The organism is Lentilactobacillus farraginis DSM 18382 = JCM 14108 (assembly GCF_000583655.1).
Classification (GTDB): Bacteria; Bacillota; Bacilli; order Lactobacillales; family Lactobacillaceae; genus Lentilactobacillus; species Lentilactobacillus farraginis.
Genome location: NZ_BAKI01000014.1, coordinates 1 through 51,553, shown reverse-complemented (window position 1 = coordinate 51,553; position 51,553 = coordinate 1). Strand labels below are relative to the sequence as shown.

The following is a 51,553-nucleotide window of genomic DNA, read 5'->3' as shown; positions in this document are numbered from 1 at the left end:
TTATTGAAGGGAAGTTACGTGATATGAAGTTAAGTTCAGTTACGAAACTTGGCGGGGTAGCATTGCTCTCCGCAGTTGTATTGGCAGGTTGTGGGAGCAAATCTTCACAATCTACTTCAAGTAAACAGAAGTTGAATTGGATGACACCGGCTGCAATTTCAACGATGGATCCATCCAAATCAACAGATCTTTATTCTGGCCAGACTATTAATGCTACTGGTGAAGGTTTGCTGAGAATGCAAAAGGATAATAAAGTTGTCCCCGGGGTCGCCAAAAGCTACAGTATTTCTAAAGACGGTAAGACGTGGACGTTTAACTTGAGACACTCTAAATGGAGCGATGGTTCGCCAGTGACGGCAAAAGATTTTGTGTTCTCTTGGCAAAGAACGGTTAGTCCGAAAACAGCTTCACAATATGCTTACATATTTGACAATATTCAGAATGCAACAAAAATTGAAGCTGGCAAGCTTTCTCCTTCAAAGCTTGGGGTAAAGGCTGATGGTGATTATAAATTAATAGTTCATCTCGATAAGCCGCAAAGTTACTTTAAATTTATGGTTTCCCAAGGCTATTATTTCCCAGAGAAGAAAGCAGCAGTTAATAAATATGGATCAGGGTACGCGACGAACGCTCAGAAGAATGTTTATAATGGTCCGTTCCTATTAAAGGGTTGGACTGGAACAAACGATACTTGGCATTTGGTAAAAAATAATAAGTATTGGAATGCTAAAAATATTAAGTTAAAGCGGATGAACTTTCAAGCAATCAAAGATCCAGCAACTGCATTAAACAGCTACCAGAGCAAAAAGCTTGATTTTACAACTTTGAATGGTACACAGGTAAAACAGTATAAGAACGATAAGGATTATCATGTGTATAAGGAAGCTTCAACCTTCTATCTTGAAATGAATGAAAAGAAGGACCCGATTTTTAAGAATAAAGATATTCGTCGTGCACTTTCGCTGGCAATTGATAGAAAACAATTCACTAACAAAGTCTTGGCGGATGGTTCACAAGTTCCGAAGGGGTATGTTGCTGACGGTATGTCGCAAAGAAATGGCAAGGATTTTGCCGATGAGGCATATGTAAAGTCTGCTGTATCTTATAATTTGGCTCAGGCAAAGAAACTGTGGGCAAAAGGCCTTAAAGAGACTGGTAAGAAGAATGTATCGTTGAACCTGTTATCAGATGATACGGATACAGCCAAAAGAAGTACAGAATTTGTTCAGAGTCAATTAAATAAACTGCCTGGATTGAAGATTACTAATTCAAATGTTCCGTTTAAAAATAGATTAAGTCGTTCTCAGAATGGTCAATTTGATATTGTTATTTCTGCTTGGATTGCAGATTATCCGGATCCAAGTAATTTCTTGGATCTATTCACTTCCAATAATTCCTACAATAATGGCCAATGGAAGAATTCGGCTTACGATGCCTTAGTTAAGAAGTATCAAACAACAGATTCAAATAATGAGTCTGCACGCTGGAATGATATGGTTAAGGCTGAAAAGCTCATTATGAACGATCAAGGAATTATACCGTTGTATCAGCAGGCACAGTCAACTCTGATGAGATCTAAAGTAAAGGGTGTTCAATTCTTACCAACATCTCCACAATGGGATTGGACTAAAGCATCAGTGAAGTAATTTTTGAATATTAGGTACTTTATCTATTGGCTAAGGACAACGATTGCTCGTCCTTAGCCTTTCTTATTATGTTAAGATCACCTTTGTTTTGCTGGAAGTACTCTGTGAATGTCAGAAAGGTAACGCTAATCTTTAAAGCGCTTTAATTAGCGGCAAAATTGGAAAAGTTCATTTGCTGTTAAAAATTATAACTTTTATTTATAAAATTTTTTTGTGATTTGGAATTTATAAAAGTAGTTATACCAACGATTTTGCCAAATTCAAACCTCACAATCTGATGTCTGGCGGCTTAATAGAAACAGATTAAGCGGCCAACGTATTGCTTTTAATAAAGTTTTAATTTAAAATATATGCATTGCCGAGTTAGTAAAAATATATTGAAGGGAAGTATTCACGATGAAATTTAATTCAATCGCGAAACTTGGTGGCATGGTGTTATTGTCTGCATTAGTCTTGGCAGGCTGTGGCAGTAAGTCATCACAATCAGGTTCAAAGAAACAGGAGTTTACGTGGCAGGAAACATCCAATTTGCCGACAATGGATCTTTCAAAGGCGACGGATCAGGTTTCGGCTGAAACGTTAAACGCTACTAATGAAGGGTTACTTAAGATGTCGACGAATGCCAAGGTGACACCGGGGGTTGCTAAGAATTACACGGTTTCCAAGGATGGTAAAACTTGGACGTTTAACCTGCGTCACAGCAAGTGGAGTGACGGAACGCCGGTAACAGCTAAAGACTTTGTATATTCCTGGCAGCGAACGTTGGCACCAAAAACAGCTTCACAATATGCGTACATATTTGACCATATTAAGAACGCAACGAAAGTTAATGCTGGCAAAGCACCGGCTTCAAGTCTTGGGGTTAAAGCTGACGGGGATTACAAGCTGGTTGTGACACTGAACCGGCCGCAAAGTTACTTTAAATATTTGGTTGCCAATGCGGAATTCTTCCCACAAAAGCAATCAGCTGTTAAGAAGTACGGTTCCAAGTATGGTACCCAGTCCAAATACATGGTTTATAACGGACCATTCAAGCTGACCGGCTGGAATGGTACCAATGATTCTTGGACAATGGTTAAAAACAGTAACTATTGGAACAAGAAGAACATCAAGCTCGATAAGATGAAGATTCAAGTTGTAAAGGATCCGTCTACGGTTTTGAATCAGTACAATACGGACAAACTTAATGCAATTACGCTAACCGGGTCCCAGCAAGTCTCACATTACAAGAACAATAAAGATTACAAGTCATATCTGAATGCGTCAACCTTCTATTTGGAAATGAATCAAAAGAAGGATCCGGTTCTTAGAAATGCCAATATCCGGAAAGCATTGTCATTATCAATCGATCGTAAACAATTGACTGATAAAGTGTTGGCCGATGGTTCCGTTCCAGCCCGTGGTTGGTAGCTGCAAGATGGCTTATCGAAATGGCAAGGATTACGCTGATCAAGCTGAAGTTAAATCGGCTGATTCGCATAACTTAACGGAAGCTAAAAAGCTTTGGGCCAAGGGCTTGAAAGAAACCGGTAAGAAGTCGGTTGCCTTGAACTTGTTGGCTGATGATACACCAGCTGGTAAAAACACAACTGAATTTCTACAAAGCCAGTTAACTAAATTGCCGGGTCTGAAGATTACGAACCAAAACTTACCATTTAAGACTCGATTGCAACGTTCTCAAGATGGTAACTTTGATTTAGTTATTTCTGCTTGGATTGCCGATTTCCCAGATCCAATTTCATTCCTGTCACTGTTTACTTCGGATAACTCATATAACAACGGAGAGTGGAAGAGTGCGAAGTATGATACATTGGTTAAGAATGCTGAAGGCAAAGATGCTTTGAACGCCGGCAAGCGTTGGGACGATATGGTTCAGGCTCAAAAAGTTCTGATGAATAATCAGGGAATTGTGCCACTGTATCAACAAAGTACGCCGAAATTGATCAACTCCAAAGTTAAAGGGATTCAATTCTTCCAACGGCGCCAGAATGGGATTGGAGCAAGGTTTCAATTAAATAACTTGAGTGTCATTCAAGTTAACGGTTTTATTTCGATGGAGGCTGGCTTGTCGATTGTCCAGCCTCTTTTATGTTAAGTGAATGTTATTAATGATGAGTACCTAGGATGATTAGAAAAGTGAGGAACTATTTATGGCAAAGTACTTGGGAAAAAGAATATTTTATATTATTCTGACTTTGTTTATCGTGACAACGATCACTTTCTTTCTGATGAAGTTTATGCCCGGCACGCCGCTTACCAATCAGGCCAAGCTGTCACCCAGCCAAATTCATCAGATTTATAAGCAATACGGTCTTGATAAGCCACTCTGGCAACAGTACTTAACGTACCTTGCTGGTGCGCTGCACGGTAATTTCGGAACATCGTATCAGTTTAGTGATCAACCCGTTTCATACCTGATCGGCAGTCGATTGGGACCGTCCTTAACCATTGGTGGTGAAGCCATGGTGGTTGGGGTACTGGTTGGGATTGTCGTTGGTTCAATTGGTGCTGTTAAGCAAAATACCTGGATCGATACTTCCGCAACCATCCTGTCAATTCTTGGTGTTTCGATTCCATCATTCGTTTTGGCGGTATTGCTGCAGTATTACCTTGGTTTAAAGCTGCGATTATTCCCAATTGCCGATTGGGGCGGCTTTATGTATACGGTTCTACCAACGTTGGCGCTGGCCGCGTCGCCATTTGCCGAGACCGCCCGATTTATGCGGACTGAAATGGTTGATGTGTTGAGTTCGGATTATATCGAATTGGCCAAGGCTAAAGGCTCAATAAAAGTGGTATTATTTATCACCACGCCCTAAGAAACAGCTTGATTCCAATTGTCACCATTGTTGGTCCGTTGGCCGTTAACATCATGACCGGTTCAATGGTTGTTGAAAACATCTTTTCCATTCCCGGAATTGGTGAACAATTTGTTAAATCAATTTTGACCAACGACTACCCAACAATTATGGGTCTGGCAATTGTCTACTGTGCGATGTTGTGTGTTGTGCTGTTGATCACTGATATTTTATACGGGTTGATTGACCCACGTATCAGAATTACGAAGTAGGAGGGACATTTGAAATGGCAGACAATGCAAAATCAGTTAAAACCGGTGATTTCCTGCCACTGACAGATACGGATCGCTCCCATCTGGACAGTGAGAAAATTACCGCGCCATCATTGACTTTCTTACAGGATTCGTGGCGCCGTTTACGGCATAACAAAGCAGCGATGATTTGTTTAGTCATCTTGGTTATCTTATTTATTCTATCGTTTGGGTCACATTTCTTTCAGACCCATAATCCCAACGCAACCAATCCGGATTTGGCAAACCTGCCGCCAAAGATTCCGGGCATTGATATCAATGGTTTTAATGGAACCATTATGCAGTCCGGCACCCGGGTAAATGCTTACGCGCAGGCTCATGCTCACAGCGGCACCTACTTTATTCTGGGAACGGATTACCTTGGTCGCGACTTGTTCTCCCGGATTCTGTTTGGAACTCGGATTTCGTTAACGATTGCCTTGGTTGCCAGTTTCTTTGACTTGGCATTTGGGGTTGTTTACGGGATCATTTCCGGCTGGCTTGGCGGCTGGGTTGATACTTTGATGCAACGGATTATTGAAATCATTCTATCAGTGCCTAACCTGGTTGTTATGGTGCTGTTGATTGTTGTTTTAAAGCCCGGTATGTCGGCAATTATTATTGCGATTGCGATTACCAGTTGGATTAACATGGCCCGGCTGGTTCGTGCGCAAACTTTGGAACTTAAGAATCAGGAATTTGTGTTGGCGGCCCGAACGTTGGGCGAAAGTTCGTTTAAGATCGCGTTTAAACATCTCTTGCCCAACCTGGCCAGTGTGATTATCATTAACCTGATGTTCACGATTCCAACCGCGATCTTCTTTGAGGCCTTCCTTTCCTACATTGGAATTGGTGTGAGTGCCCCACAGGCTTCACTTGGTACGTTGATTAGTGATGGCCAAAAGAACTTTCAATTCCTGCCGTATCAAATGTGGTACCCGGCAATTGTGTTATCAATCATTATGATTGCGTTTAATATTTTGGGTGATGGGCTGCGAGATGCCTTTGATCCAAAGAGTAATAGGAAGTAGGTGTTTGAGATGGAAAACAAAGATAATATACTTGAGGTCAGAAATCTCAAAATCAACTTCAATACGTACGCCGGTAAAGTTAAAGCAATTCGAAATATTAGTTTTGACCTGAAAAAAGGTGAAACTCTGGCGATTGTTGGTGAATCCGGTTCCGGAAAGTCAGTTACGACCAGAAGTATTATGGGATTGAATGCCGGTAACGCTGAGGTCGCTGACGGCACGATTATGTTTAAAGACCAGGACCTGTTGAAGAAGTCTCGAAAACAGATGGATCAAATCCGTGGGCGCGACATTGCCGAAATCTTTCAGGATCCGATGACATCATTGGATCCAACCATGAAGATTGGCAAGCAGATTGCTGAACCGTTAATTATTCATAAAGGTATGAAACGGGAAAAAGCCTATGCCCAGGCGCTTGAAATGATGAAGCTGGTCGGAATTGAAAATGCTGAAAAGCGAATTAACGACTACCCGCATCAATTCTCTGGTGGGATGCGGCAACGGATCGTGATTGCGATTGCGTTGGTTAACTACCCGGAAATTCTGATTGCCGATGAGCCGACGACTGCTTTGGATGTAACGATTCAAGCTCAAATTCTTGATTTGATGAAAGAATTGCAGGCCAAAACCAACACGTCAATTATTTTCATTACCCATGATTTGGGTGTGGTTGCCGGAATGGCTGATCGAGTTGCCGTTATGTATGCCGGTAAGATCGTTGAATACGGAACTGTAGATGAAATCTTCTATAATCCAAAGCACCCGTACACGTGGGGTCTTTTGAATTCAATGCCGACAATGGATACATCCGGCACCGAATTGCCATCGATTCCGGGAACCCCACCGGATTTGCTGAACCCACCAAAGGGAGATGCGTTCGCTGCCCGAAACAAGTATGCTTTGAAGATTGATACTGAAAAGGAACCGCCATTCTTTAAAGTTTCGGACACCCACTATGCTGCTACTTGGCTGCTGGATCCCCGGGCACCCAAGGTCACACCGCCTGATCAGATTATCGAACGTCAGAAACACTTTGCTAAATTGACACATGAAGCGATCGATACCAATCGTGGCAAACACGTTGAAGAACAGGAGGAACAGCTGTGATCGACTATTCGAAAGCAAAAAAGGTCTTACAAGTTGAACATTTAAAGCAATATTTTAATATTGGCAAGCCCGATGAAGTTCGGGCGGTTGATGATATTACCTTTGACGTGTATCAAGGTGAGACGTTCGGCTTGGTTGGGGAATCCGGCTCAGGTAAAACGACAACCGGTCGGGCAATTATCCATTTGTATGAACCAACCTCCGGGAAAATTATCTTTAATGGTGAAGATGTTTCCAAGTTGAGAACCAAAGCTCAAAAGCAGAAGTTTCGGCGGGATATGCAGATGATTTTTCAAGACCCATACGCTTCATTAAATCCACGAATGAAAGTTAAGGATATTGTGGCTGAAGGGATTGATATTAATCATTTGGCTAAAAACGATGCCGATCGAACCAAGCAGGTTGAAGATTTATTGGAAACCGTTGGCTTGAACCGGGATCATTCCAGTCGATATCCGCATGAGTTTTCGGGTGGTCAACGACAGCGAATCGGGATTGCCCGGGCGTTGGCTGTTCAGCCGGAGTTTATTATCGCTGATGAGCCGATTTCGGCGTTGGACGTGTCTATCCAAGCCAAGTAGTTAATCTGTTAAAGAAACTGCAACGTGAACGGGACTTGACGTACCTGTTTATTGCCCATGATTTATCAATGGTGAAGTATATTAGTGATCGAATTGGTGTGATGCACTATGGTCGGATGTTGGAAATTGCCTCTTCCGATGAGATCTATGCGCACCCGCTGCATGACTATACGGCCAGTTTATTGTCAGCTGTGCCGGTTCCTGATCCAGAATATGAGCGGGCTCGTCAACAGATTCCTTATGATTCAAGTCAGGAATTTGACGGTAAGCCACGCCAATTGGTTGAAATTGTCCCACATCACTGGGTTAGAGCGAGCGAAGATGAAATTCCAATGTATAAAGAACGCGCTCGAAAGCATTCTTTACTAAAGGACTAAAAATAATTTAAAGGACTGAGACAAAAGTAATTTTGTCCAGCCCTTTTTGTTTAATCACGATGATTACCGAGTGCTCAAATCCGCCTCATGGTAACTTTTATAATTTAATTTGAAAAGCGCTTCTTTTGTGATAGCCATGCATGATTGCCCTATTTCAAAAGTAGCTTTTTAACCTTAACAAATTTGTGATAATCGAAAAACTATGTTATTGTATTTACCATTATTTTTATGATAATTAACGCCTTTAAAAATTGTCTTTTGCCAACAAGTTAGGAGTGACTTATTTGTTCTTAGAAATGGAACATCTCACGAAAACGTACAAAGGCGGCAAAAAAGCCGTTGACGATTTTAATCTAAGTGTCGCTAAGGGTGAGTTTGTTTGTTTTATCGGGACGTCTGGTTCCGGTAAAACCACCACGATGCGGATGATTAACCGGATGCTGAAACAGACTTCCGGCACAATCAAACTGCATGATAAAGATATCAGTCAGATGGATCCGGTTGAATTGCGCCGAAAGATCGGCTACGTGATTCAAAATATCGGCTTGATGCCGCACATGACAATTGGCCAGAATATTACGCTGGTCCCCAAACTGTTAAAGTGGCCCCAGGGTAAAATGACTGAACGGGCCAAAAAAATGATTAAGCTGGTTGAATTACCGGAAAGTTTTTTGGATCGTTACCCGTCAGAGTTATCCGGTGGTCAGCAGCAGCGAATCGGAGTTGTGCGCGCCTTGGCTGCCGACCAGGATTTGATTTTAATGGACGAGCCGTTTGGTGCCTTGGATCCGATTACACGTGAATCATTGCAGGACCTGGTCAAAGACCTCCAAGAACGACTGGGCAAGACAATTATCTTTGTTACCCATGATATGGATGAGGCCCTTAAATTAGCTACCAAGATTGTTGTGATGGATGATGGTAAAATCATGCAGGTTGCCTCACCAGATGAAATTCTGCGGCATCCCGCCAACCAATTCGTTGAAGAGCTGATCGGCCACGACCGGCTGGTTCAGGCCAGACCAAGTATTACAACGGTTGGTCAGATTATGCTGAAAAACGTGGCATCCACAACGCCCAACAAATTATTGCGGGACGCGTTGCGGGAAATGCATGATCGGCGGGTTGATTCATTGTTGGTAACCGATGATGAAAAGACCTTGAAGGGGCGAATTGATATTGGTGACATTGATTACAATTATCAGACCGCAACCAGTGTTGGCGACGTCATGCATCAGGATATTTTTCGAGTTTCTTCCAGTGCGTTGATTCGGGACACGGTTGAACGAATTCTAAAGCGGGGATTGAAGAATGTGCCAGTTGTTGATGAACATAATCGACTGGTCGGTATTGTGACCCGCGCCTCTATCGTGGACATGGTTTATGACGCCCTATGGGGAACGGATGATAGTCGAGACGATACCGATGATCAGCCAACCGATCAGGAAAAGACGACCCAACCTGCCGCCACTCGAGGTGGTGATGCCAAATGATGTCATTTATTGAAACGTATGGTGGTCAGCTGCTGGCCAAAACCTGGCAGCACCTATACATTTCAGGGATTTCCTTAATTCTCGGTGTCCTGGTCGCGGTGCCGTTGGGTGTCGCTTTAACCCGGACAAAACGGCTGTCGACGGTTGTGATTTCGATTGCCTCGATGTTACAGACGATTCCGGCTCTGGCGTTACTGGCTTTATGATTCCGTTATTTGGAATCGGCGGTGTGCCGGCAATTATTGCCCTGTTCATCTATTCACTGCTGCCAATACTGAGAAACACTTATTTGGGAATTGAAAAGGTTGACCCAACGTTAATTGACGCGGCCAAAGGAATGGGCTTAACCAGCTGGCAGTCAATTATCAAGGTTGAGCTGCCATTGGCGGCGCCTGTGATTATGGCCGGCATCCGCCTGTCAGCAACCTACGTGATCGCGTGGGCGGCCCTGGCGTCCTATATTGGTGCCGGTGGTCTGGGTGACTTTATTTTTAACGGGCTGAACCTTTATCGGACCGATTTGATTTTAGGCGGGTCAGTCCCAGTGATCTTATTGGCGCTGGTGGTTGACTGGCTGTTAAGTAAACTTGAATCAATACTCACGCCAAAGACGGCACGGGCATAAGGAGGGTTTACCAAGTGAAAAAAATTAAAAGGTGGTTGTTAGCCGCCGCAATGTTGGTCCTTGGTGTTGTCGGGCTTTCCGGGTGTGGTTTCCCGGGGCTGGCCGGTACGTCGAGTGATACGATTCGAATTGCTTCTCAAAATACGACTGAGCAGCAGATTATGGCTTATATGCTTCAGGACATGATTCAACACGATTCCAAGTTAAAGACGACAATTATTAATAATCTGGGATCGGGGACGGTCAGCTTTAACGCTTTAAAAAATAATCAGGCTGATATTTCGGCTATCAGGTACGTCGGCACCGACCTGACCACTATTTTAGGCGAACAGGCTGACCGAAATCCTGAACGGGCTGAAAAAACGGTTAAAAGCCAGTTTAATAAAAAGTACGGGATGACTTATTTTCCCTCCTATGGCTTTTCAGATACCTATGCGTTTATGGTGACCCAAAAGAAGGCCAAACAGCTGCATTTGAATAATGTTAGTGACTTGAAAAAGACGGCCGGTAAGATGAGTGTTGGCATCGACCAGATTTGGCTGAACCGAAAAGGTGACGGGTATGACGGCTTTAAGCAGACGTACGGTTTCAAATTTGGCAAAGTCTTTCCAATGCAGATCGGTCTGGTCTATGACGCGGTCGCTGCCGGTAAAATGGATGCTGTTCTGGGTTATTCAACTGATGGCCGAATCGGCAGCTATCATTTAAAGCTGTTAAAAGATAACAAGCATTACTTTCCACCGTATAACGCCAGCGCGGTGGTTACCAACAAAGCACTTAAGCAGCATCCCGAACTCAAATCAATTATTGCCAAATTAAACGGCAAAATCAGTTTAAAGACGATGCAGAAATTAAACTATCAGGCAGACAACAACTTGGTTGAACCGGAAGTAGTTGCCAAACAGTTTTTGGAACAGCACCATTACTTTGAAGGGAGCGGTGATTAATGCAAAATGCCGGTTTATTGGAACAGTTTGTTCATTATTATCAGCAGAACGGCGTCTATGTGCTATCACAATTTAACCGCCATTTCCTGATTTCAATTTACGGGGTGCTTCTGGCGGCAATTGTTGGGATTCCAATCGGAATTTTCATTGCTCATCATCATCGTTTAAGCGGACTGGTGGTTGGCATTGCCAACGTCATTCAAACGGTCCCGTCACTGGCAATGCTGTCAATTATCATGATTGGCCTGGGTCTTGGCGTTAATACGGTGATTGTCACGGTCTTCCTGTATGCGTTGCTGCCGATTATTAAGAACACCTATACGGGCATGCGAAATGTCAATGCCAGTGTTTTGGATTCCGGTAAAGGAATGGGGATGACCGGTTTTCAACTGTTAAGAATGGTTGAATTACCGTTATCGTTGTCCGTGATTATGGCGGGCATTCGAAACGCCCTGGTTTTGGCAATTGGAATTACAGCAATCGGAACTTTCGTTGGTGCCGGCGGCTGGGTGATATTATTATCCGGGGAACCAATGCAACCAACGGTGGGGCGATTATTTTGGCCGGCGCACTGCCAACGGCTTTGATGGCGATTATTTCAGACTTTGTCTTGGGATGGATTGAGAAAAAAGCCGATCCGACCCGTTAAAAACGTTAAATAAAAGGAGCCGCGACCAACCGAGTCGCGGCTCCTTTTGTTTAACGGGAATATGTGGTTCTGATGTTTTGAAGGGGAGACCAACTTAAACATCGGTCCCAACGTTGTTGAAATAGGCCACTGAATAATTGCTGCCGTCCCAATTGACCTTGGTTACGCTGCCGTTTTTAGTGGAGGTATCAACCGGAATTTCACTGAAGTGACTGACAACGTTTCTGATCAGCGTTCCGTGAGTGGCAATCAGGATTTGATCACCGTCTTTGGCCTTGGAAATAACTTGGTCAATGGCCGGCTGCAGGCGTTCCCAGAATTGCTGTCCGGTCTCGGCATCGCCATACGGGTCGGCCGCCGCAATGAGCTCCTCGGCTTTGTCAATCCCGTATTCAGCGATCATTTCGTGAAATGAATTCAGACCGTGGGGGCCACCGATGATGTGCCAGGTTTTAACGTCGTCTTCGCCTTCCCAGTAGCCAAAGTTGAGTTCACGAAAACCAGCCAATGGGGTTGTCGTTTTAACGGTTGAGGGGTTTTGTGACAAAATTAAACGGCCGGTTTCAACGGCCCTTGGCAAATCACTGCTGTAAGCAGCGTTAAACGTGATGGCGCTGAGTCGGTGGCCGGCCGCCAGCGCGTCGTTAACCCCTTTTTTGGTTAGCGATGAATCAATAACGCCTTGAATTCGATGGTATTTGTTCAAATAAGTTTGACCATGGCGAACAAAGTAGAGTGAAATTGTCATAAGAAACCTCCATATACATTTGTTTGAATTACCATCATTGTAGCATAGTTGGTAAGAGATTTGGAAAATAGACCAATTTTGATAAATAACTGATGCCACCAAGTTGTACTGGCTTATAGATCGGTTGTTTGGGCCATATTTGGCTGTACTTTTATCAACTATTCGGTTAATTGGTGTTGATAACATGCATAGACTGGACTGAAACAGGGAAACATGATAAACTATTAAGCTAATAATTGTAGGGGGTTCAAAATGGCAGATAATATTAAAGTACAAGAGCAACGCCACCTCAACAGCGTTATCAAAAAAATCAAGGTTTCAGAAACTGACCTTGAAAAGAAAATCAAGTCTACTAAAAAAGATGTCAAGGGCATCTATGCAAATTTCAATAATGATGTCCGTCTGAAGACATCAACTTATAGTGGCATGATGGAAACTGCCATGTCGATTCGACAACAGCAGCAAATGCTGTCCGAACGGGAAAATCGTCAGGAGCATGCTGCCCGTGAATTGGGAACGTTGAACAAGCTTGAAAAGAATCCCTATTTCGCCCGAATTGATTTCCGTGAAGGAACCGAGGACCATGATGAAACGATCTATATCGGGATGGCATCCTATACGGATAAACCCGATCACTATCTGATTTATGATTGGCGGGCACCAATTTCCAGTATTTACTATAATGGCGGCATCGGCAATGTTACCTATCAGACACCTGATGGGGATCAGACAGTTGATGTTAAATTGAAACGTCAATTTCAGATTGAAGACGCTAAAATAAAAACCGTTTTTGATACCGAAGAAGTTGTCGGCGACCAGATGCTTTTGGACGCACTTGGCGGCCATTCGGATACCAAAATGAAGAGTATTGTTACCACAATTCAGAAGGAACAAAACCAGATTATCCGGGATACCCATTCAGAGCTGCTGTTTGTTCAAGGGGCGGCCGGCTCCGGGAAGACGGCGGCGGTTCTCCAACGGGTGGCCTATCTGTTGTATCAATATCGTGGCAACCTGAATTCCGGTCAAATCATTCTATTTTCACCCAACCAATTATTTAACGATTACGTTAATCAGGTTTTGCCTGAATTGGGTGAACAGAATATGGTGCAGATGACTTTCTATCAGTACAGCTCTCACCGGCTGCCAAGTATTCAGGTTGAAACCTTGTCTCAACGATTTGACGATCAGCTGGCGGAAAAGACGCAAAAGCTGAATGAGTTCAAGGGCGGCCTGACATATTTTAAAGCTGTCAGCGCCTACGCCAATCATTTGAATACCGAAGATATGCGGTTCCGAAATTTGATGTTTAACGGCAAGGTATTGATTCCCAAGGAAAAAATTGAAGAAATCTATTATCAATTCAATGAAAACTACAATTTGCGAAATCGACTGTCGGCTACCAAAGAGGCGCTGCTAAAGATTTTGAACCGTAAAATTCACGTTGAAATGAAGAAAAAATGGGTTGAAGAAGCGGTTCAAAACCTGTCTCGTGAAGAGATTATGCAGATGCATCAAGAGGGACAGGAAGAAATCCTGAATGCCGACAAGGAATTTAATTTTTTGGCTCGTCGAATTGTGATTAAGGCCTTTCGTCGGGTTCAACGTCAGATTGTCCGCAATCATTTTCTCAGTATTAATAATCAATTTGTGCATATGCTGAGAAGTATCCCACAGATTTTAAATCTTCAAAAACATGAACTCGACGGCGAAACCTGGAAGCAGGATATCGATGCCACCGTTGGCCGGTTGAAGCAGGGCCGCTTGTCATTGGCGGACGCGACAGCTATATTTATTTGTATGATTTAATGACCGGCAAGCGTGGTGATAAGGACATTCGCTATTTATTCATTGATGAAGTTCAGGATTACTCGGCCTTTCAGCTGGCTTTTCTGAAATTTAGTTTTCCGCGGGCAAAGTTTACCCTGCTGGGTGATTTAAACCAGGCAATCTTTACCCATGAGAACAGCCGTAAGCTGCTGGGAGAACTTTCAAGTATGTTCCCGGCAGACAAGACCCGGGTGGTTCAATTAACCAAGTCATATCGTTCAACAGCGCAAATCACAAACTTCACCAAACATCTGTTGACGAATGGCGAGGAAATCGAGCCGTTTAATCGCCAGGGCGAGTTGCCTGAAATTCACGTTGCTGCCGGTGTGGACGCGGCTGTTGAAAAAGTGAAAAATCAGGCTGAAAAGAATCTGACCGATCATGAAACAACCGCGATTATCGGCAAAACTTTAAAGGAGTGCCGTCAACTGACCGATAAACTGGCGGAAGTTGGGGTCAAAGCAACACTGATTCGGACCGAAAACCAACGATTGGTAAAAGGAATTATCGTGGTGCCTTCCTATTTGGCCAAAGGACTTGAGTTTGACAGCGTCATTATGTGGGATGCTTCGAAAAACTGTTATCCTGATGACCATGACCGTCAGTTGGTTTATACGATTTGTACCCGGGCAATGCATCGTTTGACGATTATTGCCACTAAAGAACTGTCACCGATTTTTGAAACAGTCCCACAGGAAGAATACCAATTAGTTTAAAACCAAAAGCCGTGGTTGACTTTGCCGCTACGGCTTTTAATTTTAAGGCGCTTTTTAGTCGCTGAGATGTTATAATTTATGGGTATTCTTGACGGGCGGAGACAATAACTTATGGATGATTTAATTAACTATTATTCGTTTACCAAAGAACAATGGAAACATTTTTACAATGAAATTGACCTGCCGTTGACTCAGAGTGAATTGCGGCATATCAAGGCATTTAACGATCAAATTTCGATTCAGGATGTTTCAGACATTTTCAAGCCGCTGGTGCATATGATTCGACTGCAAAAAGATAATTTTGATCAGTGGCAGACTACTAAAGCCCGATTTCTTCACAAACGGGTTCGCACGGTACCGTTTATCATTGGGATATCCGGTAGTGTTGCGGTTGGTAAATCAACGACTGCCCGGGTTTTGGAAGAATTGTTAACCAGTTACTTTACCGGTGAAAACATCAAGCTGATCACGACAGACGGCTTCTTATATTCGAATGCCGAACTAAAGAAGCGGGGGCTGTCTGATCGAAAGGGATTTCCGGAAAGTTATGATATGGCGAAGTTAATTCAGTTCTTAAACTCGGTTAAGTCAGGCGTTCCCATTGTGCAGTCACCGGTATATTCCCATCAGGTTTATGATATCATTCCCAATCGATTTGATATTATTGACCGGCCGGATGTGTTGATTGTTGAAGGGATTAACACCCTGCAGCTGCCAAGCAACGAACAGATTTATGTCAGTGACTTTACCGATTTCTCGATTTATATGGATGCTGATGAACGCTTAATTGAAAAGTGGTATCTGGATCGGTTTGCCAAGTTGATGGATACGGCTTTTCAAGATCCACACAATTATTACTATCAGTACGCGATTGGCGATCGTCAGGAAGCTTTTCAGATGGCCAGGGAAGTCTGGGACAGAATCGATCTGCCGAACCTGAAAGCAAATATTCTCCCGACCCGCTCAAGAGCTGATATGATTATGCACAAGACCGATCACCATATTATCGATCGTTTGTATCTTAGAAAGTATTGAATGTTTGTTTTTTACCAAACAATGTTGACCAATCATGGTTAAATCGTTTATTATTTATGTAGCAACTTTGAAAGGGTGTATGATTTGGCAAACGTGGACTTATCAAGCTTCGATAAGATCTTAGTGCTGGATTTCGGGAGTCAATACAACCAATTGATTACCCGTAGAATTCGTGATTTAGGCGTATATTCCGAGCTTAAATCGCATAAATTGTCCGCAAATGAGATCAAAGAAATGAACCCTAAGGGAATTATTTTCTCCGGGGGTCCAAATAGTGTGTATGAAGAGGGCGCTTTACGGGTTGACCCGGATGTCTTCAAGCTGGGGATTCCAATTTTGGGAATCTGTTATGGAATGCAGCTGATGGCCTTCACCCTCGATGGCAAGGTTGAAAAAGCCGACAACTCCGAATACGGTCATGCCGATATCGAGGTAACTTCAAATGACGCCGTGTTGTTTGAAAATACACCTCGTAAGCAGACTGTCTGGATGAGTCACGGCGATTTGGTAACCGATGTACCTTCTGGATTTGAAAATGTCGCAACCAGTGAAGATTGTCCGATTTCAGCAATGCAGGATGTTAATCGAAACTTTTACGGAATCCAATTCCATGCCGAGGTGCGCAATACCCAGTTTGGTAACGAAATTCTGAAAAACTTTGCCTTTAACGTTTGCCATGCAAAGGCCAACTGGACAATGAACGACTTCATCGACCTGCAGATTCAGCACATTCGGGAAACAGTCGGTGACAAGAAAGTACTTTTGGGACTTTCAGGTGGTGTTGATTCTTCCGTTGTGGGCGTCTTACTGCACAAAGCAATCGGTAAGCAATTGACAAGCATTTTCGTGGATCACGGTTTATTGCGGAAGAATGAAGCCCAACAGGTTATGGACAGCCTGGTCGGTAAATTTGGCCTGAACATTATTAAGGTGGATGCTCAGGAACGCTTCCTTTCCAAGTTAAAGGGTGTAACCGATCCCGAAAAGAAACGAAAGATTATTGGGAATGAGTTTATCCAGGTCTTCAATGACGAAGCTCGGAAATTAAACGGCATTGAGTTTCTGGCTCAGGGAACGCTTTATACCGACGTAGTGGAAAGTGGGACCGACACGGCACAGACCATCAAATCCCACCACAATGTCGGCGGATTACCAGAGGACATGAAGTTTAAGCTGATTGAACCTTTAAACAAGTTATTCAAAGATGAAGCCCGTGAAATCGGTGAAAAGCTTGGAATGCCTGAATCATTGGTTTGGCGTCAGCCATTCCCGGGACCGGGTCTTGGCATTCGGGTGCTTGGTGAAGTAACGCCGGATAAGCTGCGAATTGTTCGTGACAGTGACTTTATCTTACGGGATGAAATTGCCAAAGCTGGGCTCCAGCGAAAAGTTTGGCAGTATTTCACAGTTTTACCAGGTTTCAAGAGTGTTGGCGTAATGGGCGATGGGCGAACGTATGATTATACCGTTGCCATTCGAGCCGTCAACTCGGTTGATGGGATGACTGCTGACTTTGCCCGCTTACCTTGGGATGTTCTTCAAAAGATTTCTACCAGGATTGTAAACGAAGTTGATGGGGTTAACCGTATCGTGTATGACGTTACGAGTAAGCCGCCTTCGACAATTGAGTGGGAATAAAATTTGACGTTTTTCAATGAGTCTGCGTGAGCTTGTATGAGCTTCATGCGGGCTTTTTGTTTGTAAATAAGGATTTCTAAAATTCATCAGATTGCAGAAAGAATCATCAAAGTGTGGGAGATCGTGTGGGAGAAATAATATGAAAATTTCTTCCACACACAATCTCCTTTTTCTGGCCTTATTACCTCTTGCGTCTAAAAAAATATAATTTTCATGTTAAGTTACTAGAAAATTTGGTCAGCAAGCGTTTGGCTTTAATTAATAGGCGAATACTGATACGCTTAACTAAAATTTAAAAGAATGTTCGTTCGTCTGCATGATATAATCATTTATGTTAGCAAATGAATTTTGAGGGTTTGTTGGAAGTGCAGGCTGTTAATGGCATGCCACCATATACTAATTAACGATAGTTGCCTTATAGTTTCCCCAATAGTAAATATTTTGCAAATTAGTTTACAAAATAGACTAAGAACCTGTTTTTAATCTTTGTTAGACCGAATTCCTTTTGATATAATTTTATTAAAAAGGTGATTTTAGATGATTGGTTATCCCAGTGACATTACGCGTCAGCAATTTGAACTAATTCGACCTGACTTAGAAGCTGTGCGCCAACGCACGCGACCACGCCAAGTGGATCTCTACGAGATCTTTAATGCCGTTCTCTATATTCTCCGTACTGGATCTCAATGGCGTCAGTTACCCCATGACTTTCCCAAGTGGCAAACGGCTTATGGTTACTTCCGTCGCTGGTCAGAACCAATTGATGAAGTTGGCCATAGCCAGTTAGATTTAATCTTAAAAAAATTGTCGATCAAGGCCGATTACGCATGGGTCGTTCGGCACCCACTTCATTCATCATTTTAGATGCCCAAAGTGTCAAGAATACTGAAGCAGCCGAAAACAAGGGCTATGATGGTGGTAAAAAAGTTTCCGGCATCAAACGCCATCTCGCCGTGGATATCAATGGTTGGCCGCAGGCATTCATATCACAACAGCCAACGTTTCTGAACGTGACGGTGCAGCGGCGTTACTGGCTTTAAACTCAGAGCAATTTCGTTTGGTTAAACGAGTGATGGCTGATGGTGGTTACACCGGAGAAAACTTTGCAGGCTTGGTTCAAAACATGATTGGTGCTGAAATGATCATCGCAAAACAAAGTGATTTGAAGCATGGGCGAATAACCCCACAACGATGGGTGGTTGAACGATCCTTTAGTTGGTTAGATAAGTGTCGGCGCCTATGGCGCAACTGTGAACGCTATCTACAAACTAGTCGGATTATGGTAGCTTTAGCCTTCATTAGGCTTTTATTGAAACGTTATTAAAGATTAAAAACAGGTTCTAAGGGCCCGAATAAATACTGGTGATCGAATTTGATTCTGTAAGTAGCTGTCGTTCTAACTACCATCGGATATTTCTAGAAGTTAGTGGTTACAGTTGATAGACAGTTTATTTTTACGAGTAATGAATTGTTGAATGCTGCTTATCGTGATATATTTTGAGTGGAGGAATATTGCTTATGAAAGAGGTTATGAAATTTGTAAATTGGTTCAGAGTGCATAATAACGCTGATTTGAAGCGATATGACTTTGCGGAACCACTAACCCAAATGAAAGTGATGAAGCTTCTTTATTATGTTCAAGGCGTTAGTTTGGCAGTTAATAATGAAAAAGCATTTCCCGAAAAGATTGTTGCTTGGAAATATGGACCGGCAGTTGAGAAAGTTCATAAGAAGTATGCGGGGTGCCGTAACATTTTGGGGTCAATCACTCAGAAAGATTTAAATGATTACCGTGAAATTGAAAGTGATCCAAAATTAAGCATTGTTGTGAATGCGGTTCAGGATGCTTTTGGCGATAAGTCTGCAGCTGATTTAATGCATCAGACACATCATGAGGCGCCATGGCAAGATACACCGCAAAGTGAGGCTATTTCTTTAAAGAAGATGAAAGACTTCTTCTTAAAAGAAGTTGTTGAAATAGATTGACAAAAAGATTTTCTTTTAAGAAAGAACAAGCTAGCCACACGACGAAAATTAGAATCCCCAGTCACTTCACACCATCTAAGTTAACGTTTAACTTTTCGTTTTTAACGCATGATAAAAAATATAATTTTAATAATTTGGGCTTCAACAAGAATGTTAAATCGGTTTTTTTGAACGCCTTGTTGCGTTTATCATCTGATGATCTGGTGGCGGTTTATGGATACCCAAAAGAAACTGGTTTGGAAAAGATTGCTGAATCCGAGATACATTTTTCGTTAAGTACTGAATTTATTGAATCTAACCGGGATAAGGATTGCTTGGATGGGTTTTGGGTATTTAGAATGAACAAAAAAGGGCGCGTTATTGGAAAAATTCAAGATAAAACTTTTTACATCATGTGTATTGATACATCTTTCAGTACGTATGAGCACGGTGGCTGATAATTTCCGCAGAAATCAAAATCAGAAAATCAAACTAACTATTTTAAACCTTTCAAGTTGCTAATCAGTATAATTTTGAACAGCGTGATTTCCGGTAAGGTAGCAATATTTTATTAGTAAATACCGGCTGGCAAAGAAGAAACTGTATATTTTATGTGTAGCTATTTAAAAAGCCATTCTCAATTTTAACGAGAATGGTTTTTTACATTAATGAAACTGATTTATTTTGAATTCAATTTTTAACAGTAATCGTCTAAATTAATATCAATAAATCTGCGGAAATTTTAAATTCACGATAACTTAATCCGTTATTTTGGAAAATTATTATAACTGTGTTAATCAAGGCTGGGCATACTGATTTCCCCGGATCGCCCTGGTAGCGCCATTGGCATTAGCCTGGGAAATGGACATATATTGATAATTGCCGGGGTTAATAACCCGTGAGTAGTATTTGTGACTATCGGAGACAAAGACCATCCCACTGGCTGCAACCGTCCACTGCCCATCTTTGGTGTAGCCGCTGACATGTTGTTTGACCGTACTTCTGGTAACGTTGTCATTTCGGTGACTTGCATAAGATGATGACGGCCTGGTTTGGCGCCTTGAGCTTGAATTGGAAATCGGTTTAGCGTTGCTGCTGCCGTCATTGTAATCAATTTTGATGCCCTCGACTGAATTAATAACAACAATTTCGGTATTGATTGCGTCGTCTGATGATTTTATATTAACCACGGAACCGCGGGGCAGGTTTCATCACCCTTATAAATCGGTGTGGTTTCATACGAAATGGTTTGGCTGGTTCCGGGATGATTCAGCCAATAATTTTCAGCGGTTTCTTCAGCATAGCGCATGCCGCCGTCTTGATTAGCACCGACATTTTGGGGACGGGTACCGTCGTGAAATTGTATTCGGAAGCATAGGATTTCTTTCCAAGCAGGCTGTCGGCGATGGAATGACTGCGGTTATAAAGATAACCATGATAGGTCCGGCCGGTGAGACTGAAGTTGATCGCTACTCGCGGGTTATCTTCAGGCCATGCCGGTGGCGCCAGTGGATCGCCTTGACGGGAACCTTGCGAAGCACGATATTCCGAATAAGTTAAGACGGCTCTGGCCGTAGCGGAGCGCCCCTGGCCATCATTGGTGAAATGGTAATCGCCGGCTTTAAGATCGCTGAAGCCGGTTAGGTGGGCTTTACCGTTTACCCAGTAATAATTATCAGTTGGCCCGGCCGACTCTTTATCCGTATAATAGACCAGTCGCTTTAAAATCGAGCTGGTGTGGTGCTTGGCAGCCTTTTTGGCGTGAACAACTGCCTGCTTTTGATGCGAATTTGCCATACTGGCCCGGCTGGTTGTTTTCGTCGAGTGACTGGCGGTTGTTACCTTTGATGAACGGTCCTTGGCCGATTGATCGGTACTGTTACCGCAGGCGGACAGCAAGCCACCCGATAAAAATAACGTCATTAGCACGACAATAATGTACTTTGAGGCGGATAGCCGCCCCGTTTTATTATGATGCAAAATAAAATCCCCCCATCTTTAATCTATGCTCATTATAGTAATATTATTCCTAAATTGCTATCGCTTTCTTGAATAAATAATGTATCTTTGCGCAAGACAACGGGCTTGGGAAAGTCGTATAATAGACATAATCTAATAATCAGGGAGGATAACATGACTGAATTAAAACGCTTTTATGAAACATTCCAACCAACACATTACAACATTTACCTGGACATTAACCGGGAAACCAAACAGATTTCCGGAACAACGACGATCTCAGGAGATGCTAAAACCCAAGCAATTTCGATTCACCAAAAAGATTTGGCAGTTGAGTCGGTTCAAGCTGATGATCAGGCAGTTTCGTTTACGCTTGATCGAGAAAACGACGCGATTCGAATCGAACTACCGCAAGCAGGGGAAACGACCCTAACCATTACCTATACGGCACCACTTACGGACAGTATGATGGGCATTTATCCGTCTTACTATGAAGTGGACGGAGTTAAAAAACAAATTATTGGCACCCAATTTGAGACCAATTTTGCCCGGCAAGCCTTTCCCTGTGTGGACGAGCCGGAAGCCAAAGCCACTTTTGATTTGGCAATTAAATTCGACGAGCATCCTGGTGAAACTATTTTAAGCAACATGCCGGAAAAAGAAGTCAAGGACGGGGTTCACTACTTTGACACCACCGTTCGGATGTCGACCTACCTGATTGCCTTTGCCTTTGGTGAACTTCAGAGTAAGATGACGACTACCAAGAGCGGCGTTAAAGTCGGCGTTTTCGCGACTAAAGCCCACAAAGCCAATGAACTTGATTTTGCGCTTGATATTGCCAAGCGGTCAATTGAATTTTATGAAGACTTTTATCAAACACCGTATCCGCTGCCACATTCCTGGCAGTTGGCACTGCCTGACTTTTCAGCCGGCGCGATGGAAAACTGGGGACTGGTTACTTATCGGGAAGCCTATTTAGTCCTTGATCCCGATAACACCGCTCTGAATATGAAACAGCTGGTTGCGACGGTTATCGCTCACGAACTGGCTCACCAATGGTTTGGTGACCTGGTTACCATGAAATGGTGGGACGACCTCTGGTTGAACGAGAGTTTTGCCAATATGATGGAATACGTTGCGATTGATGCTTTGGAGCCGGATTGGCATATCTGGGAAACCTTCCAGACTTCCGAAGCACCGGCAGCTTTGCGACGGGATGCCACTGATGGTGTTCAATCCGTTCATGTTCAGGTAAACAATCCGGCAGAAATCGACGCCTTGTTTGATGGTGCGATTGTGTACGCCAAGGGTGCCAGAATGCTGGTAATGGTTCGAGCGCTGCTTGGTGATGACGCGTTGCGGGCCGGCCTAAAGAAGTATTTTGACGCGCATCATTATGGTAATGCTACCGGTGCCGATCTGTGGGCTGCACTGGGTGCTGCGTCCGATTTGAACGTTGGCGAGATTATGAATTCCTGGTTGGAACAACCTGGTTATCCGGTTGTCACGGCTTCCGTAGTTAATGAACGGCTAACCCTGTCGCAGCAACAGTTCTTTATCGGTGATGGGAAAGATGTTGGTCGTCAGTGGCAGATCCCGCTAAACAGTAATTACGAAGACGCGCCTAAGATTATGGATCAAAAGCAGTTGGTTCTTGGCAATTACAAAGAACTGCGACGGGTCAACGGCGAACCGTTCCGCTTAAACGTCGGCAATAACTCTCACTTTATTGTGAAATATGACCAGACACTGCTTGCCGATCTTTTGGCTGAAGCACCAAAATTAGACGCAATTTCTCAACTTCAAATTCTACAGGACCTGCGCTTACTGGCAGAAGGTCATCAGGTATCATACGCTGATCTGGTCCCGCTGCTGTCGAAATTTGCCGACAGTCACGCTTACATCGTCAATGTTGGCCTTTATCGCATTGCCAATGAATTAAAGAAATTTGTAACGCCGGATTCGACCGAAGAGCAGCAACTCCGGACGTTATTCGATAAATTGAGTGACAAGCAGGTTGCCCGATTGGGTTGGACAAGCCAGGCTGGTGAGTCAAATGACGATCAATTAACCCGACCGCTTGTTTTAAGTGCTGCATTGTATGCTAAAAACGAAAAAGCAATGACGGCAGCTCATGAGTTGTTTACTGCCAATCATGATAAGCTGGAAACACTGCCGGCCGCTGTTCGGGTCTTTGTTTTGAGAAATGAAGTTAAAAACTTTGGCAGTGCCGAGCTTTTTGACCAATTGCTGAATGATTATCGCCAAACAGCCGATGCCAGCTACAAGTCCGATATTTGCGCGGCATTAACCAGTACCACCGATAAGACGTTGATTGGCAGGCTGATCGATAAATTCGAAGATGCCGATACCATCAAGCCGCAAGACTTGCGGGCCTGGTTCCGTGGCGTTTTAGCCAATGACGATGGGCAACAAGCTGCTTGGGATTGGATTCGAAACGACTGGCAATGGCTGGAAGATACTGTTGGTGGCGATATGGAATTTACCACTTACATTACGGTAATTGCCGGGATCTTCAAGACAGCCGACCGATTAGCCGAATTTAAAGCCTTCTTTGAACCCAAACTGGCAACCCCGGGCTTAACCCGTGAAATCAAGATGGACACCAAGGTGATTGAAACCAGAGTTGCCTTGATTAAGAATGAAAAGCAAGCCGTTAATGAGGCGGTTAGTGAAGCTATTAAGTAGTTGAAGCGACTGATTTAGCATTTAAAAGCATGTCGGAAAAATTATTTTTCTGACATGCTTTTTTGAAATCTATGTAGTGATTACCGAACACTGATCCCAAGCATGGCGCGCCCCAGTCGACTGATTCTGGTCATTTTCCAAGCAGGTGACCAGACAACTTCCACTGAAACCTTGTTAATTTCGTCGAGTTGCGTCAATGCATCGATCAGGTCCTTGGGAAGCGTGTCGATACAGCCGCAGGCAATTTCGGTAAATGTAATGACCATTTTGCAGTGGCCGTTCTCATCCAAGTCGATTTTGTAAATGAGTCCCAGATTATAAATGTCTAAGCCGATTTCCGGATCATAAACGGTCTCAAATTTTTCGATTAATTTATCTTCAATTGCCAAGCACGATCGTTTGCCTCTATGTCTGCTCTCATGTGTAACCATTCCTTTCAAAATTGGGTGTACCTGTATTCTTTCATAAAAAAATGTCATTTTCAAGTATATATTTTTATGATATTCTAATTTTAGGCTGGAAAAGTCTTAGACGAGTGTTAAAATACGGTTAAATTATATCTAAGACACCAGTTAATTAATTTTGAAAGGAGTTTTTCTATGGCAGATGATCAGAATCAGGATCTGCGGATCAGAAGTCACGTGTATGATGGGATGGTTAAGTCACCGAACCGGGCGTTAATGCGGGCAACCGGGATGAAGGACGAAGACTTTAAGAAGCCGATTGTCGGCGTTATTAGTACTTGGGCCGAAAACACCCCCTGCAATATGCATTTGAGAGGTTTTGGCGAAATTGCCAAAAAGAGTGTCAGCGAGGCCGGCGGCTGGCCGGTTCAATTCGGAACGATTACCGTGTCGGATGGTATTTCAATGGGCACGCCGGGAATGCGTTTTTCCCTGCCGTCTCGTGACGTTATTGCAGATTCTGTTGAGACAGCTATTCGGGGGCATAATTGTGATGCTTTTCTTGCGATCGGCGGCTGTGATAAGAACATGCCGGGTTCAATGATCGCAATTGCCAACGCCGAAGTCCCCGCCATCTTTGTTTATGGTGGGACGATTGCACCGGGAAAGTTGAACGGGAAGGATATTGACCTGGTATCGGTTTTTGAAGCAGTTGGTAAGTGGAATCATCACGATATGCCGGCAGAAGAGGTTCGCCAAATTGAATGTAATGCCTGCCCCGGGCCTGGTGGTTGTGGCGGCATGTACACGGCCAATACGATGGCGTCGGCAATTGAGGCGTTGGGAATGAGTTTACCGGGTTCAGCTTCCCACCCGGCAGCGACGGAAGTCAAGAAACAAGACGTTGCTGAAGCGGGCAAGGCAGTTGTTAATTTACTTAAGAAGGGCATTTATCCAAAAGATATCATGACCCGTGAAGCGTTTGAAAATGCAATTACGGTTGTGATGGCGCTGGGCGGTTCAACCAATGCCACCCTTCATCTATTGGCAATGGCTCACGCGGCAAACGTTGATTTAACGTTGGATGATTTTAATACTTTTCAGAAAAAAGTGCCGCATTTGGCCGACTTGAAGCCAAGTGGAAAATATGTTTTCCAAGATCTATACAAGGTCGGCGGTGTCTCGGCAGTTATGAAATACTTACTTGAAAACGGTTATCTGCATGGAGACTGCCTGACCGTTACCGGTAAGACGCTGGCAGAAAATCTGGCAGAGGTCCCGTCACTTAAAGCAGGGCAAAAAGTCATTATGCCGTTGGATCACCCTAAACGAAAAGATGGGCCGTTAATTATTCTTCACGGTAATCTGGCTCCCGAAGCGCGGTTGCCAAAGTTTCAGGCGTTAAAGTCCGTCATCATGAAGGGACCGCAAAAGTGTTTAATAACGAAGAGGACGCGATTGACGCTGTCTTGGCGAATAAAGTAGTCGATGGGGATGTCGTTGTTGTTCGCTATGTTGGTCCAAAGGGTGGCCCCGGAATGCCGGAGATGTTGTCGCTCTCTGGAATCCTGGTTGGTAAAGGCCAGGGTGAAACGGTTGCGCTGTTGACCGATGGCCGTTTTTCGGGTGGCACCCATGGCATGGTGGTTGGTCATATTGCACCTGAAGCCCAAGATGGTGGGCCGATTGCCTATTTGCGAACCGGCGATCAGGTTGTCATTGATCAAGATACCCGTGAATTGACTATGAAGGTTTCCGATGAGGAATTGGCCAAGCGCCGCAAGGAAACGACGATTCCACCGTTATATTCCCGTGGGGTACTCGGCAAATATGCCCACATTGTTTCCAGTTCTTCCAAAGGTGCGGTAACCGATTTTTGGAATAAAGACGAATAGTGAACTTGGATAACCGAAACTGCTGAGATACAGATCAGCAATTTTGATTGAACGGGGCCGAGACAAAAGTAATTTTGTCCGGTCCTGTTTTGCTTAATCACAATTATTACCGAGTCAAACCGCCTTTCGGCCCACGCTTTGGTTTTGCGGCTGTCCGGGACTTAATTCTTTTCCAAGGGATTCTTTAAACTTTCCCAACCTTGCTTATATTTTCTTAACAACTTTGAGTCGATGATAACGAAATGAATTGGTTTATGGTAAAATCTAGAGATAGTTTTAGTAGTTGATCGACTTGGTTTCAATTTTCTGAGAGGGCGTTTAAATGATCCTGGACATTATCATTATTGCATTGCTGATTGGCGGCCTGGTTAATGGTTACCGGGCTGGCTTTATCACGCAGTCGGTACGGATTGTTTCACTGATTCTGTCGTTTATGGTTGCCATCTACTATTTTCAGCCGGCAGCCAACCTATCAATTGCACTCGTCAAAAAGCTTGGGGTCACGCCGAGCATTCAATGGATTTACATCGCCGATATCGTTGCGTTTGTTGTTTTATTTGCGGTGACCCACACAGTCTACCTGGTGTTGGGCGGCTATTTGAACGGGATTGCCAAAATTCCGGGCTTTCATCTTGGTAACGCGCTGCTCGGGTCGGTAGTGGGCGGGCTAACCCAGTACCTGATTATTTTCTTTGTTTTGAATATGCTGATTGTTTTTCCGATTTCATGGCTTCAAAACCAGTATCAGCAATCGTCAATATCCCAGACAATTGTTAAAAAGACGCCGGTTTTATCTGATCGGGCGTCCCAATCAAGCCGTTCTGGTGAAAGTACACTGGTTAATGGTCCAGCCGCTGGCTTAAATTTGGGAGGAACCAATCATGAAGTGGCTTAACCGGGCGTTGGTCGTTATCGTTATTTTGCTGACAATTAATATTTTTGTCCAGCCGGATTCACTGAAGTCGATTGGTAAACGAGTGAACAATGCCGTTGATCTGCCGGCAATGCTGAAAACTGAGATCGACAAAGCGGCTGCACCAACGCAATCATCAACGGCGACTAAGGCCAGCTCTGGGACAACGCCAATTGAAAGCATTGTTCAGGGCCGCAGGTTGTCCAACCGATATTATTACCGATTTGCTGAAAACGTGCCGGCGCGGGCCCGCAAGGTTTTTCTGACAGCCGTAAATAAATATAATGAGACCGGCATTGTTAAGTTGATGCCATTGCGTGGGCGAACAACTTCCCAGGCAAATGTGATCACTTTCTATGTTTATAAAAAACGAGTTCAAACCGGCACTGGTTCGGTTGAACTTGGCTTGGGCGGTCCTAAGATTTACCCGTGGATTGGTAATAACCGGGATGATTTAAATCGCGGTAAGGCTGGTTTAAATGTTGAATATCCTCAATCCAGCATGCAGCTTTCAGTGGCAATGCATGAGATTGGGCATGTCTTGGGACTTGATCACAGTTTAAACCGGCATTCAATTATGTTCCCGGTTGATCAGGACGAACCAGTTTTTCCAAGGCGGATTTGGCAACCCTTAAAAAGATTTATAATTAGGAAGGGACTGAGGCAAAAATAATTTTGTCCAGTCCCTTTGTTTAATCATGATTATTACTGAGTGGAAACGGGTGCTGAAAAGCAATTTCCGGCTACATAATTCGATTATGCTCTGGCAGTTAACCGCCTTTCGCCACACGACCGTTTTTATTGATGATCCCGACGGTAAATTTCCATTTTCTTTTGAAATGTCGATTCGGTGACGCCGTATGCTGTGAAAGTAATGGCATTAGCACCGGCATCGATGGTTTCTTGGATCTGTTCACTGGTTTTGCCGCCTGAAGCAATGATTGGAAAGTGGGGATTGATGTCAGCCACTTCCCGTCGAAGCCAGCGAACCAGGTCGGCGGTATGCTTACCGCCGGCAACGTTAAAGGCATCTACGCCGGCGTCAATTCGTTCCCTAACGTCAACTGAGTCGTTAACGACTGTATAAATAATTGGGATATCAACGACGTGTTCAACGCTGAGAATCGTTTCGACTTTCGCTGGAGCATTTAAAACCACAGCTTGGGCACCATTTTCTTCAGCAAAGCTGCCGATAGTTGCTGAACGAAGTCCTTTGGTCAGGCCACCACCGATTCCTGCCAGAATCGGCACGTTTGAAACGGTGGAGATGGCACTTAATATCTTGGTATTGGGCGTCCATGGGTAAACCGCCAAGACTGCGTCAGCGTTACTATTGGCGATGACGGCCACATCCATTGTGTAAATGATACTTTTAATTCGTTTGCCAAATAAGCGAATACCGGAGGCGTTTTTAATCACATCCGGGCTTTTAACAATATCCTGTCTTAATTCTGATGAAATGTTGGGTACAAATTTTTTGTTTTCACTTGCGTTTGAAACCATCAGTCAATCCCCCTCGTAAAATAAGTGTTCATCCATTATTATAAGGATATTGGTAATAATTTAAAAGCAGTGGGATTGGAAATCCAAGCCGGTTTGTTGTTGGCGGTTATCTAAATCAGTCACCAGGGCTGACTTTCCGGTGGGATTGTGATACGCTTTTTGAAGTAGAAAAAACGGTTTCGTAAGGAGATTATAATTATGACTTTACCGCAATTGGACCTGGCTAATGCCAGGGGCCCTAAAGCAACGATCAAAACCAACCATGGTGATATTACCATCCAGCTATTTCCGGAACAAGCACCCAAGACAGTCGAGAACTTTGTCGCGCTGGCTGAAAAGGGGTATTACGATGGCGTCACTTTTCACCGGGTAATTCCCGACTTCATGATTCAGGGCGGTGATCCAACCGGCACTGGCGCTGGTGGTGACAGCAGTTTTGGTGGAAATTTTGAAGACGAGTTCTCACCGGAGCTGTTTAATATCAATGGTGCCCTCTCTATGGCCAATGCCGGCCCCAATACTAACGGCAGTCAGTTTTTCATTGTGACCAATGAACATGTTGATGATGGTATGATTGGTCAGATGAAGCAGGCGGGCTATCCTGATGAAATTATCGAGAAATATAAAAACGGCGGGACGCCGTGGCTTGATTTTCGTCACACAGTGTTTGGCCAGGTTATTGATGGCATGGCAGTTGCTAAAGAAATCAGTGGTGTCAAACGTGATGCTGCTGATAAACCGGCAGAACCCGTTGTGATGACGACGGTTGAAATTTCAAAATAATACGTGAGAGTGGGACGAAAGGCGGTTAACATCCAGAGCATAATCGAATTATCCGAATATTCTGGGCTTGAATGTTTGGATAATTCGATTATGTGGCAGGAAGTTGCCTTCCGGCGCACGTTTCTACTCGGTAATAATCGTGATTACACAAAGGGGACTGGACAAAATTACTTTTGTCTCGGTCCTTTTTTATTGGAGAAGTTGACGAAGCCTTTTGATGTTTTCCCTTGATCGTTTGGGTTATGATGAGAACGGAAATATAATCAAGGCGGTGAAATTATGACAAAATTTGATGAAACATTTCGTAAGGAAGTTAATCAGGTAGCACCATACATTCAGGGTGAGACCGAAGACGAGGTTAGGCGCCGCTATCACCTGGATAGGGTGGTTAAGCTGGGGTCAAACGAAAACCCCTATGGGCCGTACTACCATGCCCGGCAGGCAATTCGCCGCAGCGTTGAAGATATCAACCGGTACCCGGAAGATGACTTTATTGAAACCAAGCGGGTAATTGCCGATCAATTTGGCCTGAAGCCTGAAAATGTCGGGTTGGGCAGCGGTGCCGGTAACATTATTGAAACGATTGCCAAGATGCTTTTGAATGCCGGCGACGAAGTGTTGTTGACAAAACAATCTTACCGACTGTACCGGGAAGTCTCAAAGCTAATGGGCGCCAAAGTAATCGAGATTCCCTTAACGCCGGGTTTTCAGTTCGATTTGTCGGCTTTCAAAGAGCGACTTACTGACCGAACCAAATTGATTTGGATTTGCAACCCCAATAATCCGACGGCAACGGTTACCGATCCGAACCGATTGGCAGCCTTTATCGCTGATTTACCGGATAATGTGTGGGTGGTTGTGGATGAAGCCTATGCCGACTTTTCAGATCCGGAACAGTTACCGGATTTGCTTCAGTTTATTAATCATAAGCGGGTAATTGTTTTACGAACGTTTTCTAAATTTTACGGTTTGGCAGGCGCCGCTTAGGCTATCTTTTAGCGAATCAGCAAGCCATCACGGCATATGATACCGTTACGGAACCTTTTAATGCCAATCGTTCCGCATTGGTTGCGGCGATTGCTTCGTTAAAGTATGATCAAAAGCAGGCCGCCCGGACTTTAAAACGGATTCAAGCTGACCGACAGGATTTGGCAGAATCACTGACGGCTTTGGGATTTACCGTTGCCAAATCCGAAACTAATTTTATCTTTGCCAAGTTACCCGAAAGTGCGCCGGATGCGACAACGTTAAGCCGCCAATTGATGGCACAAGGGGTGATTGTGCGGGACGGGACGCCTTGGGGGTACCCGCGCCATCTTCGAATCACCATTGGAAAACACGATGAATTAAGCTATTTTCTTGAGCAATTAACAGCCATTCTAAAACAAGCATAAAAACGGCCACCCGTTGATGAGTGAATGAGTCATTGAACGGGTGGCTTTTTTAATGGATTGGTTATGCAAATTGATCTGTTACCAGTTCGACCGGACAATGGTCGGAACCGAGAACATCGGTTAAAATTTTGGCATCTGTAAGGTGACTGGCCAAGCGCTTGCTGGCGACGAAATAATCAATCCGCCAACCGGCGTTCCGATCACGGGCGTGGAATCGGTAACTCCACCAAGAATAAATGCCAGCTTTATCGGGATAGAAATGGCGGAAGGTATCGATAAATCCCCGATCCAATAGCTTGGTAAATGACTGCCGTTCTTCATCGGTAAAGCCGGCATTATGGTGATTGGATTGCGGGTTCTTCAGATCGATTTCATGGTGGGCAACGTTGAGGTCACCACATAAAATGACCGGTTTATTGGCATCAAGCCGCTTCAGGTATTGTTGAAAAGCCTGATCCCAACCCATGCGAAAATCCAGCCGTTTAAGCTGGGCACCGGAGTTGGGAACGTAGCTGGTTACCAGGTAGAAATCGGGGTATTCCAACGTAATGGCCCGCCCCTCATGATCGAATGCCGGCGTATCAATACCGTAATGGACGCTAAGGGGCTCATGCTTGGTAAAAATCGCAGTTCCGGAATAGCCTTTGCGTTCAGCGTAATTAAAATATTGCCGGTAGCCGGGCAGTTCTAATTTGAGCTGGCCGGCCTGCATTTTGGTTTCCTGAATACAGAAAAAGTCAGCATCCAGCTTTTGAAAGGTAGCGGCAAAGTCTTTTTTAACGACTGCCCGCAGGCCGTTAACATTCCACGAGATAAATTTCATGATTGGTAACCATCCTTTTATTGAATAAAATCTTTAATTCAATTTTACGCTATTTTGTGAACACAAAAAAGCAGCGTGAGACAAAAGGCAGGAAGTTGCCTTTGGGCACCCGTTTCTGCTCGGTAATAATCGTGATTACGTAAAAAGAGGCTGGACAAAATTACTTTTGTCGCAACCTCCTTAAAAAAGATATTGGGTTATTTGGTGATTGAACGAACCAGCTTTTGCATTGCCTGCGCTTGAAATTCAGCGGTAGCTTTCTTCTGAAGCTGGGCTTGCTGCGCTTTGGACATCTTGGGGTTTTGCTTCATTGCTGCCATCATTTGCTTGGTGACAAAAGCTTTTCCCTGAGCTTTTAATTGGGCCTGATAAGTCTTGTCTTTCAACTTCTTTTGCAGGGCTTTTGCCTGGTCGGTTGAAAGAACCAGCCAATCTTTATTGACATAAAGCTTATTGACCCGCTTGACCAGTTTACCACTTTCACCGGCAATGCCAAACCAGAATTTGGCAGCGCCATTTTGATATTGCCAACGGGTCGTTTGCGTTTCGATTCTTGGCACACCGTTTCCTTTAATCACGTGATTAGTGGTGTCATTAACGGTCGTATGCGATTTCTTCTTTGCGTTTTCAGATTTTTGATAAATGTAAACCTGGTGCTTATTTGCTGTTCCAATCGGTTGGTAAAGCAGCATTTTCATTTGTTTGGAAGGGCTGACAGAATAAAGCGGTTGATAAGTTGTTTTAGTTTCCTGTTTCATTCCGTAATGGTCCGTGTCGTTTTTAACGATGAAGACCGTTGAAATAACCATGCCAATAACGGATAGGATGGTTAAAATCCAGCTAAGCGGTTTATTTTGAATGTAAACGAAGCAAACAAACGAGAGAATGGCACAGATTCCAAGGGTTACTAAAATCATTATTTGTCACCCCCATTTTTACTTGTATAATCGGCTGAAGTTGCCCGGTTCTTCAAGAAGAAGGCGGTAACCAGGGCCATTAAACAGAAGACAACCGCAACGATAAAGGCAGCGTGATAGCCGTTCAATGTTGCATTAAAGTAATCGTCTTTATACTGAAGTGGATTGCTTGTCAGTAAGTGATGCGCCGGCTTGGCGTTGTTGGTCACGTTGGTCAAAATACTGATCAAAATGGCTGTTCCGACTGAACTGGCAACTTGTCGTTGGGTGTTGTTAACGGCAGTTCCGTGACTCAACAGGTTCATTGGCAGTGAGTTCATTCCGACTGTCGTAGACGGCATCATAGCCATGGAAATACCAAACATTCGAACAGCGTAGAAGACAACAATGTAAATTGTCGGGGTATCCTTTGTGATGAAGATAAATGGCACTGATCCCAAAGTTAACAGCACCATGCCGATAATCGACAGGTTGCGGGCACCGTAACGGTCAACAGCCCGACCGGTAATTGGACTCATAATCCCCATCATTAAGGCACCGGCCAACAATGTCAGTCCGGATTCGAAGGCAGACATGCCTTTGACGATCTGAAGGTACAGTGGAATAACCATTTCAACACCAACCATCGCCATCATCGTAACCGAACTTAAAATGGCGGAAACTAAAAATGGCGTGGAACGATAAACCCGAAATTCAAGGAAGGGTTTTTCCATGGTCAATTGACGCCAGATAAAGACGGCAATGAAGATCACACCGATGATCAGGGTTGAAATAACCTTTGTACTGCCCCAGCCATCATCACCAACGGACGAGAAGCCGTACAGCAGGCTGCCGAATCCGATTGTTGATGTAACGACTGAAATTAAATCGATTCCGGTTTTCTTGGTTGGCAAAACGTTTCGAACGAACCAGAAACTTCCCAAAATAACGATTAACAACAGTGGTAGGATCATGCCGAACAAGTCCCGCCAAGTAGCGTTATCAATAATCCACCCTGATAGCGTTGGGCCAATGGCAGGTGCCAAACCGATAACGATACCGGCAAGTCCCATGGCAGTTCCCCGTTTATCAGGCGGAAAGATTGATAACATAATTGTTTGAAGCAACGGCATCGTTACGCCGACACCCAAGGCTTGAATCAACCGGCCTGAAAGGAGAAAACCGAAGTTGGGGGCGATATAACAAACCACAGTTCCAATAAAGAAGACCACCATTGCAGTAATGTAAAGTGGTTTGGAATTGAACCGGGTGCTTAGCCAAGCACTGATCGGAATCATAATCCCGTTAACCAGCAGGAACCCGGTCGTCAGCCACTGAACGGTTGACGTTGAAACACTAAAAGCTTTCATGATAGTGGGAAAGGCGGTTGACAGAATTGTCTGATTTAAAACCGTACAGAAAGTTCCAATCAGCAGCAATACGATCATCATACCGCGATTATAGCTTTCCCGTTAATATCTACCGATTTAGCCAAAATCTATTACCTTCTTTTCTCTTAAAATAATTGCCATCTGAAAACGATACTTGACTAATATAAGATTATTTATTTGGATTGTCAACTATCTTGACAAATATATTTAAAAATATATACTGAATGTCAGGAAATATGATTACAATATTAAATTGTCTAATAAAAAGAATGTTGACAAATCAACATTGGAAACCATTACAAAAATTTCGTGAAACGAGGAATAGAAGTGGATAAAGAATTTCAGAGAAAATTAGCCAAGATTCTTGAAAAAACAGATTGGCATCTTGGAATCGGTGATGTTGAAAACGCAACGGGGATTTCACAAACCAAGCTTCGCTACTGGGAACGTAAGGGTTATATTAAAAGTGCCCAGGGCAAAGGCCAAAATCGAAAATTTACTTACGGAACCCTGATGAAGGTTTATCAGATGAAGATGTATCTGGACCAAGGCTATACGTTAGCTGTTGCGGCAGAAAAGGCGGAGTCCAAAAGCCAGATTATGCGAACCTTAAAGCGGGCTATTTTTGACCGGTACGAAGGGATGGAAACAATCGATGGCAATCCGGCAATTAATTTGGGATCACTGACAGATGATCCGAAGCACGTTCTTTATGCGATTGTTAAGAAGGATGATACTGAGCTGAAATTATTACCAAAAGAAACGAATCACGAAGATGTTGATTAACTAATTTATAAAATAACTAAGGTGGCTTAAAAATGACAAATAAAACGGATGTTTTGGTCATTTATTTTTCAGTATCGGGTAATACCAAGCGGGCAGCGGAAGAAATTGCCCGCAAAACCGGTGCGGATGTTATCAAATTAAATCCTGAAGTGCCGTATCCAAGCGATTATTCGGCATTGACAGCAGTTGCCAAGAAGCAGCTGGATCAACATGAATTGCCGGCGTTGGCTAACCAGAAGATCGATCTGGCAGCGTATAACGTTGTCTTTATCGGTTATCCGGCATGGTGGGCTCAGCCGCCAATGCTTTTTCATACTTTCTTCAAGTCGGTAAGATTTACCGGCCAGGAAGTCATTCCCTTTATGACCAGTGTGTCTTCAAAGGTCGAAGAGAGTGTCCCGGTATTGGAGAAGCTGCTGCAGGGTGATACTGAATTGTTGGCCGGTTTAACAGCCAACAGCCCCAAACAAATTGACGCGTTTTTAAAAGCCGAGGGACTGATTCGAGAGTAGTAAATTCATTATTTTGAAAACTTTTTTCAATTTTTTTGAAATTTACACTTGATTTTTACCAGGGTAAAAGCGTTAAACTGTTATTATATTTATTTTTAGAAAATTGTTGGAGGGTTCTAATGCTAGAAAAAACGGTTTATAAGGAATTGCTGAGTCATGCGTTTGATATTCCGGTTTCTGTTACTTATTGGAATGGTAAAACCGAAAATTATGGCGGTGACAATCCACAGGTTAAAATTGAAATCAAGAAAGAAATTCCCTTAAAGGAAATGACTTCTCAACCAACTTTGGTATTAGGTGAAGCTTACATGAACGGTGATATTGAAATTACCGGAAGTATCCAGGAATTAATTGCCGCTGCTTATCGTAAGGGCGGCAGCTTTTTAACAAATAATCCCTTCTTAAAGCACCTGCCAAAGATTTCCCACTCGGAAAAGGAAAGTAAAAAGGACGTTCAAAGCCATTATGACATTGGAAATGACTTTTACCGGCTGTGGCTGGATAAAACGATGACCTACTCATGTGCTTATTTTGAACATGACGACGACACGTTGGAACAGGCCCAATTAAATAAGGTTCGTCATATTCTGCATAAGCTTAAGCCGGTTGCCGGTAACCGCTTGTTGGATATTGGCAGTGGCTGGGGTACTTTGATTCTGATGGCAGCCGAAGAATTTGACTTGAAGGCAACCGGGATTACGCTGAGTCAGGAACAGTATGATTATACGCAAAAACAAATTAAGGAACGCGGCTTGGAAGGTAAAGTCAACGTGCTTTTGACTGACTATCGCGAAGTGAAGGATCAATTTGACTATGTGACCTCAGTCGGGATGTTTGAACATGTTGGTAAAGAAAACCTTGGTTTGTATTTCCAAGATGTTCAAAAATTATTGGTACCGGATGGCCGGGCTTTGATTCACGGCATTACCGGTCAACACGAAGGTGCGGGTGTCGATCCGTTCTTAAACAAGTACATTTTCCCGGGTGGGTACATTCCAAACGTTGCGGAAAACCTCACCCATATTATGAATGCCGGCTTGCAATTAACGGATCTGGAACCGTTACGTCGTCATTATCAAAAGACCCTTGAAATTTGGTATGATAACTATACGAAGGTAATTGATCAGGCCGAAGCAAAGTATGGCAAGCCGTTTACCAGAATGTGGTCGTTGTATCTGCAGGGCGCCGCAGCTTCATTTGAGGCCGGTAATATCGATGTCATGCAATACTTGCTAACAAAGGCCCCAAGCGGAACGGGCTTGCCAATGACAAGGCAGTATGTGTATGAGGAAGAGGGTTAGAGTGCGGAAAAAGACGGTTAGCTTCCAGAATATAAGGGAGTCAATCGGATATTCCTGGTCTTGGAATATTTGATTGAATTCCTTATATGGCCGGAAGCTGTCTTTTGGAGCACGTTTCGGCTCGGCAGCCTTAGAGCAGAAATCCTGGTTTTGGATTTTCTGATTTAATCCCTTATGTGGCGTGATGTTGCTTTGTGGAGCACGTTTCAGCTCGGCAACAAAAAACACAAATGGTCTCAATCATCAACGACCAACCTTACAAATAGCTGTCACTTTCCTTTTTTGAAAGTGACAGCTATTTTTAGCACTAATGTAAGAAAAAATAACACTCGCCCTAACCGGCTTTGACTTTGCGGCGTCAATGAGGTATTCTTTTAGTATAATTTAATCAGATTATAATTTTGCCGTTGTTAATTGTTGTCAATTAAATCAGTCAAATTACATACAGGTGGTGGACTTTTTGAAAAAGATTTTAGTGTATAATATTTTGGGTTATGAACGGGAATTTGTTGTCGAGTGGGCTGCTGAACATCCCGATGTTCAAGTTGATTTTAATTCAATTGAATTGCACGATGATACGGTTCATCTTGCAGAAGGTTATGACGGTATTGATTACCGCCAACGCAGTAAGCTCACCGATGGGCCGGCACTTTATCAAAAGCTCCATGAGTACGGTATTCATCAACTGGCACTGCGGTCTGCCGGGGTGGATTCGTGTAATTTGAAATATGCTAAAGAAAACGGCTTGACAGTTACCAACGTGCCGTCGTATTCACCGCGGGCAGTTGCGGAAATGACCTTAACCCATGCGATGAATTTGCTTCGGCACATCCCACAATTCCAAAAGCGGATTCGTCAAAATGATTACATCGTTGACGGGTTACGCTCAAAGGAGATTTCCAATTTAACTATCGGAATTATCGGGGTTGGCCGCATCGGCAGTACCGTAGCTCAAATTTTTAAAGCTTTGGGTGCCAAGCGGGTTCTCGGTAATGACATTAAAGAAAACGATAACTTTCGGGATCTGGTTGAATATACAACCAAAGAAGAGATTTATAAGAACGCCGACTTAATTACCATGCATACCTACATGAGTGACCAAAACTATCATATGATCGGTAAGGAACAGTTCGCCAAAATGAAGAATTCGGCATTATTTATTAACTGTTCCCGGGGACCGATTGTCGACACGGATGCTTTGGTTGATGCGTTGGAAAATGGTCAAATTGCCGGAGCCGGCATTGACGTGATTCAGGATGAAACTAAAATCTTCAATCAATCATTTGTTGGTGAAGATAAGATTCCGCTGCCTGTTTATACCAAGTTAATGAATATGGACAATGTCTTTTTGACGCCCCACGTGGCCTTCTATACGGATCACGCGGTTAAGAACATGGTCAAACAGTCATTGGATGACACATTGATGGAAATTTCCGGTAAGGAAAGTCCCCATCGAATCCGAGTTTGATAAGTAAATTTAGAGCTCAAAAAATACCACTGAAAGCAAGTTTAAATTGCCTTTCAGTGGTATTTTTTCGAAAGTTTTTGTCGTGATTATTTTTGGAAACCAGTAGGCTTGTTTTTTAACTGATTATTTGAAAACAGTTGGTTGTCGTGTGACAGTGACTGACTGCCCCGGTTAATCAACGTAACTTTGGAAGCCGGAATTTGGGAATCGAAGCGGACCCGATTGGGATGGGTAGAGGTGTCAAAAACATCGTTTTGAAGTTCATAGCGCAGCGAGTTAATGTTAAAATCGTTGTCAACGACGTAGTTTTTGTAATAAGTCTCGCCGCGGCTGACAATAACGGTTCCCTTGGGCAGAACGACTGATTTCTTAATCACGGAAGCGTCCTGTTGATTATAAAATCGCAGATTGACTTTAAATTCTTTTTTGACTTTGTAGAATTTATTTCTGATAGTGCCCTCATATCGACCGATAAGACCGGATTTGGCAGGCTTGGACTGTGAACTGGCGCTGGCCATTAATGTGTAATTAGCAATGCCGATTAACGAACCAAAAATTAACGCGGTTAAAAGCAGTTTTCGCATATGTAAATCCTTTCTATGATAGTTCTTAACATCGAAATGCAACAGGTCCTCAGCCATTACTTTATCGTGGAATGAGGAATTTGTAAACCGTTATTCCGAATGGCCGAGTCGGTTTAAGTAGTCTTGAAAGGGTTCCTGATTATTAACATTGCCCCGTTCCTTAGCTTCGTACCAAGCAATTTTATCGTTGAGAATTTCCAAATGGTGTTGGACTTCTCGAAACCTTTGGCGGAAGTTGTCTTGGGTTTCTTTAAGCAGGGCGAGTCGATCGGGAATGGTCGCATCTCCCTGGGCCCGCCATTGAACGTATTGTTTTAGTTCCTGAATCCGCATGCCGGTTCCTTTTAAGTGAAGCAGAAATTTTACCCAGTCAATATCCGAGTTGGTAAAGTATCGTCTTCCGGCATGGTCACGGTGGGATTTCAATAGTCCTTCCCGTTCGTAATATCTAATAGTTGATGCACTTAAGCCGATTTTTTTGGCAAACGTGCCGATCGGATAGGTCTTGCTTTGGAGCTCCTGCATACCCTTTCTCCTTTTCTTTAAAATAATTGTTGACTTAAAGTCCACTTTAAGTTGTACGCTGGGATTTGTAAAGCAGAAAGGCGGATGAAATATGACAATTAAGAATCAATCGGTAAAAGACGGCGTGATTTTTCCATCAGGGCCTAAAAATGAAACTTTTGCGAAGTACTTTGTTGGTCAAAGTTATTTGCAGGGATTAGTTGATGACCCCAGTGTTAATGTGAACGTTGGCAATGTGACGTTTGAACCGGGCTGTCGAAACAACTGGCACATTCACCATAATGGTTATCAGATTTTGTTGGTAACCGGTGGTGAAGGCTGGTATCAGGAAGCCGGCAAGCCCGCGCAGCACTTGGTTCCCGGTGATGTGGTGGTTACTCATGATGGTGTTAAGCACTGGCATGGAGCTACCAGGGACAGCTGGTTTGAACATATTGCCATTACGGCCGGCACGCCTGAGTGGTTGGAGCCGGTATCGGATAATGAATATAATCAATTAGGGGTGAAATAGTTATGGTAAAGAAACAAACAGCGGGGCGTGATAATTTGGGCGATTTTGCGCCTAAATTTGCCGAATTAAATGATGATGTGTTATTTGGGGAAGTCTGGTCACGTCAAAAGGCACTTTCTGCCCGTGATCGAAGCATGATTACCTGCGCCAGCCTGATGTCACAAGGGCTTTTCCCACAGTTGGAAGCGCACATGAAGATGGCCAAACAAAACGGTGTTACTAAAACCGAAATGGTTGAGTTGATTACGCAGTTGGCTTTTTACGCCGGTTGGCCAAAGGCATGGTCGGCATTTAGTTTGGCCAAGAAAATTTATGGCAAATAGTTGAGTGGGGAAATTATAATCAATATTAATTTAGAATTGTTATTGTATACTCTTCAAAAGTAGTTTAAAATAGAAACAGATCAAAAAATTTGGAGGGATTTTGAATGAACTTTATCGGTAAAGAAATTGAAGATTTTAAGGTAAATGCTTATCAGGATGGCGACGTTAAGTCGGTTACCAAGAGCGATCTCTTGGGTCACTGGTCCATTGTCTTCTTCTATCCGGCTGACTTCTCCTTTGTCTGCCCGACGGAATTAGGGGACTTGGCTGACAACTACGATGCCTTCAAAAAGGCTGGTGCCGAAATTTATTCTGTTTCTGAAGACACGGAATTTGTTCATCAGGCATGGCACGAAAAAAGTGACGAGGTCGGCAAGGTTCAATACCCAATGGTTGCCGATCCTGCTGGAAAGTTAGCTCGTTTCTTTGGCGTGTTGGATGAAGATGCTGGTCAGGCATACCGTGGTGTATTTATCATTGACCCAGAAGGTAAGGTTCGTTCATATACCATTAATGATATGGGAATTGGCCGAAATGCCCAAGAAGTTTTGCGGACATTGGAAGCAGCCCAATTCGTTGCCGAACATGGTGACCGGGTTTGCCCAGCCAACTGGAAGCCGGGTGAAAAGACGCTTAAACCAGGTACCCAGTTAGTCGGCAAGATTTAAATCACCCTTTTAAATCGCGATTATTAAAAGGACCGTGTTATTTTTCCGATCGTTCATCGGCGAAATAACACGGCCTTTTTAAATATTTGTGAACGTGATAAGATAAAATGAAACGTATCCGAAATTGAGGTTGATGATGAAATTACATAAACAGGTCGATATTTTAAATCATAAAGGTCTTCAAATCTTGCTGAACCTTGCTAGTATCCCAGTTTTCCTGTTGGTTTTATTTGGTCTGATTCAATTCACCGGCTTCAATATATTTTCGATTGATTTGTTGCAGTTGATTTTAATTGCAGTCCTGTTGGTTGCTTCGTTGCCAATTCACGAGCTGATTCATGGTCTGTTTTTTAAGCTTTTCCATCCGAAAGACCGGGTCAAATATGGTTATGCCCAGGGGATGCTTTATGCCACTAACCCGGGGCGGCTTTATAAACGCTGGCAGTTTATGGTGATTGGTATCATGCCGCTAATTTTAGTGACGGCGATTTTGGCAGGGGCTTTTTTAGCCGGTTGGTTGCAGGCAGCCGTCTTTATTTTGGTGGCAGCATTTCACGCGGCCGGTTGCATCGGTGACTTATACTTTGAGTTACTGTTAATCTTTTCACCGGTTGGTTCAATGGTGGCGGATACAGCAACCGGGATGGCCATCTACGTTGCTGATTAAATTGGTTTTGAGTAGGCGTCGGTAATGTTTGGAGGTGTATTTTGGCAGTTGTATTAATTTTCTTAGGCTTCTTGGTGGGGGCATTTATTATCAGTATGGGCGGTGGCGGCGGTTCCTTTTATTTGGGAATCTTGATCGGCGTTGCTCACTTATCACCGGCAAGTGCGGCGGCGACATCTTTGTTTACCGCGTTGCCGGCGTTGGCAGTTGGTACATATAGTCATTATCGGACCGGTAATATGAAATTCAGTTATGGCAATAAAATATTGGTCACGGCGCTGCCGGCGACTGTCGTTGGCAGCCTGGTATCGGGGTATATTCCAGTGACGATTTACAACTGGGCAATTGCCATTATTTTATTTGGATTGGGTGTTCAAACAATTTTAAAATCCGTGAGACCGGGAAAATCATCCGCAAATTTGAAACCGTGGACGGTTTATCTATTTGGCGTTCTTAGTGGTTTGATGGTCGGTATTGCCGGTTTAAGCGGTGGTGGTCCGGTAATGGCCGGGTTGTTGTTACTGGGATTAAATATGCCGCAAGCAGCTGCCACGTCATCGTATACGTTAATTGCGCTATCAATTGTTGGCTGATCTTTCATTCTACCCAGGGCAATATTAACTGGCAGGTGGGGCTGTTGATCATGGCCGGTTCTTTAGTAGGCGCCGCTATCATGCCTAGATTTTTGGCTCGTTTTGATCCGCGAAAGGTAACCTTGATTCTTCGGCCGGTAATGGGCATTTTACTGGTTTTAATGGCGGTTCGATTTATCGTTTAAGAAAAGCAGTCGTTAATGATCGTTAAGAGACTCGTCTCATGATCACCAACGGCTGCTTTAGTTGGTTAATTGATTTTCCAAATAATTGTGAAGCTGTTGTAATTGATGAATGAAATCCGGTGTATGCGCACCGAGGACTTTTCTCAGGGCAGCTTCGGTTTGATCGTAAAAGTCTCTAATTTGTCCGGCGGATTGACGCGCTTGGGCCGTTAACAAAATAATTTTGAATCGGCTGTCCTTTTGAGAGGGCGATCGAACGATAAGCGCTTTTTTCTCCATTCCTTGAAGCAGTGCAGTTGCTGAAGACTTTTGAATATTGAATTCACGTTCCACATCTGTTTGATAGAGTTCACGATAATCTTCGTTACGATATAGAAAATCAATAATACTCATTTGCACCTGGGTAATGCCAAGCTTTTTGGCCTGGCGATTTGAGTATCGCTGCAGGTCGTTATCCAGGTTTTTGACCAAAATGCCAATTTGTTCAGTCAAGTTGGTATCCCTCCCTTTATAATTCTAATTAGAACTAAATCAGTTGGCATTTAGTTTACCTAATTTCTATGTGTTTGTAAACCGGTATGTTTAAGAATAAAGTGTTGACATTCACTTTGAAAGTTTTTATAGTTCTATATCGAACTATAAAATTAAAAGGAGTTATTTATGACACGAAGCGTATCTCTAAAATTATATTTATCAATTGTTGCCACAGGTTTGATGGCTTTTTGCGGCGTCTTGATCGAAACGGCAATGAATGTCACGTTTCCAACGTTAATGGCGCAATTTGACGTTAATACGGCAACCATTCAATGGTTAACGACCGGTTATCTTTTAATTGTTTCAATTTTTGTGCCGATCTCAGGATTCTTAAAACGACGATTTACAACCAAACAATTATTTTTGACGGCCAACTTTACGTTTATACTTGGCTTAATCATCTGCAGCGTTACCAATCAGTTTAGTGTCTTATTGATTGGCCGGCTTATTCAGGGATGTGGAACCGGGATTGCACTGCCGCTAATGTTTAATATCATTTTGGAACAGGCACCGCTTGATAAGATCGGCTTTTTAATGGGCATCGGGACACTGGTAACTGCCATTGCACCGGCAATTGGGCCAACGTACGGTGGCCTTTTAGTCGGAATTAATTGGCATTATATTTTTATGATTTTGTTAGTCTTTATGGTGATTTCACTGGTATTGGGGCTTTTTTCCATTAAACAGGTGACGGAAGTAAAGAAAATCAAGTTGGATTTATTTTCGTGGTTTACAATTGCCGTCTTCTTTGCGGGGGCAATCTTAGCTTTTAACAGCGTTGCAACATCACTTATTAGTGCTTTGGTTTACGGAATTGTTGGCATGATCGGGTTGGGCTTGTTTATTCACCGTTCACTAACAGTCGCCAATCCGTTGGTTAATCTAAGGCTCTTCAAAAATCATTCGTTTGATTTTCACTTGACCGGTTTTCTGATTGCACAGATCATGAATGTTGGAACAGCATTTGTGTTACCAAACTATCTTCAATTAGTAAATCATGTCAACTCTTTGACGGCAGGGATGCTTTTACTTCCGGGCGCTGCGTTGGGGGCCGTTTTGGCACCGTTTAGTGGTAAATTATATGATTCAATGGGTCCTGGAAAGCCAATCAGATTGGGACTGACAATTCAGATGTTGGGCTTACTGCTTTTGTTTGCGACCGCATTAACGGCCAATAAGTGGATTGTTTTAATTGGCTATATCATGGTTATGCTTGGTACCGGCTTTAGTATGGGGAATATTATGACGAACGGTTTGGCGCAATTATCCGAAAAAGATAATACCGACGGAAATGCCATCTTTAACACCCTACAGCAATTTGCCGGGGCACTGGGAACGGCTGTGGTGTCGTTAATTGTTTCGCTGTCCCAAGTCAAAGCGGACTTTACGCATTCAACAGCCATCGGCTCACAACATGCTTTTTTGCTACTGGTTGTCTTGGAAGTGATCAGTATTTGGATGTTGATTATGGGCATGCGAAAAAAGCAATCAACTGACTAATGATTGCTTCATTGATGAAAGTTAAATTAATCGATAGTGTTGAAGTCCTTCCAACACACCATGATCGGTTTGGGCAATATAAGTTGCGCGTTGCTTAAGCGGGTCACTTGCTTGATGCATCGCGATACCATAGTCGGCAAATGAGAACATGCTGAGGTCGTTATTTTGATCACCGAAGGCATAGATTTTTAGATTGGGATTGCCAATTAACTGCTTAATTTTCAAAATCCCCTGGGCCTTTGAAATTTCCAACGGCATCACGTCAACAGCGTCTGGTGCGTAGCGTAAAATGCTTAATTGATTTTGAAAGGCTGATTGGTAAAGGGATTCTTTGTCATTCTTGATGTATAAGTTGAGAAAATTAACGGGCTCATGCCGAAAAAATTCGGGATAAATCGGAATTTGCTTGAGGTGATTTCGATTAACATGTTGGCGGGTAAAATCGTTCATTCCCGTAATCGCAAAACCCTGTTGATTAAAAAACCGACATCATCATGATTGCGTTGGGCCATGCGGATAACGGCCTCAATTTTGTCGATTGGAAAATGATAGTCTTGAATCAATTCGTCTTGGTGAATAATATAACAGCCGTTTGCTAAAATGTAGGTGTGCAGATCCAATTGATGAAGCAAATCGATGATTTCGTAATGGCTTCGGCCGGTTGCGATAACCGGTAAAACCTGTCTGGCTTTTAGTGTTTGGATGGCGGTAACAGTTGCGGGTGAGACGGTCAGCGGACCGCCATCGCACAATGTGCCATCAAGGTCGAAAACGGCCATGGTATCAATCATATTACGACTCCTTAAAAGTTAATCAGTTGCGAAAATCAAAGATCCGATTGAGAAAAATGCTCAATGCGGATCTTTTAAATTAAGCCTATTCTATTTGATTTTTACGCGAATGACAAATTTAATCAGTAGAAGGATGGCTTATCGAATTTGGTATTTGGTTCGTTAACACCCAGACTCTTGCGGGCGTATTTGCCGGAATCATCTTCAAGAATTTTGACAATCAACTTGGCCACGGCTTGACGACTGACTTCTGTCCCACCGAACGGTTCACCACTTTGGGTTACTTCATAAGCGGTGTTATTGTCATCGTTAAATAACCAGGCGAGTCGCAGCTGGGTGTAATCCAAATCGGATTTTTTCAGGACAGCTGCGGTTTTTTGCGTCGTTCAATTGAACTGGCGATCATAGCGTTATTCCATTGACCGAACTTGCCTTTGACTTCGTCTTCAACTCCTAAAACAGTTGCGACAACCAGTTTTTTTACACCGGTGGCATCCATCTGCGTGACAATGTTTTTAACGGCATCTAAGTCGCGCATTTCGTTTAGATAAACGGCGTCGACACCGTCGAGTGCGGCATTTAAGGTGCGTTTATCTTTAAAATCGCCGTCAATCAGCGTTTCCCGGCTGGAATCAGTGACTTTAATCCGTTTGGAAGCATTTCGGGCGAATAACTTTAATTTATAATCAGTTTCTTTAAGTAAATCAGCTGTTAAATAAGTCGAGATCTGACCAGCAGCTCCCAAAATTAAGATTGTTTTCAAAAAAATTCCTCCCTTTCCGACGTGATTTGAAATATTGGTTACAAGTCTACTATACTGCAAATACTGGTAACGTGCTTTTTGCTCCACTCGCTATTTAAATAAATAACGCAATGTCGCTGTTCCAACCGCTTTGGCCGCAATTAACAAGCACCGTTCGTCCATCATGAAATTAGGGCTGTGATGCGGGTGAGTTTGGCCATCATCAACATCACAACCAACGTATAAGAAAGTACTTGGTCGTTCTCTGGCAAAATAAGAGAAATCTTCGGAGGGATCCTGCGCGCCAAAGTCAGTTATCTGCGTGATTTCCGGGATGTTGGCCGCTTTGATATCTTCAACTGTTTGAACCGTAAACTTCGGATCATTATAAAGAACCGGCACGTCTGTAATAATCTGATAGTCTGCTTTAACGCCAAAAGTTGATTCGATTCCTTGAATAATCCGGCGGAGCTGTTTATGAATGACGGTTCGGGTTGATTCTTTCATAATTCGAATATCGCCCTTCAGTGTGACAGCTTCTTTAATAACGTTATAGGTACCGGCACCATCAAAAGAACCAACTGTGATGCTGGCGTGATCGGCCGGTTCGATTCGGCGGGATACGATAGTCTGCAACGCTGTTACAAAATAGCTTCCGGCAACGATGGCGTCGTTTGAAAGCTGTGGCATGGAAGCGTGACCGCCTTTACCGGTAAAAGTGACAGTGAAATTTGAACGACCGGTTTGACTGTCACCCAAGTGATAGCCGATGGCACCGGTTGGCATTGTCGACATAACGTGAATGCCGATCACATTGTCAACGCCGGCCAAAGCACCATCTTCAATCATCGACTTGGCACCGCCGGGATAGACTTCTTCAGCCGGCTGGTGAATGATACGAATCGATCCTTTTAACTGGTCTTTGAGCGCAATCAAGTTCTTTGCCAAAACCATCATGTATGCTGTATGACCGTCGTGACCGCAGGCGTGCATCACGCCGGGGTTCTTAGATTTAAATGGTAAATTGTTATCTTCTTGAATCGCTAAAGCATCAAAATCAGCCTTAATGCCAACTTGGGACCGGGCTTGCCACTGTCAATGTCAACCAGAATGCCATAACCTGTCCCGCAGTTTCGAATATCACAGTCCAAGTCCTTATAAAAATCCCGGATATAAGCGTGGGTGTTCTTTTCTTTAAAGGAAATTTCAGGGTGCTCGTGCAGATGTCGCCGAATCTGAATGATTTCATCTTCAGATTGTGTTAAGCGTTTCAATAATTCTTGTTCTAAATCCATTTGTTATTTGCCTCCCAACAATTAACCTGATATTTTTCGTGTTTGAAGCCATTTGATGAGTAACGGCTTGATTCGATAGAAGATGACTTCGGCCACTACAAAACCGACTGCTAAAGCAATTGCAATGGTCAACGTGTTAAATAGGTATTCGGAGGTTCGAGATTCCTGTCCCAGTGTAAAGCTGCGCATACCAAGGTACAAAATACCACCCGGAACCAGGGATACCAAGCTGGGAACGTAAATAATGTTGACCGGCACTTTAAATAGGACGGCAGAAATATTTCCCAGGATGCCGATAATAATTGCCGCGCAAAAGTTTGACAGGATTAAGCCGTGATTAACCTGGAGCACCAGGTAGTAAACGGTCCAGGCTGTAGAACCGGTAATCCCAGCCGGCAGCAGGGAGCGTCTTGGAATATTGGTAATCAAACCAAAGCCGACCGTAGAAGCCAAGCTGACGATAAATTCTATTAAAACATGCATTATCTAGCCCCCAATCCATTCGAATATCAGCCGACACAGCGACGTTCCGATTACGACACCGGCACCGATTGAACCGGCAATGATAATTGCGTCGACTGCCCGAATAACCCCCGAGATGGTGTTTCGATCAACGATTTCCCGAAATGAATTGGTGATCGCGACACCAGGGACCAGCGGCATCAACGCACTGACAATGATGTTGCCGGCGCTGCTGCCGAGACCTGAAAGTTGAAGTGTGGCTGCCAAAAAGCCAACGATGAAGCCACCGCATCCCGCGCGGCATAGGGCGTTTTAATTCGATAGCCTGCCAGAATAGTTCCTAAGTAACCAAGGATCCCGACAAAAAAAGCGTAGGTCAAATCGATCCAAGTTGCCTTAAACAGCAGCATCGGTGCAACTGAAACAAACCCGGCACCGATAATTTTGAGCGGCCAGTTAAAATCAATTACCTTGCGATCAATTTTTTCGACAGCACTTTTTAACGCGAAAAAATCAAGTTGGCCCCGAACAAATTTTCTGGACACGGTATTAATTTCGTCAACTTTTTGCAGGTTCCAGTCGCCTAGACGCGCTTTAACCAAGTGAGTCCGTGACTGATTGTTGGTGCCGACAAAAAGCGCTGTAATGGTGGCGTGGCAGGCAATATCATAGTGGGCGGCTTTGCCGATATATTCGACTGTACTTTCTACTCGTGAAGTTTCCGCACCGCTGGTTAAAAGAATTTTGCCGACTTTACCGCAAAGCGCAATAACTTCATCTTCGGTAACTGAATTTTTCATGATCAATTCCTCAATTTTTTTAAATGTATATCAATATTATAGGCGTGAAGCGGTAATTGGAAAACTTTTTTTAATTTTGGGGATTGATAGAAAGAAATTATGATCATTAAGGGATTTGCCTTAAATAAAGCTATAATGGGGGCTTTCAAAATCAGTCTTGGTGAGTGATCAGACCATGTAACGGGGGTTGAGAAGTGATAGATCAATATTATCACGTGAAGCTTTAAATCAGTTTTTGCGGAAAAATTAAAAAATACAGTTGACAATCTAAATTAACGATGATAAAGTTAGTGACAATTATTAAAGAACTATTAGATGTTGACGAGAAGAGTAACGTCCCTGTGAGCACAACAGAGAGCCTTGTCCGGTGAGAGAGGCAGCTTGCAGTTACGCGAAGATGAGCTCAGAGTCTGGTGCCCGGTCGAAAGGCTGACGCATCCGGTAGCAACCGATATATTGCGGGGTATATCAGAAAAGCGGCTGATTGTTGTAATGAACCACTTAGCGGTGACGATATATTGACAAGCCTTCCCGATTGAATCGAAAATTGAATTGGCTGGCCGATCTTTTATCGCACATGCACGGTTTTAATTGATGTACCTGCCGAGGTTGTTATTGTGAAATAGCAATGAATCAAGGGTGGTAACACGAAAATTCGTCCTGTAGTTGGAATCAACTATGGGGCGAATTTTTTATTTACTGTTATTTTAAAGATAAGTGACCAAAATAATTGAGTGATTCATTTGAATAGTTGACTTAAAAGTATCAGTTGTTGTTATGTCAGTATCTTGGGAGTTGATGTTTATGGCAGCAAACGCAATTAATGGCTTTCTTCACGCCGATGGCCAGTGGACCAATCAAAAATTAAATCATCCGCTGTCGATTCTGGTTTTGAATTTAATGCCAACCAGAAAAGAAACCGAGTTTCAGTTTTTAACCGGCTTTAATCAATTGGAATCAGATGTTGAAATGACGTTTATGTATCCGTACACCCATCATTTCAAAGGGACTTCACGGGAAAAGATCGAAACTGACTATGTCTGTTGGAATCAGATTGCCAATCGGTATTATGACGGGTTAATCATTACGGGGTCACCCGTTGAAAAACTGCCATTCAAGCAGGTTGATTATTGGGATGAACTTCAGCGGATTATTCATTGGGGCCACACGCACGTTAAGCAGCAGCTCCATGAATGCTGGGCAGCACAAGCCGGCTTATATCTGGATTATGGGATTCAAAAGCGGCTGCTGCCGAATAAATTGTTTGGTATTTTTACGGCGGTCAGAGTGGACCACGAATCACCACTTGCCAGAGGCTTTGGTGCCGGGGGGCTGCTTCGGATGCCCCAGTCACGACATACCGAGATTATTCTTGATGAAGCCAAACTGTCGGGTGACTTAAAAGTGATTGCCACTGCACCGCAATCCGGCCCGATTATTCTTTCATCAAACACATATCATACAACGTATGTCACCGGGCACCCGGAGTATCAGGAAAAGACGCTGGCAAACGAATATTACCGGGATCTGTACAAGAATCTGCCAATTCAACCTCCTGTTAATTATTTTGCAGACCCGGTTGCCGGAATCGTTAATTATACTTGGCGGGATGCCAGTCAAAAACTATATGAAAATTGGACGCATTTATTAGTCGATAAGAAAGTAGGAATTTCATTATGACAGAAGAAAATAACGATTTACATTTTGAAACATTACAGGTTCATGCAGGCCAAACAGTTGATGAAACCGGTTCGCGGGCGGTTCCAATTTATCAAACCACCTCATACGTTTTTGATAACCCGGAGCAGGCGGCTGGCCGATTTGGCTTAACTGATCCCGGTAACATCTATACCCGATTAACCAATCCAACGACCGATGTTGTGGACAAACGGGTAGCGGCGCTTGAAAACGGGACTGCCGGGGTTACTTTGGCAACCGGCTCCGCTGCGATTACCGCCGCAATTTTAAACGTTGCCGGCAAGGGTGATGAAATTGTTTCCGCAAGCACGCTTTATGGTGGCACCTTTAACTTATTTAACGTCACATTACCAAAGCTGGGAATTAAAACTCATTTTGTTGATCCGGATGATCCGGCTAATTTTGAAGCACCAATTAACGAGCATACCAAGGCGCTTTACATTGAAAGTATTGGGAATCCTGGGATTAACCTGATTGACTTTGAAGCGGTGGCTGAAATTGCACACAAACACGGAATTATTTTAATCGTTGACAATACCTTTGGCACACCATATCTGGTTCGGCCATTGGATCATGGGGCTGACGTTGTCGTTCATTCAGCAACCAAGTTTATTGGCGGTCATGGAACAACTATGGGTGGCGTGATTGTCGAAAACGGCAAATTTGACTGGAAAGCAAGCGGCCGTTACCCTGGCTTTACCGAACCAAACGCGCAATATAATGGTTTGGTCTTTGCTGATCTGGGCGGTGGTGCTTTCACTACCAAAGTTCGGGCAGAATCTTTGCGGGATTTGGGAGCAACCATCAGTCCGTTTAACTCATTCCTCTTATTGCAGGGACTTGAATCGCTCTCATTGCGGGTTGAACGTCACGTTGAAAATACTAAAAAAATCGTTAACTTCCTTCATAATCATCCCAAAGTGGCTTGGATTAATTATCCGGGTCTTGAAGACAGTAAGTATCATGATTTGGCTGAAAAGTACTTCCCAAAGGGTGTCGGCTCGATCTTTACCCTTGGTTTAAAGGGCGGCGAAAAAGCCGGCAAACAGTTAATCGAGAACCTGAAGCTCTTCTCATTGTTGGCTAACGTGGCGGATGCCAAGTCATTGATTATCCATCCGGCTTCAACGACGCATGCGCAATTGAACGAGGAAGAACTCAAAGAAGCCGGCATTACACCAGATTTAATCCGAGTTTCAGTAGGGGTAGAAAACGCGGATGACCTGATTGCAGATTTGAGCCAGGCACTGGATAAAATTCCGGTGGAGGAAAAGGAAAGTGTGCAGAGCTAAGCGATTAGCACCCGGAGTATAAGACGTTGATTTGGGAAATCCTGGGTTTGGATTTTTCAAATCAATCTCTTATATGGAGCGGTGCTGCTTAGTGGCGCAGTCCTAAGAAAGTGTGCAGAGCTAAGCGGTTAATGCCCGGAATATAAGACGTCGATTTGGGAAATCCCGGG

At 43.5% G+C, this 51,553-nt stretch carries 36 protein-coding genes and 15 pseudogenes; 35 read left to right on the top strand and 16 right to left on the bottom strand.

What is annotated here, in order from left to right; genetic code table 11:
- The first annotated feature begins 23 nt into the window (after positions 1–23).
- The 10 genes and pseudogenes from JCM14108_RS06755 to JCM14108_RS06710 all read left to right on the top strand — a co-directional run bounded on the left by JCM14108_RS06755 (position 24) and on the right by JCM14108_RS06710 (position 11,544).
- Positions 24–1,646 (top strand): peptide ABC transporter substrate-binding protein, encoded by a 1,623-nt coding sequence (locus tag JCM14108_RS06755; protein ID WP_035179514.1) that lies wholly within the window; start codon positions 24–26, stop codon positions 1,644–1,646.
- 396 nt (positions 1,647–2,042) lie between these two features.
- Positions 2,043–3,665 (top strand): annotated as a pseudogene (locus JCM14108_RS06750) (peptide ABC transporter substrate-binding protein).
- A 131-nt stretch (positions 3,666–3,796) separates the two neighbouring features.
- Positions 3,797–4,716: pseudogene (gene opp3b, locus JCM14108_RS06745) on the top strand (oligopeptide ABC transporter permease).
- Between the two features lie 14 nt (positions 4,717–4,730).
- Complete coding sequence (locus JCM14108_RS06740; RefSeq protein WP_035179511.1) at positions 4,731–5,765, top strand: ABC transporter permease; 1,035 nt, start codon at positions 4,731–4,733, stop codon at positions 5,763–5,765.
- Between the two features lie 9 nt (positions 5,766–5,774).
- Positions 5,775–6,872 (top strand): ABC transporter ATP-binding protein, encoded by a 1,098-nt coding sequence (locus tag JCM14108_RS06735; protein WP_035179507.1) that lies wholly within the window; start codon positions 5,775–5,777, stop codon positions 6,870–6,872.
- Positions 6,869–7,830 (top strand): annotated as a pseudogene (locus JCM14108_RS06730) (ABC transporter ATP-binding protein). Before JCM14108_RS06735 ends, JCM14108_RS06730 begins: the two are co-directional and overlap by 4 nt.
- A 296-nt stretch (positions 7,831–8,126) precedes the next feature.
- Entirely contained in the window at positions 8,127–9,323 is a 1,197-nt protein-coding gene (locus JCM14108_RS06725; protein WP_081759865.1) for a betaine/proline/choline family ABC transporter ATP-binding protein, read from the top strand.
- Positions 9,320–9,948, top strand: a pseudogene (locus JCM14108_RS06720) (ABC transporter permease). Before JCM14108_RS06725 ends, JCM14108_RS06720 begins: the two are co-directional and overlap by 4 nt.
- Positions 9,949–9,962: 14 nt before the next feature.
- Positions 9,963–10,895 carry an osmoprotectant ABC transporter substrate-binding protein gene (locus tag JCM14108_RS06715; protein WP_035179505.1) on the top strand — a complete coding sequence of 311 codons (933 nt, stop codon included), beginning with the start codon at positions 9,963–9,965 and terminating at the stop codon, positions 10,893–10,895.
- A pseudogene (locus JCM14108_RS06710) lies at positions 10,895–11,544 on the top strand (ABC transporter permease). Before JCM14108_RS06715 ends, JCM14108_RS06710 begins: the two are co-directional and overlap by 1 nt.
- A gap of 94 nt (positions 11,545–11,638) precedes the next feature.
- Here the strand turns inward: JCM14108_RS06710 and JCM14108_RS06705 are convergent.
- Complete coding sequence (locus JCM14108_RS06705) at positions 11,639–12,292, bottom strand: histidine phosphatase family protein (RefSeq protein WP_035179502.1); 654 nt, start codon at positions 12,290–12,292, stop codon at positions 11,639–11,641.
- A 252-nt stretch (positions 12,293–12,544) separates the two neighbouring features.
- Here JCM14108_RS06705 and helD point away from each other — a divergent pair.
- The 6 genes and pseudogenes from helD (at position 12,545) to JCM14108_RS06670 (ending at position 19,934) form a co-directional block, all read left to right on the top strand.
- Positions 12,545–14,838, top strand: a pseudogene (gene helD / locus JCM14108_RS06700) (RNA polymerase recycling motor HelD).
- 111 nt (positions 14,839–14,949) lie between these two features.
- Positions 14,950–15,873: a type I pantothenate kinase gene (gene coaA, locus JCM14108_RS06695; protein WP_035179500.1), complete on the top strand. Its 924-nt coding sequence runs from the start codon at positions 14,950–14,952 to the stop codon at positions 15,871–15,873.
- Positions 15,874–15,957: 84 nt separating this feature from the next.
- Positions 15,958–17,511, top strand: a complete 1,554-nt coding sequence (gene guaA / locus JCM14108_RS06690; RefSeq protein ID WP_035179497.1) for a glutamine-hydrolyzing GMP synthase — start codon at positions 15,958–15,960, stop codon at positions 17,509–17,511.
- A 537-nt stretch (positions 17,512–18,048) separates the two neighbouring features.
- A pseudogene (locus JCM14108_RS14315) lies at positions 18,049–18,835 on the top strand (IS5 family transposase).
- A gap of 194 nt (positions 18,836–19,029) precedes the next feature.
- Positions 19,030–19,497, top strand: a complete 468-nt coding sequence (locus JCM14108_RS06675) for a Panacea domain-containing protein (protein WP_035179492.1) — start codon at positions 19,030–19,032, stop codon at positions 19,495–19,497.
- On the top strand, positions 19,494–19,934 hold the full coding sequence (locus JCM14108_RS06670) for a hypothetical protein (protein WP_035179489.1): 441 nt from the start codon (positions 19,494–19,496) through the stop codon (positions 19,932–19,934). Before JCM14108_RS06675 ends, JCM14108_RS06670 begins: the two co-directional genes overlap by 4 nt.
- 339 nt (positions 19,935–20,273) lie before the next feature.
- Here JCM14108_RS06670 and JCM14108_RS06665 read toward each other — a convergent pair.
- Positions 20,274–21,192 (bottom strand): annotated as a pseudogene (locus JCM14108_RS06665) (DNA/RNA non-specific endonuclease); the annotation flags it as partial.
- A 417-nt stretch (positions 21,193–21,609) separates the two neighbouring features.
- On the opposite strand from JCM14108_RS06665, the gene JCM14108_RS06660 reads away from it, so the two are divergent.
- Positions 21,610–24,144 carry a M1 family metallopeptidase gene (locus JCM14108_RS06660; RefSeq protein WP_035179487.1) on the top strand — a complete coding sequence of 845 codons (2,535 nt, stop codon included), beginning with the start codon at positions 21,610–21,612 and terminating at the stop codon, positions 24,142–24,144.
- A gap of 80 nt (positions 24,145–24,224) precedes the next feature.
- Here the strand turns inward: JCM14108_RS06660 and JCM14108_RS06655 are convergent.
- Positions 24,225–24,565: pseudogene (locus JCM14108_RS06655) on the bottom strand (metal-sulfur cluster assembly factor).
- 178 nt (positions 24,566–24,743) lie between these two features.
- Between JCM14108_RS06655 and ilvD the strand changes: the two are divergent.
- From ilvD to JCM14108_RS06640, 3 genes and pseudogenes are all read left to right on the top strand, one after another.
- Positions 24,744–26,443, top strand: a pseudogene (gene ilvD, locus JCM14108_RS06650) (dihydroxy-acid dehydratase).
- Positions 26,444–26,765: 322 nt separating this feature from the next.
- Positions 26,766–27,338, top strand: a complete 573-nt coding sequence (locus tag JCM14108_RS06645; RefSeq protein WP_035179484.1) for a CvpA family protein — start codon at positions 26,766–26,768, stop codon at positions 27,336–27,338.
- Positions 27,325–28,029, top strand: a complete 705-nt coding sequence (locus JCM14108_RS06640) for a matrixin family metalloprotease (RefSeq protein ID WP_237745738.1) — start codon at positions 27,325–27,327, stop codon at positions 28,027–28,029. Before JCM14108_RS06645 ends, JCM14108_RS06640 begins: the two co-directional genes overlap by 14 nt.
- A gap of 125 nt (positions 28,030–28,154) precedes the next feature.
- Here the strand turns inward: JCM14108_RS06640 and JCM14108_RS06635 are convergent, their stop codons facing one another.
- Positions 28,155–28,859 (bottom strand): beta/alpha barrel domain-containing protein, encoded by a 705-nt coding sequence (locus JCM14108_RS06635; protein ID WP_035179482.1) that lies wholly within the window; start codon positions 28,857–28,859, stop codon positions 28,155–28,157.
- Positions 28,860–29,057: 198 nt separating this feature from the next.
- On the opposite strand from JCM14108_RS06635, the gene JCM14108_RS06630 reads away from it, so the two are divergent.
- From JCM14108_RS06630 to JCM14108_RS16210, 3 genes are all read left to right on the top strand, one after another.
- Positions 29,058–29,642: a peptidylprolyl isomerase gene (locus JCM14108_RS06630; RefSeq protein WP_035179481.1), complete on the top strand. Its 585-nt coding sequence runs from the start codon at positions 29,058–29,060 to the stop codon at positions 29,640–29,642.
- 279 nt (positions 29,643–29,921) lie between these two features.
- Positions 29,922–30,629, top strand: a complete 708-nt coding sequence (locus tag JCM14108_RS16215; protein WP_439645796.1) for a pyridoxal phosphate-dependent aminotransferase — start codon at positions 29,922–29,924, stop codon at positions 30,627–30,629.
- On the top strand, positions 30,602–31,036 hold the full coding sequence (locus JCM14108_RS16210) for an aminotransferase class I/II-fold pyridoxal phosphate-dependent enzyme (protein WP_439645797.1): 435 nt from the start codon (positions 30,602–30,604) through the stop codon (positions 31,034–31,036). The genes JCM14108_RS16215 and JCM14108_RS16210 overlap by 28 nt, the downstream gene beginning before the upstream one ends.
- 61 nt (positions 31,037–31,097) lie before the next feature.
- Here the strand turns inward: JCM14108_RS16210 and JCM14108_RS06620 are convergent, their stop codons facing one another.
- The 3 genes and pseudogenes from JCM14108_RS06620 to JCM14108_RS06610 form a co-directional block, all read right to left on the bottom strand.
- Positions 31,098–31,859 (bottom strand): exodeoxyribonuclease III, encoded by a 762-nt coding sequence (locus tag JCM14108_RS06620; RefSeq protein ID WP_035179478.1) that lies wholly within the window; start codon positions 31,857–31,859, stop codon positions 31,098–31,100.
- A gap of 197 nt (positions 31,860–32,056) precedes the next feature.
- Complete coding sequence (locus JCM14108_RS06615; protein WP_035179476.1) at positions 32,057–32,776, bottom strand: DUF4811 domain-containing protein; 720 nt, start codon at positions 32,774–32,776, stop codon at positions 32,057–32,059.
- Positions 32,776–34,250, bottom strand: a pseudogene (locus tag JCM14108_RS06610) (MDR family MFS transporter). The gene JCM14108_RS06615 and the pseudogene JCM14108_RS06610 overlap by 1 nt, the downstream one beginning before the upstream one ends.
- Positions 34,251–34,473: 223 nt before the next feature.
- On the opposite strand from JCM14108_RS06610, the gene JCM14108_RS06605 reads away from it, so the two are divergent.
- From JCM14108_RS06605 to JCM14108_RS06590, 4 genes are all read left to right on the top strand, one after another.
- On the top strand, positions 34,474–34,932 hold the full coding sequence (locus JCM14108_RS06605; protein ID WP_035179473.1) for a MerR family transcriptional regulator: 459 nt from the start codon (positions 34,474–34,476) through the stop codon (positions 34,930–34,932).
- Positions 34,933–34,964: 32 nt separating this feature from the next.
- The gene (locus JCM14108_RS06600; RefSeq protein ID WP_035179471.1) at positions 34,965–35,444 is read left to right on the top strand and encodes a flavodoxin; all 480 of its coding nucleotides are present in this window, start codon (positions 34,965–34,967) and stop codon (positions 35,442–35,444) included.
- Positions 35,445–35,563: 119 nt separating this feature from the next.
- On the top strand, positions 35,564–36,745 hold the full coding sequence (locus JCM14108_RS06595; RefSeq protein ID WP_035179468.1) for an SAM-dependent methyltransferase: 1,182 nt from the start codon (positions 35,564–35,566) through the stop codon (positions 36,743–36,745).
- Positions 36,746–37,193: 448 nt separating this feature from the next.
- On the top strand, positions 37,194–38,213 hold the full coding sequence (locus JCM14108_RS06590) for a D-2-hydroxyacid dehydrogenase (RefSeq protein ID WP_081759864.1): 1,020 nt from the start codon (positions 37,194–37,196) through the stop codon (positions 38,211–38,213).
- Positions 38,214–38,299: 86 nt separating this feature from the next.
- Here the strand turns inward: JCM14108_RS06590 and JCM14108_RS06585 are convergent, their stop codons facing one another.
- Positions 38,300–38,797: a hypothetical protein gene (locus tag JCM14108_RS06585; protein ID WP_051996064.1), complete on the bottom strand. Its 498-nt coding sequence runs from the start codon at positions 38,795–38,797 to the stop codon at positions 38,300–38,302.
- Between the two features lie 90 nt (positions 38,798–38,887).
- Positions 38,888–39,322, bottom strand: coding sequence for a MerR family transcriptional regulator (locus tag JCM14108_RS06580; RefSeq protein WP_035179461.1), 435 nt, complete (start codon positions 39,320–39,322; stop codon positions 38,888–38,890).
- Between the two features lie 91 nt (positions 39,323–39,413).
- Here JCM14108_RS06580 and JCM14108_RS06575 point away from each other — a divergent pair, with 91 nt between their 5' ends.
- From JCM14108_RS06575 to JCM14108_RS06555, 5 genes and pseudogenes are all read left to right on the top strand, one after another.
- The gene (locus JCM14108_RS06575) at positions 39,414–39,833 is read left to right on the top strand and encodes a cupin domain-containing protein (protein ID WP_035179458.1); all 420 of its coding nucleotides are present in this window, start codon (positions 39,414–39,416) and stop codon (positions 39,831–39,833) included.
- 2 nt (positions 39,834–39,835) lie between these two features.
- On the top strand, positions 39,836–40,156 hold the full coding sequence (locus JCM14108_RS06570) for a carboxymuconolactone decarboxylase family protein (protein ID WP_035179455.1): 321 nt from the start codon (positions 39,836–39,838) through the stop codon (positions 40,154–40,156).
- A 104-nt stretch (positions 40,157–40,260) separates the two neighbouring features.
- On the top strand, positions 40,261–40,824 hold the full coding sequence (gene ahpC, locus JCM14108_RS06565) for an alkyl hydroperoxide reductase subunit C (RefSeq protein WP_035179452.1): 564 nt from the start codon (positions 40,261–40,263) through the stop codon (positions 40,822–40,824).
- A 136-nt stretch (positions 40,825–40,960) separates the two neighbouring features.
- Entirely contained in the window at positions 40,961–41,491 is a 531-nt protein-coding gene (locus JCM14108_RS06560; protein ID WP_035179449.1) for a DUF3267 domain-containing protein, read from the top strand.
- Between the two features lie 41 nt (positions 41,492–41,532).
- A pseudogene (locus tag JCM14108_RS06555) lies at positions 41,533–42,269 on the top strand (sulfite exporter TauE/SafE family protein).
- Between the two features lie 57 nt (positions 42,270–42,326).
- Here the strand turns inward: JCM14108_RS06555 and JCM14108_RS06550 are convergent.
- A complete protein-coding gene (locus tag JCM14108_RS06550; protein ID WP_035179447.1) occupies positions 42,327–42,761 on the bottom strand; it encodes a MarR family winged helix-turn-helix transcriptional regulator in 435 nt (144 codons plus the stop codon).
- 168 nt (positions 42,762–42,929) lie between these two features.
- Here JCM14108_RS06550 and JCM14108_RS06545 point away from each other — a divergent pair, with 168 nt between their 5' ends.
- Positions 42,930–44,303 carry a DHA2 family efflux MFS transporter permease subunit gene (locus JCM14108_RS06545; protein WP_035179444.1) on the top strand — a complete coding sequence of 458 codons (1,374 nt, stop codon included), beginning with the start codon at positions 42,930–42,932 and terminating at the stop codon, positions 44,301–44,303.
- Between the two features lie 21 nt (positions 44,304–44,324).
- Here JCM14108_RS06545 and JCM14108_RS15860 read toward each other — a convergent pair whose 3' ends face one another.
- From JCM14108_RS15860 to JCM14108_RS06520, 6 genes and pseudogenes are all read right to left on the bottom strand, one after another.
- Positions 44,325–44,753: an HAD hydrolase family protein gene (locus tag JCM14108_RS15860; protein WP_272944523.1), complete on the bottom strand. Its 429-nt coding sequence runs from the start codon at positions 44,751–44,753 to the stop codon at positions 44,325–44,327.
- Positions 44,750–45,094 carry an HAD family hydrolase gene (locus JCM14108_RS15855; RefSeq protein WP_272944522.1) on the bottom strand — a complete coding sequence of 115 codons (345 nt, stop codon included), beginning with the start codon at positions 45,092–45,094 and terminating at the stop codon, positions 44,750–44,752. The genes JCM14108_RS15860 and JCM14108_RS15855 overlap by 4 nt, the downstream gene beginning before the upstream one ends.
- Before the next feature lie 122 nt (positions 45,095–45,216).
- A pseudogene (locus JCM14108_RS16205) lies at positions 45,217–45,857 on the bottom strand (NAD(P)H-binding protein).
- Positions 45,858–45,947: 90 nt separating this feature from the next.
- Positions 45,948–47,131 (bottom strand): annotated as a pseudogene (locus tag JCM14108_RS06530) (amidohydrolase).
- A 21-nt stretch (positions 47,132–47,152) separates the two neighbouring features.
- Positions 47,153–47,614, bottom strand: coding sequence for a threonine/serine exporter family protein (locus JCM14108_RS06525; RefSeq protein ID WP_035179441.1), 462 nt, complete (start codon positions 47,612–47,614; stop codon positions 47,153–47,155).
- Between the two features lie 3 nt (positions 47,615–47,617).
- Positions 47,618–48,393, bottom strand: a pseudogene (locus JCM14108_RS06520) (threonine/serine exporter family protein).
- 798 nt (positions 48,394–49,191) lie between these two features.
- Between JCM14108_RS06520 and JCM14108_RS06515 the strand changes: the two are divergent.
- Positions 49,192–50,073, top strand: coding sequence for a homoserine O-acetyltransferase/O-succinyltransferase family protein (locus JCM14108_RS06515; RefSeq protein ID WP_035179439.1), 882 nt, complete (start codon positions 49,192–49,194; stop codon positions 50,071–50,073).
- The gene (locus JCM14108_RS06510) at positions 50,070–51,383 is read left to right on the top strand and encodes an O-acetylhomoserine aminocarboxypropyltransferase/cysteine synthase family protein (RefSeq protein ID WP_035179437.1); all 1,314 of its coding nucleotides are present in this window, start codon (positions 50,070–50,072) and stop codon (positions 51,381–51,383) included. Before JCM14108_RS06515 ends, JCM14108_RS06510 begins: the two co-directional genes overlap by 4 nt.
- Positions 51,384–51,553: the final 170 nt, after the last annotated feature.

Bases quoted from the DNA above. Each gene is read 5' to 3' on its own strand.
- JCM14108_RS06510 (WP_035179437.1), top strand. From the start codon at position 50,070: ATGACAGAAGAAAATAACGATTTACATTTTGAAACATTACAGGTTCAT.
- JCM14108_RS06735 (WP_035179507.1), top strand. From the start codon at position 5,775: ATGGAAAACAAAGATAATATACTTGAGGTCAGAAATCTCAAAATCAAC.
- JCM14108_RS06545 (WP_035179444.1), top strand. From the start codon at position 42,930: ATGACACGAAGCGTATCTCTAAAATTATATTTATCAATTGTTGCCACA.
- JCM14108_RS06595 (WP_035179468.1), top strand. From the start codon at position 35,564: ATGCTAGAAAAAACGGTTTATAAGGAATTGCTGAGTCATGCGTTTGAT.
- JCM14108_RS06725 (WP_081759865.1), top strand. From the start codon at position 8,127: ATGGAACATCTCACGAAAACGTACAAAGGCGGCAAAAAAGCCGTTGAC.
- JCM14108_RS06635 (WP_035179482.1), bottom strand. From the start codon at position 28,859: ATGGTTTCAAACGCAAGTGAAAACAAAAAATTTGTACCCAACATTTCA.
- JCM14108_RS06580 (WP_035179461.1), bottom strand. From the start codon at position 39,322: ATGCAGGAGCTCCAAAGCAAGACCTATCCGATCGGCACGTTTGCCAAA.
- JCM14108_RS06525 (WP_035179441.1), bottom strand. From the start codon at position 47,614: ATGCATGTTTTAATAGAATTTATCGTCAGCTTGGCTTCTACGGTCGGC.
- JCM14108_RS06615 (WP_035179476.1), bottom strand. From the start codon at position 32,776: ATGATTTTAGTAACCCTTGGAATCTGTGCCATTCTCTCGTTTGTTTGC.
- JCM14108_RS15860 (WP_272944523.1), bottom strand. From the start codon at position 44,753: ATGAACGATTTTACCCGCCAACATGTTAATCGAAATCACCTCAAGCAA.
- JCM14108_RS06640 (WP_237745738.1), top strand. From the start codon at position 27,325: ATGAAGTGGCTTAACCGGGCGTTGGTCGTTATCGTTATTTTGCTGACA.
- JCM14108_RS16215 (WP_439645796.1), top strand. From the start codon at position 29,922: ATGACAAAATTTGATGAAACATTTCGTAAGGAAGTTAATCAGGTAGCA.
- JCM14108_RS06645 (WP_035179484.1), top strand. From the start codon at position 26,766: ATGATCCTGGACATTATCATTATTGCATTGCTGATTGGCGGCCTGGTT.
- JCM14108_RS06575 (WP_035179458.1), top strand. From the start codon at position 39,414: ATGACAATTAAGAATCAATCGGTAAAAGACGGCGTGATTTTTCCATCA.
- JCM14108_RS06570 (WP_035179455.1), top strand. From the start codon at position 39,836: ATGGTAAAGAAACAAACAGCGGGGCGTGATAATTTGGGCGATTTTGCG.
- JCM14108_RS15855 (WP_272944522.1), bottom strand. From the start codon at position 45,094: ATGATTGATACCATGGCCGTTTTCGACCTTGATGGCACATTGTGCGAT.
- JCM14108_RS06740 (WP_035179511.1), top strand. From the start codon at position 4,731: ATGGCAGACAATGCAAAATCAGTTAAAACCGGTGATTTCCTGCCACTG.
- JCM14108_RS06585 (WP_051996064.1), bottom strand. From the start codon at position 38,797: ATGCGAAAACTGCTTTTAACCGCGTTAATTTTTGGTTCGTTAATCGGC.
- coaA (WP_035179500.1), top strand. From the start codon at position 14,950: ATGGATGATTTAATTAACTATTATTCGTTTACCAAAGAACAATGGAAA.
- JCM14108_RS06630 (WP_035179481.1), top strand. From the start codon at position 29,058: ATGACTTTACCGCAATTGGACCTGGCTAATGCCAGGGGCCCTAAAGCA.
- JCM14108_RS06600 (WP_035179471.1), top strand. From the start codon at position 34,965: ATGACAAATAAAACGGATGTTTTGGTCATTTATTTTTCAGTATCGGGT.
- JCM14108_RS06515 (WP_035179439.1), top strand. From the start codon at position 49,192: ATGTTTATGGCAGCAAACGCAATTAATGGCTTTCTTCACGCCGATGGC.
- JCM14108_RS06560 (WP_035179449.1), top strand. From the start codon at position 40,961: ATGAAATTACATAAACAGGTCGATATTTTAAATCATAAAGGTCTTCAA.
- JCM14108_RS06755 (WP_035179514.1), top strand. From the start codon at position 24: ATGAAGTTAAGTTCAGTTACGAAACTTGGCGGGGTAGCATTGCTCTCC.
- JCM14108_RS06660 (WP_035179487.1), top strand. From the start codon at position 21,610: ATGACTGAATTAAAACGCTTTTATGAAACATTCCAACCAACACATTAC.
- JCM14108_RS06675 (WP_035179492.1), top strand. From the start codon at position 19,030: ATGAAAGAGGTTATGAAATTTGTAAATTGGTTCAGAGTGCATAATAAC.
- JCM14108_RS06705 (WP_035179502.1), bottom strand. From the start codon at position 12,292: ATGACAATTTCACTCTACTTTGTTCGCCATGGTCAAACTTATTTGAAC.
- JCM14108_RS06620 (WP_035179478.1), bottom strand. From the start codon at position 31,859: ATGAAATTTATCTCGTGGAATGTTAACGGCCTGCGGGCAGTCGTTAAA.
- ahpC (WP_035179452.1), top strand. From the start codon at position 40,261: ATGAACTTTATCGGTAAAGAAATTGAAGATTTTAAGGTAAATGCTTAT.